53 protein-coding genes and 1 riboswitch (1 of these 54 only partly in view) are annotated in these 54,639 nt (G+C 71.2%); of the genes, 27 read left to right on the top strand and 26 right to left on the bottom strand.

Annotated elements, in window-relative coordinates:
• Window positions 1-112, bottom strand: the 5' portion of a protein-coding gene (locus G3I78_RS32845) for a TerD family protein (protein ID WP_164431372.1). Its footprint begins 464 nt before the window's first position; the window shows 112 of its 576 coding nt (coding positions 1-112); the start codon lies at window positions 110-112; the stop codon falls past the left edge of the window.
• 169 nt (window positions 113-281) lie between these two features.
• Between G3I78_RS32845 and arfB the strand changes: the two genes are divergently transcribed.
• Window positions 282-719 (top strand): alternative ribosome rescue aminoacyl-tRNA hydrolase ArfB, encoded by a 438-nt coding sequence (gene arfB / locus G3I78_RS32840; RefSeq protein WP_164431370.1) that lies wholly within the window; start codon window positions 282-284, stop codon window positions 717-719.
• 244 nt (window positions 720-963) lie between these two features.
• Here arfB and G3I78_RS32835 read toward each other — a convergent pair whose 3' ends face one another.
• Window positions 964-1,509 (bottom strand): flavin reductase family protein, encoded by a 546-nt coding sequence (locus tag G3I78_RS32835; RefSeq protein WP_164431660.1) that lies wholly within the window; start codon window positions 1,507-1,509, stop codon window positions 964-966.
• Between the two features lie 348 nt (window positions 1,510-1,857).
• Here G3I78_RS32835 and cdgB point away from each other — a divergent pair, with 348 nt between their 5' ends.
• Together cdgB and G3I78_RS32825 are read left to right on the top strand one after the other, a co-directional pair.
• Window positions 1,858-3,513 carry a diguanylate cyclase CdgB gene (gene cdgB, locus G3I78_RS32830; protein ID WP_164431367.1) on the top strand — a complete coding sequence of 552 codons (1,656 nt, stop codon included), beginning with the start codon at window positions 1,858-1,860 and terminating at the stop codon, window positions 3,511-3,513.
• Between the two features lie 120 nt (window positions 3,514-3,633).
• Window positions 3,634-4,575, top strand: coding sequence for a CBM35 domain-containing protein (locus G3I78_RS32825; RefSeq protein WP_164431356.1), 942 nt, complete (start codon window positions 3,634-3,636; stop codon window positions 4,573-4,575).
• A gap of 3 nt (window positions 4,576-4,578) precedes the next feature.
• Here G3I78_RS32825 and G3I78_RS32820 read toward each other — a convergent pair whose 3' ends face one another.
• The 3 genes from G3I78_RS32820 to G3I78_RS32810 form a co-directional block, all read right to left on the bottom strand.
• Complete coding sequence (locus G3I78_RS32820; protein WP_164431354.1) at window positions 4,579-5,508, bottom strand: 1-phosphofructokinase family hexose kinase; 930 nt, start codon at window positions 5,506-5,508, stop codon at window positions 4,579-4,581.
• A gap of 77 nt (window positions 5,509-5,585) precedes the next feature.
• Window positions 5,586-6,770, bottom strand: a complete 1,185-nt coding sequence (gene nagA, locus G3I78_RS32815; protein ID WP_164431352.1) for an N-acetylglucosamine-6-phosphate deacetylase — start codon at window positions 6,768-6,770, stop codon at window positions 5,586-5,588.
• Window positions 6,770-7,714 carry an ROK family protein gene (locus G3I78_RS32810; protein WP_164431350.1) on the bottom strand — a complete coding sequence of 315 codons (945 nt, stop codon included), beginning with the start codon at window positions 7,712-7,714 and terminating at the stop codon, window positions 6,770-6,772. The genes nagA and G3I78_RS32810 overlap by 1 nt, the downstream gene beginning before the upstream one ends.
• Window positions 7,715-7,883: 169 nt before the next feature.
• Between G3I78_RS32810 and G3I78_RS32805 the strand changes: the two genes are divergently transcribed.
• Window positions 7,884-9,092 carry an extracellular solute-binding protein gene (locus G3I78_RS32805; protein ID WP_164431659.1) on the top strand — a complete coding sequence of 403 codons (1,209 nt, stop codon included), beginning with the start codon at window positions 7,884-7,886 and terminating at the stop codon, window positions 9,090-9,092.
• Between the two features lie 81 nt (window positions 9,093-9,173).
• A complete protein-coding gene (locus tag G3I78_RS32800) occupies window positions 9,174-9,401 on the top strand; it encodes a DUF3263 domain-containing protein (protein ID WP_164431342.1) in 228 nt (75 codons plus the stop codon).
• A gap of 3 nt (window positions 9,402-9,404) precedes the next feature.
• On the opposite strand, the gene otsB is transcribed toward G3I78_RS32800, so the two are convergent.
• The 3 genes from otsB to G3I78_RS32785 all read right to left on the bottom strand — a co-directional run bounded on the left by otsB (window position 9,405) and on the right by G3I78_RS32785 (window position 12,680).
• On the bottom strand, window positions 9,405-10,241 hold the full coding sequence (gene otsB, locus G3I78_RS32795) for a trehalose-phosphatase (protein ID WP_164431340.1): 837 nt from the start codon (window positions 10,239-10,241) through the stop codon (window positions 9,405-9,407).
• A complete protein-coding gene (locus G3I78_RS32790) occupies window positions 10,238-11,635 on the bottom strand; it encodes a trehalose-6-phosphate synthase (protein ID WP_164431330.1) in 1,398 nt (465 codons plus the stop codon). Before G3I78_RS32790 ends, otsB begins: the two co-directional genes overlap by 4 nt.
• 100 nt (window positions 11,636-11,735) lie before the next feature.
• Window positions 11,736-12,680, bottom strand: a complete 945-nt coding sequence (locus G3I78_RS32785; protein ID WP_164431328.1) for a glucosyl-3-phosphoglycerate synthase — start codon at window positions 12,678-12,680, stop codon at window positions 11,736-11,738.
• Window positions 12,681-12,815: 135 nt separating this feature from the next.
• Window positions 12,816-12,974, top strand: a riboswitch (SAM riboswitch).
• Window positions 12,975-12,991: 17 nt separating this feature from the next.
• Between G3I78_RS32785 and thrC the strand changes: the two genes are divergently transcribed.
• The 8 genes from thrC (at window position 12,992) to G3I78_RS32745 (ending at window position 21,789) form a co-directional block, all read left to right on the top strand.
• The gene (gene thrC, locus G3I78_RS32780; protein ID WP_164431326.1) at window positions 12,992-14,272 is read left to right on the top strand and encodes a threonine synthase; all 1,281 of its coding nucleotides are present in this window, start codon (window positions 12,992-12,994) and stop codon (window positions 14,270-14,272) included.
• Between the two features lie 39 nt (window positions 14,273-14,311).
• Entirely contained in the window at window positions 14,312-14,587 is a 276-nt protein-coding gene (locus tag G3I78_RS32775) for a ubiquitin-like small modifier protein 1 (RefSeq protein ID WP_164431324.1), read from the top strand.
• Between the two features lie 443 nt (window positions 14,588-15,030).
• The gene (locus tag G3I78_RS32770; RefSeq protein ID WP_007382895.1) at window positions 15,031-15,237 is read left to right on the top strand and encodes a cold-shock protein; all 207 of its coding nucleotides are present in this window, start codon (window positions 15,031-15,033) and stop codon (window positions 15,235-15,237) included.
• 353 nt (window positions 15,238-15,590) lie between these two features.
• Window positions 15,591-17,213: a chaperonin GroEL gene (groL, locus tag G3I78_RS32765; RefSeq protein ID WP_164431322.1), complete on the top strand. Its 1,623-nt coding sequence runs from the start codon at window positions 15,591-15,593 to the stop codon at window positions 17,211-17,213.
• A gap of 314 nt (window positions 17,214-17,527) precedes the next feature.
• Entirely contained in the window at window positions 17,528-18,661 is a 1,134-nt protein-coding gene (locus G3I78_RS32760; RefSeq protein WP_164431320.1) for an NADH:flavin oxidoreductase, read from the top strand.
• 33 nt (window positions 18,662-18,694) lie between these two features.
• Window positions 18,695-19,291, top strand: coding sequence for a GNAT family N-acetyltransferase (locus G3I78_RS32755; protein WP_164431318.1), 597 nt, complete (start codon window positions 18,695-18,697; stop codon window positions 19,289-19,291).
• Window positions 19,292-19,324: 33 nt separating this feature from the next.
• A complete protein-coding gene (locus G3I78_RS32750; RefSeq protein WP_164431317.1) occupies window positions 19,325-20,191 on the top strand; it encodes a metallophosphoesterase in 867 nt (288 codons plus the stop codon).
• A gap of 74 nt (window positions 20,192-20,265) precedes the next feature.
• Window positions 20,266-21,789 (top strand): carboxylesterase family protein, encoded by a 1,524-nt coding sequence (locus G3I78_RS32745; protein WP_164431315.1) that lies wholly within the window; start codon window positions 20,266-20,268, stop codon window positions 21,787-21,789.
• Window positions 21,790-21,793: 4 nt separating this feature from the next.
• Here G3I78_RS32745 and G3I78_RS32740 read toward each other — a convergent pair whose 3' ends face one another.
• Window positions 21,794-22,363, bottom strand: a complete 570-nt coding sequence (locus tag G3I78_RS32740) for a hypothetical protein (protein WP_164431313.1) — start codon at window positions 22,361-22,363, stop codon at window positions 21,794-21,796.
• Between the two features lie 142 nt (window positions 22,364-22,505).
• On the opposite strand from G3I78_RS32740, the gene rox reads away from it, so the two are divergent.
• The 3 genes from rox (at window position 22,506) to G3I78_RS32725 (ending at window position 24,681) form a co-directional block, all read left to right on the top strand.
• Complete coding sequence (rox, locus tag G3I78_RS32735) at window positions 22,506-23,942, top strand: rifampin monooxygenase (protein ID WP_164431311.1); 1,437 nt, start codon at window positions 22,506-22,508, stop codon at window positions 23,940-23,942.
• An 84-nt stretch (window positions 23,943-24,026) separates the two neighbouring features.
• Window positions 24,027-24,248: a hypothetical protein gene (locus G3I78_RS32730; protein WP_343243908.1), complete on the top strand. Its 222-nt coding sequence runs from the start codon at window positions 24,027-24,029 to the stop codon at window positions 24,246-24,248.
• Window positions 24,249-24,270: 22 nt separating this feature from the next.
• Window positions 24,271-24,681: a cytidine deaminase gene (locus G3I78_RS32725; protein WP_164431309.1), complete on the top strand. Its 411-nt coding sequence runs from the start codon at window positions 24,271-24,273 to the stop codon at window positions 24,679-24,681.
• Here the strand turns inward: G3I78_RS32725 and murQ are convergent.
• Entirely contained in the window at window positions 24,678-25,613 is a 936-nt protein-coding gene (gene murQ / locus G3I78_RS32720; RefSeq protein WP_164431307.1) for an N-acetylmuramic acid 6-phosphate etherase, read from the bottom strand. The two genes, G3I78_RS32725 and murQ, sit on opposite strands and share 4 nt — an antisense overlap.
• 71 nt (window positions 25,614-25,684) lie before the next feature.
• Complete coding sequence (locus G3I78_RS32715) at window positions 25,685-26,560, bottom strand: MurR/RpiR family transcriptional regulator (protein ID WP_164431657.1); 876 nt, start codon at window positions 26,558-26,560, stop codon at window positions 25,685-25,687.
• Between the two features lie 67 nt (window positions 26,561-26,627).
• Here G3I78_RS32715 and G3I78_RS32710 point away from each other — a divergent pair, with 67 nt between their 5' ends.
• Together G3I78_RS32710 and G3I78_RS32705 are read left to right on the top strand one after the other, a co-directional pair.
• Window positions 26,628-27,011 carry a hypothetical protein gene (locus tag G3I78_RS32710; protein ID WP_164431305.1) on the top strand — a complete coding sequence of 128 codons (384 nt, stop codon included), beginning with the start codon at window positions 26,628-26,630 and terminating at the stop codon, window positions 27,009-27,011.
• Window positions 27,008-27,268, top strand: coding sequence for a DUF4031 domain-containing protein (locus tag G3I78_RS32705; protein ID WP_164431303.1), 261 nt, complete (start codon window positions 27,008-27,010; stop codon window positions 27,266-27,268). The genes G3I78_RS32710 and G3I78_RS32705 overlap by 4 nt, the downstream gene beginning before the upstream one ends.
• 146 nt (window positions 27,269-27,414) lie before the next feature.
• On the opposite strand, the gene G3I78_RS32700 is transcribed toward G3I78_RS32705, so the two are convergent.
• Together G3I78_RS32700 and G3I78_RS32695 are read right to left on the bottom strand one after the other, a co-directional pair.
• On the bottom strand, window positions 27,415-28,518 hold the full coding sequence (locus G3I78_RS32700; protein ID WP_164431301.1) for a GNAT family N-acetyltransferase: 1,104 nt from the start codon (window positions 28,516-28,518) through the stop codon (window positions 27,415-27,417).
• A 26-nt stretch (window positions 28,519-28,544) separates the two neighbouring features.
• Window positions 28,545-29,186, bottom strand: a complete 642-nt coding sequence (locus G3I78_RS32695) for a hypothetical protein (RefSeq protein ID WP_164431655.1) — start codon at window positions 29,184-29,186, stop codon at window positions 28,545-28,547.
• Window positions 29,187-29,529: 343 nt separating this feature from the next.
• Here G3I78_RS32695 and G3I78_RS32690 point away from each other — a divergent pair, with 343 nt between their 5' ends.
• Window positions 29,530-30,204, top strand: a complete 675-nt coding sequence (locus G3I78_RS32690; protein ID WP_164431299.1) for a maleylpyruvate isomerase family mycothiol-dependent enzyme — start codon at window positions 29,530-29,532, stop codon at window positions 30,202-30,204.
• A 126-nt stretch (window positions 30,205-30,330) separates the two neighbouring features.
• Window positions 30,331-31,041, top strand: coding sequence for a copper homeostasis protein CutC (locus tag G3I78_RS32685; protein ID WP_164431296.1), 711 nt, complete (start codon window positions 30,331-30,333; stop codon window positions 31,039-31,041).
• 262 nt (window positions 31,042-31,303) lie between these two features.
• Here G3I78_RS32685 and G3I78_RS32680 read toward each other — a convergent pair whose 3' ends face one another.
• Both G3I78_RS32680 and G3I78_RS32675 read right to left on the bottom strand, forming a co-directional pair.
• A complete protein-coding gene (locus G3I78_RS32680; protein ID WP_239158192.1) occupies window positions 31,304-31,858 on the bottom strand; it encodes a hypothetical protein in 555 nt (184 codons plus the stop codon).
• 417 nt (window positions 31,859-32,275) lie between these two features.
• Window positions 32,276-34,243: a UvrD-helicase domain-containing protein gene (locus G3I78_RS32675; protein WP_239158194.1), complete on the bottom strand. Its 1,968-nt coding sequence runs from the start codon at window positions 34,241-34,243 to the stop codon at window positions 32,276-32,278.
• 508 nt (window positions 34,244-34,751) lie between these two features.
• Between G3I78_RS32675 and G3I78_RS32670 the strand changes: the two genes are divergently transcribed.
• On the top strand, window positions 34,752-34,937 hold the full coding sequence (locus G3I78_RS32670; protein ID WP_203615840.1) for a hypothetical protein: 186 nt from the start codon (window positions 34,752-34,754) through the stop codon (window positions 34,935-34,937).
• A gap of 23 nt (window positions 34,938-34,960) precedes the next feature.
• Here the strand turns inward: G3I78_RS32670 and G3I78_RS32665 are convergent, their stop codons facing one another.
• Window positions 34,961-36,607: a DNA repair helicase XPB gene (locus G3I78_RS32665; protein ID WP_164431293.1), complete on the bottom strand. Its 1,647-nt coding sequence runs from the start codon at window positions 36,605-36,607 to the stop codon at window positions 34,961-34,963.
• A gap of 159 nt (window positions 36,608-36,766) precedes the next feature.
• Here G3I78_RS32665 and G3I78_RS32660 point away from each other — a divergent pair, with 159 nt between their 5' ends.
• Window positions 36,767-37,312, top strand: coding sequence for a hypothetical protein (locus G3I78_RS32660; protein WP_239158191.1), 546 nt, complete (start codon window positions 36,767-36,769; stop codon window positions 37,310-37,312).
• A gap of 35 nt (window positions 37,313-37,347) precedes the next feature.
• Here G3I78_RS32660 and G3I78_RS32655 read toward each other — a convergent pair whose 3' ends face one another.
• The 3 genes from G3I78_RS32655 to G3I78_RS32645 all read right to left on the bottom strand — a co-directional run bounded on the left by G3I78_RS32655 (window position 37,348) and on the right by G3I78_RS32645 (window position 43,979).
• Window positions 37,348-39,732 carry a tetratricopeptide repeat protein gene (locus G3I78_RS32655; RefSeq protein WP_164431292.1) on the bottom strand — a complete coding sequence of 795 codons (2,385 nt, stop codon included), beginning with the start codon at window positions 39,730-39,732 and terminating at the stop codon, window positions 37,348-37,350.
• Window positions 39,729-41,366 (bottom strand): hypothetical protein, encoded by a 1,638-nt coding sequence (locus G3I78_RS32650; RefSeq protein ID WP_164431291.1) that lies wholly within the window; start codon window positions 41,364-41,366, stop codon window positions 39,729-39,731. The genes G3I78_RS32655 and G3I78_RS32650 overlap by 4 nt, the downstream gene beginning before the upstream one ends.
• 90 nt (window positions 41,367-41,456) lie before the next feature.
• Window positions 41,457-43,979: a helicase-associated domain-containing protein gene (locus G3I78_RS32645; protein WP_164431289.1), complete on the bottom strand. Its 2,523-nt coding sequence runs from the start codon at window positions 43,977-43,979 to the stop codon at window positions 41,457-41,459.
• A gap of 165 nt (window positions 43,980-44,144) precedes the next feature.
• Between G3I78_RS32645 and G3I78_RS32640 the strand changes: the two genes are divergently transcribed.
• Both G3I78_RS32640 and G3I78_RS32635 read left to right on the top strand, forming a co-directional pair.
• Complete coding sequence (locus tag G3I78_RS32640) at window positions 44,145-45,263, top strand: hypothetical protein (RefSeq protein WP_164431287.1); 1,119 nt, start codon at window positions 44,145-44,147, stop codon at window positions 45,261-45,263.
• 97 nt (window positions 45,264-45,360) lie between these two features.
• The gene (locus G3I78_RS32635) at window positions 45,361-46,017 is read left to right on the top strand and encodes a haloacid dehalogenase-like hydrolase (protein WP_164431285.1); all 657 of its coding nucleotides are present in this window, start codon (window positions 45,361-45,363) and stop codon (window positions 46,015-46,017) included.
• Here the strand turns inward: G3I78_RS32635 and G3I78_RS32630 are convergent.
• A complete protein-coding gene (locus tag G3I78_RS32630; protein WP_164431283.1) occupies window positions 45,996-46,244 on the bottom strand; it encodes a hypothetical protein in 249 nt (82 codons plus the stop codon). The two genes, G3I78_RS32635 and G3I78_RS32630, sit on opposite strands and share 22 nt — an antisense overlap.
• Window positions 46,245-46,408: 164 nt before the next feature.
• On the opposite strand from G3I78_RS32630, the gene G3I78_RS52960 reads away from it, so the two are divergent.
• The gene (locus G3I78_RS52960) at window positions 46,409-46,792 is read left to right on the top strand and encodes a cold-shock protein (protein ID WP_164431281.1); all 384 of its coding nucleotides are present in this window, start codon (window positions 46,409-46,411) and stop codon (window positions 46,790-46,792) included.
• Entirely contained in the window at window positions 46,792-47,238 is a 447-nt protein-coding gene (locus G3I78_RS32620) for a hypothetical protein (RefSeq protein ID WP_164431279.1), read from the top strand. Before G3I78_RS52960 ends, G3I78_RS32620 begins: the two co-directional genes overlap by 1 nt.
• 4 nt (window positions 47,239-47,242) lie before the next feature.
• On the opposite strand, the gene G3I78_RS32615 is transcribed toward G3I78_RS32620, so the two are convergent.
• The 4 genes from G3I78_RS32615 to G3I78_RS32600 all read right to left on the bottom strand — a co-directional run bounded on the left by G3I78_RS32615 (window position 47,243) and on the right by G3I78_RS32600 (window position 50,657).
• Entirely contained in the window at window positions 47,243-48,088 is an 846-nt protein-coding gene (locus G3I78_RS32615) for a 1,4-dihydroxy-6-naphthoate synthase (RefSeq protein WP_164431277.1), read from the bottom strand.
• On the bottom strand, window positions 48,081-48,728 hold the full coding sequence (locus G3I78_RS32610) for a futalosine hydrolase (RefSeq protein ID WP_164431275.1): 648 nt from the start codon (window positions 48,726-48,728) through the stop codon (window positions 48,081-48,083). Before G3I78_RS32610 ends, G3I78_RS32615 begins: the two co-directional genes overlap by 8 nt.
• A gap of 19 nt (window positions 48,729-48,747) precedes the next feature.
• Window positions 48,748-49,251: a hypothetical protein gene (locus G3I78_RS32605; RefSeq protein ID WP_164431273.1), complete on the bottom strand. Its 504-nt coding sequence runs from the start codon at window positions 49,249-49,251 to the stop codon at window positions 48,748-48,750.
• 62 nt (window positions 49,252-49,313) lie between these two features.
• Window positions 49,314-50,657 (bottom strand): MFS transporter, encoded by a 1,344-nt coding sequence (locus G3I78_RS32600; protein WP_164431271.1) that lies wholly within the window; start codon window positions 50,655-50,657, stop codon window positions 49,314-49,316.
• Between the two features lie 359 nt (window positions 50,658-51,016).
• Between G3I78_RS32600 and G3I78_RS32595 the strand changes: the two genes are divergently transcribed.
• Complete coding sequence (locus tag G3I78_RS32595) at window positions 51,017-51,943, top strand: DUF3027 domain-containing protein (RefSeq protein WP_164431269.1); 927 nt, start codon at window positions 51,017-51,019, stop codon at window positions 51,941-51,943.
• A 104-nt stretch (window positions 51,944-52,047) separates the two neighbouring features.
• On the opposite strand, the gene G3I78_RS32590 is transcribed toward G3I78_RS32595, so the two are convergent.
• Entirely contained in the window at window positions 52,048-52,407 is a 360-nt protein-coding gene (locus G3I78_RS32590; RefSeq protein WP_164431267.1) for a DUF6086 family protein, read from the bottom strand.
• On the bottom strand, window positions 52,404-54,639 hold a 2,236-nt coding region (locus G3I78_RS32585; protein WP_203615838.1), incomplete at its 5' end, for an ALF repeat-containing protein. The genes G3I78_RS32590 and G3I78_RS32585, both read right to left, overlap by 4 nt.

The raw sequence follows: 54,639 nt of genomic DNA, 5'->3' as shown, positions 1-54,639 counted from the left end.
CCGTGCCGGTGGTGGTGCGGACGTCCCAGCCGAGGCCCACGGTGACGGCGGTCAGGCCCGGAGCCTCCTTGGTGAGCGAGACGTTGCCACCCTTGGACAGGCTTACAGCCATTGTTGGGAGTCCCTTCCCTCGTTAAGTAACGGGCACGAAGCTACAGCTACCCCTATGAACGCCGCGAGCGGTGTCGAAGGTTCCCCGCTTCTTTACTTTCTTTACCGAACCGCGAACGGGGGGCCGACAGGCGATATTGGGGTGACGTGGACGGGTCAGGGGCGGGAACATGGACCCCATGTCCGGTCCCTACGTCATCCGCGGCTCCGTCTCCCTGCCCGAGGCCGAGCTCATGTGGCGTTTCTCGCGGTCGTCCGGGCCCGGTGGGCAGCACGTCAACACCAGCGACTCCCAGGTGGAGCTGCGGTTCGACCTCGCCCGCACCGAGTCCCTGCCCGAGGTGTGGAAGCAGCGGGCCCTCACCAAGCTGGCCTCGCGACTCGTGGACGGGGTCGTCGTCGTACGGTCCTCCGAGCACCGGTCGCAGTGGCGGAACCGCGAGACCGCGGCCGTACGCCTCGCGGCGCTGCTCGCGGAGGCCACGGCGCCGCCGCCGAAGCCGCGGCGGGCGACCCGGATTCCTCGTGGGATCAACGAGCGGCGGCTGCGGGAGAAGAAGCAGCGGTCGGACACGAAGCGGGGGCGGTCGGGCCGGGACTGGGGCTGACGGGTCCCTCGTCGGGTCCGGCGCCGTCGTCGTGCCTCTCGCGCTGCCGCGGGACGGCCCAGTCCGGCGAACCCTCGTGTTCACGTTCGTACACGATCGAGAATTCCCGGCCGGGGCGGACGGGTATGCCCGCGGCGGCCTCGGAATTCCCGGGTGTGATCTTTTTTGCGGCGGGGTGCGAATGCCATCCGGAGGCCTGGATCGGGGGCCTGGATCAGGGTCTGGATCCGGGCCCCCGCGGAATTCATCCCAACTGCCGGTACCTGCCACGGAAATAGGTCAGGGGCCCGCCGTCCGCGCTCGGTACGGACGCGGTCAGGACGCGGCCGATCACGAGGGTGTGGTCGCCGGCCGGCACGCTCTGCTCGGTGCGGCACTCCAGGGTGGCGAGGGCGCCGCCCACCAGTGCGGCGCCGGTCGCGGCACCGCGGACGTACGGGATGTCCTCGAACAGCAGCCGGTCGCTGATGCGGCCCTTCATGGCGAAGCGGCCCGCGATGTGCCGCTGGCTCTCGGACAGCACGGAGACCGCCCAGTGCGGCTGCTCGTCGAGGAGGTCGTCCATCCGGGACCCGGTACGCAGGCTGACCAGCACCAACGGGGGGTCCAGGGAGACCGACAGGAACGCCGTGGCCGTCATGCCGACGTCCTCGCCCTTGGGCCCGTCGCTGTCGAGCGGGGGCTCGAACGCGGTCACCAGGACCACGCCCGCGGCCAGCCGGGACATGGCGGCGCGGAACTCGTCGTTGCTCACCCCCACAGCATGCCCGGAGGCGGGCGCGGGGATCATCGGGACCGTGGCGGGGGGAGTGTTCGGCACGTCGGAAACGCTAATCTCCGGTGCGAGCGCCCCGCATCGGGCCTCCGCCCGAGGCCGGACCTAGGTCTACCGGCGGAGATGCGCACGGAGATACCCACGGCGATACGTACGGCGTTCACAAACACCCAAACTTTGCGTTCAGTAAACGCACAGGAAAAACGCAGAAACCCCGTTCAATTGCTCATCTTTCGCTGTGACTTGAGTCACAAGAGGTGCCAATTGTTGACCCTGTGTACCGGGCGGGGAGCGCGCTGTGATTCAGTGGCTGGACAGATGACCCTTGATTCGCTGCGAGGTCTCGGGGGGAGGTCAAGCAAAATGGAGACTGAGTCGGAGCCCTACGTCCGTCTTGCGTCCCTGCGTCAGCTGCACCAGGTCATGGCCGACATGAACACGGCCCGTAGCCTGGCCGACACATTGCAGACGGTCGCGAACGGCGTGGTCCAGGCGCTCGGCTACGAGCTGGCGTGCGTCAATCTCGTGCGCCCCGACGGCGACCTCGTCGTCGCCGCCTTCTCGGGGAACCAGGCGGCCGAGGCGCTCATCACCGGCCGGGTCGGCTCCCGGGACTCCTGGGAGCGCCGGCTGAGCATGGGGGAGACCTGGGGCGACCTGGTCTTCATCCCGCACACCGAGGGCTGGATCCTCGACGACGACGACGTCCCGCAGTGGTACACCGACGGGCCCGCGCCCCGCTTCGAGGACGAGTGGCACCCCTCCGACCGGCTCTTCGCGCCGATGTACACACCGAGCGTGCCGGGCGGCAAGTGCGGCGAGCTGATCGGCGTGCTCTCCGTGGACCGGCCGCGCAACGGCCGCCGGCCGGGCGCCTGGGGCCGTGAAGCGCTCCAGATGTACGCGTTCCAGGCCGCCATCGCGATCAGCAACGCGCGTCTACGCGCGAACATGCAGCGCGCTCTGGTCAGGCTCGAAAGGGAGCAGCAGGCCCTCAGGGCGAGCGAGGAGAGCTTCCGGCAGGCCTTCGAGTACGCCCCCTCAGGCATGGCCATCGCCGAGATGGGCGGCGACCAGCACGGCCGCATCCTGCGCACCAACGACGCCCTGTGCCGCCTGCTGGGCCGCCCCGCCTCCGCGATGCGCCGCTACGCCTTCTCCGACCTCGTCCACCCCGAGGACATAGGCACCCTGCTGCGGACCTCCGCGGAGGGCGGGCGCGCCGAGCTGCGCCTGGGCCGCCGCGACGGCACCTACGTATGGGTGTCGCTGCGCAACAGCGTGGTCGCGGACGCCGCCGACGGCCCCCGCTTCCTGCTCACCCACGTCGAGGACATCGAGGAGCGCAAGCGCCGCGAGCTCCAGCTCGCCCACCGCGCCTCCCACGACTCCCTCACCGGCCTCCCGAACTCCGCCGAGCTGCGCGCCCGGCTCTCCTCCCGGCTCTGCCAGCGCCCCACCCATGCGGGCGCCCTGGAGTCCATGGACGCGGCCTACGGCCACCCCGCCGTCTACGACGCGAACGGCCACGGCTTCGACTTCCGGCCCGGCGCGGAGTCGTACGACGGCTTCGACCACCATGTCCACACCGTCGCCCCCGAGGGGGAGCGCGACGACGGTGCCAAGGGGCTCGCGGTCCTCTTCTGCGACCTCGACGGCTTCAAGTCGATCAACGACCGGTTCGGGCACAACGCGGGTGACGCGGTCCTCATCGAGGTGGCCCGGCGGCTGTCCCAGTGCGTCCGGGACGGCGACACCGTGGCCCGGCTCGGCGGCGACGAGTTCGTGATCCTTGCCAACGGCCTCGGCAAGGCCGACGCGGCCGACCTCGCGGTGCGCCTGCGCAACGAAATCATCCAGCCCATCCGGGCCGAGGGGCGGGCCGTGCGGGTCGGTGCCAGCTTCGGTATCGGCTGGGCACACTGCGGCATGACGGCGGACGAAGTGTTGAAGTCAGCCGACGAGCGGATGTACGTCGAGAAACGATCTCGTCCCAAACAACACAGACGCGCTGGATGACCCCAGGTCAGCGAGCCGATGCGATCCGAGTCACCCGTTTGGGCCATCAGGAGCGGGTAGGCTCGCCATTCTGACTCCACGTATCGCATCCGATCCGCACCTGTTGAGGAGTACCAAGGGATGACGTCCGGCAACAACGGCGCGAGCACGCCCGAGGACGACGACCCGTTCGGCTACCTCTACGCCGACGGCCAGGCCAACGGGGCCCAACCGCCCTCCGGCGGCTACGGCTACCCGAACTCCGTCAACAGAGTGCGCGCGGTCGGCCAGCGCCAGTACGGCCAGCAGCAGGCGCCCACCGCGCCGACGGCCCCCTACGGCCAGGTCCCGCAGCAGCAGGGCACCTACGGCCAGCCGAGCGCCCACTACGCGGCCCCCGAGACCCTCCCGGGCGCGGCCCCCACCAGCCAGCAGCCCATGCCGGGCTACAGCGGTCGCGGCGGTCGCGGCGGCGGCCCCAACACCAAGGGCCTCCTGATCGGCGCCATCGCGGTGGTCGCCGCGGTCGTCATCGGCATCGGCGTCGCGATGATGGGCGGCGACGGCTCGAAGAACGACGACGCGAACGGCGCGAGCACGACCCCGAGCACGTCCCAGAGCTCGGAGCCGAGCGCGTCGGCCTCCTCGTCGGAGGCGGAAGCCGCGGAGCTCCCGAAGGCCGACGTGAAGACGATGCGCCTGGAGGGCGGCGCGAGCGGCGCGTCCGACGTGAAGGGCGCCAAGTCCGACGGCGGCGTCTACATACAGGGCTTCAACCAGCAGGGCGCCTCGGTCACCTGGACGGTGAACGGCATCGAGAAGGCCGGCACCTACCGGGTCTACGTCCGCTACGCCCTCCCCGCCGACGACGCCAACGCCACGGTGACGGTCAACGGGAAGGCCTCTTCCCGCCCCCTGAACATGAAGAACTTCGGCGGGCTTCCGGCAAACGAATGGCAGGAGACCTGGGCCCAGGTCTCCCTGACCAAGGGCACCAACACGATCCAGCTCTCCTGCCAGCAGGGCAACCAGTGCAACGCCCTGCTCGACCAGTTCACCGTGACGGAGAACGTCGACCAGTAGAGGTCACGCCGCGCTGACCTCCCCCGTGACCGTGACCCGGTCCAGCAGGTTCTCGTAGGTCGGACGGTCGAACTCCCCTGCCGCCGGGGCCAGTACGGTCGCCGCCGACAGGGCTACCGCTCGGGTCAGGCGGTCCGGCCAGGGGAGTTGGTCGGTCAGGGCCGACAGGAGGCCGGCCACCGCGGAGTCGCCGGCGCCGGTGGGGTTGCCGCGGGTGGGGGCCGGGGGAGTGGCACGCCAGCGGCCCTCGGGGGTGGCCGCGAGGAGGCCCTGCGGGCCCAGGGAGGCCACCACCGCGAGGGCGCCCCGCCGCCGTGCGTCCTGTGTCGCGCGCAGCGGGTCGTGGGAGCCGGTCAGTTCGGAGAGTTCGGTGGCGTTCGGCTTGAGGATGTCCGGGCGGGCGGCGACCCCGCGGCGCAGTGGCTCTCCGCTGGTGTCGAGGAGGACCGGGACCCCGGCCGCCTTCGCCGTGCGGATCAGGCCCGCGTACGCGCCCACCGGCACCCCCGGCGGAAGGCTGCCGCACAGGGCCACCGCCGAGGCGGCCGGGACGAGATCGTCGTACGCCTCCTGGAAGGCCGCCCACTCCGCCGAAGTCACCGTCGGGCCGGGCTCGTTGAGCTGGGTCGTGTCGCCGGTGAGTTCGTCCACGACCGCGATCGTGCGCCGGGTGGAGCCGGAGACGGGGACCAGCGCGTCCACCAGGCCCGGTACGGCGGTGAGTTGGTCCTGGACCACGCGGCCCGTGACACCGCCCGTGAAGCCCGTGACCGTCACCCCGTGGCCGAGCGCCGCCAGCACCCGGGCCACGTTCAGCCCCTTGCCGCCCGGGCGTTCGACGACCTCGGTGACCCGGTGGGTGGTGTGCGGCCGCAACGACCGTACGCGGTACGTGAGGTCGAGAGCGGTGTTCAGCGTGACCGTGAGGATCACCCGGGCCGACCTCCCCCGAAGACAGAATGAGACCGCCCAGTCTCCCAGGACACCGCCGCCCTCAACAGCGGGACACATCAACCCAGTTGCGGATCGACCACCCATTCGCCCCGGCGCATGACGCCCTTGAGGTCGAATTGATGGTCGAGAAGCACCAGGTCGGCGTCCTTCCCGGGCTCCAGGGAGCCGATGCGGTCCGACCTGCCCAGCAGCCGGGCCGGGTTGGCGCAGAGCGCGGCGACCACGTCCTCCACGGGTAGCCGGTCGACCGTCACCGCCCGCTTGAACGCACGGTCGAGCGTCAGCGTCGAGCCGGCGATCGAACCGCCCTCCACGAGCCGGGCCACCCCGTCGCTGACCTCCACCTCCAGCGGGCCGAGCATGTAACGGCCGTCGCCGAAGCCCGCCGCGTCCATCGCGTCCGTGATGAACGCGACCCGCCGCGGACCCGCGTGATGGAACGCCAGTTGCAGCGCGGCCGGGTGCAGATGCGTGCCGTCGTTGATCAGCTCGACCGTGATCCGCTCGTCCTCCAGGAGCGCGGCGATCGGGCCCGGGTCACGGTGGCCCAGGGGCGGCATCGCGTTGAAGAGGTGCGTGGCCACGGTCGCGCCCGCGTCGATGGCCTCGACGGTCTGCTCGTAGGACGCGTCCGTGTGACCGATCGCCGCGATGACACCGTGCTCGGCGAGCAGCCGTACGGAGTCCAGGCCGCCGGGGAGTTCGGTGGCGAGGGTGAGCATCCTCGCCTGTCCGCGCGCCGCGTCGATCAGCTTGCGGACCTCCGCCGGGTCGGGGTCGCGCAGCAGGTTCTCGGAGTGGGCGCCCTTGCGGCAGGGGGAGATGAAGGGGCCCTCGAAGTGGATACCGGCGATGTCGCCCTGCTCGGCGAGTTCGGAGAGGAGGCCGGCGCGTTCCGCGAGGAAGGCCATGTCGCCGGTGACGGTGGAGGCGACGAGGGTGGTGGTGCCGTGGGTCAGGTGGGTGCGGATGCCCTTGAGGATCTCCTCGGGGGTGCCCGAGGTGAACGAGGCTCCGCCGCCGCCGTGGTTGTGCAGGTCGACGAAGCCGGGGACCAGCCAGTGGTTGGTTACGTCTATGACCTGGGCGTTCTCCGGGGCGCTGCCTGCGATGCGGGTGCCGTCGATGATCACCCTGCCGTTCTTGACGGTTCCTGTGGGGAGGACGACCGTTGCGCCGGACAGGACGAGGGGCGCCTTGCCGGTTGCGGGATGCGGGTGCGCCCCTGGGTGGGCTGCCATCAGCTCGTTGCCTCCGTACCGTCGGTCTTGTTGACGAGATCCCAGGCCAGTAGGCCTGCGCCCAGGCATCCCGCCGTGTCGCCCAGGGCCGCCGGGACGATGGTCGGCTGCTTCTGGAAGGTGATCCGTTGCCGGACCGCGTTCCTGAGCGGTGTGAACAAGGTTTCCCCCGCCTCGGCCAGGCCGCCACCGATGATCAGGGTGCGGGGGTCCAGGAGGGTGAGGGCGGTGACCAGGCCGTCGGCCAGGGCGGCCACGGCGTGCTGCCAGACCTCCTGGGCCCTCGGGTCCGCGGCCTCGACCGCCTTGGCACAGGCCGCCGCGTCCGCCCCGGGGTCCCCGGTGGCGTCCGCCCACGCCTGTGACACGGCCGCCGCTGAGGCGTACCGCTCCAGGCAGCCCCGCTGACCGCACGGGCAGGGCGTGCCCCCGGGTCGTACGACGATGTGGCCGATCTCGCCCGCGAAGCCATGGGCGCCGGCCTCTACCCGGCCCCCGATGCCGATCGCGCCCGCGATGCCGGTGCCGAGGGGGACGAAGAGGAAGCGGTCGGTGCCCCGGCCCGCTCCGATACGGCCCTCCGCGAGGCCGCCGGTGCGGACGTCGTGGCCGAGGGCGACCGGGGCGCCGTCGAGGCGGGCGGTGAGCAGGTCGCGCAGGGGCAGGTCGCGCCAGCCCAGGTTGGCGGAGTAGGCGGCGACGCCGTGCTCCTCGTCGACGATGCCGGGGACGGCGACACCGGCGGCGGCCGCGGGGGCGCCGAGGTGCTGGACGCCGTACGCGCGCAGCTCGGCGGCGAAGTCGAGGATGCCGTCGACGACCGCGTCCGGTCCGCGCTCGCGGCCGGTCGCCCGGCGGGCCCGGTGCAGCAGCTCGCCGCCCGCACCGACCAGGGCCGCCTTCATCCCGGTGCCGCCCACGTCGAGGGCGATGACATGTCTCACGGGGGACAGTGTGGCCCCATGACCCGCAAGAGGTCTAGTCCACTCACGTGGTGTAGACCTTAGGGCGGAGATATGTATGACTTTTCGAAAGTTTTCGAACGTGAGTGTGGGGCGGTTGTCGGTGCGGCGGGGTAGGACGGGAACGATCGCGGCGGTGTCCGCGCTGGGCATGACGGCGGTCCTGGGCGGCTGCGGCCTCGGCTCCGGATCGGACGAGGTGACCCTGAGACTCGTCGCCGCCGACTACGGCGACAGCTCCGCCAACGGCTCGCAGAAGTACTGGGACAAGCTCGTCGAGGAGTACGAGGGCACGCACCCCGGCGTGAAGGTGGACGTCAGCGTGTACTCCTGGACCGACGTCGACCGCGAGGTCAAGGAGCTGGTCGACGACGGCAAGGCGCCGGACATGGCGCAGATCGGGGCGTACGCCGACTACGCGGACAAGGGCCTGCTCTACAAGGCCGACGACCTGCTCGGCATCCGCGAACAGGCCGACTTCGTCTCGCAGCTCGCGTCCGCCGGGCGGATCAACGGGGTGCAGTACGGGATGCCGTTCGCCGCCTCCACCCGGCTGCTCTTCTACAACAAGACCCTCTTCGCCGACGCCGGGATCTCCGCGCCGAAGACCTGGAAGCAGCTCGCCGCCGACGCCGAGGCGCTCAAGGCGGACGGCGTGAAGTACCCGTACGCGCTGCCGCTCGGCCCGGAGGAGGCACAGGCCGAGACCATGCAGTGGCTGCTCAGCGGGGGCGGCGGGTACATCGACTCGCTCGGGACGTACGGCATCGACTCCGAGGAGAACGTCGACACCCTGACCTGGCTCAAGGACGACCTGGTCGGCAAGGGGCTCACCGGACCGGTGGCGCCCGCGAGCCTGAACCGGGCCGACGCGTTCTCGGCGTTCGCCGCGGGGGACGTGGGCATGCTCAACGGGCATCCCTCGCTGATGAAGATCGCCGCCGCGAAGGGCGTGAAGTTCGGCATGGTGCCGATGCCCGGGGCCGCCGGGGAGACCAAGAACTCCATGGGCGTCGCCGACTGGATGATGGCGTTCCGGAAGAACGGCCACGCCGAGCAGGTGGGGGACTTCCTCGACTTCGTCTACAGCGAGAAGAACGTCCTCGCGTTCTCGCGCGAGTACGACCTGCTGCCGGTCACCAACTCCGCGTCCGTCGCGATGAGCGGGGCCTCCCAGGACGCCGACCTCAAGCCCTTCCTCGACGCGCTGCCCAGCTCCGAGCTGGCGCCGGTGGGCAAGACGTCCTGGGCGACGGTCAGCGCGGCCGTGAAGAAGCGGATCGGGGCCGCGGTGAGCGCGGACGGCAACCCCACCGCCGTGCTGCGGGAGCTTCAGCTGACCGCGCAGCGGGCCGAGTAGCCGCCGTCGGTGCCTTTGCCGGTGCTGCGGTTCGTGCTGTGGCCGGTGCCGTTGTCAGTGCCGGGGGCTACCGTGCCTGGCATGGAAGAGCTCGACCGCAGGGAGCGGGACATCCTCGCGCTGGAGCGCCGCGGCTTCACCGGGCCCGGCGCGAAGGAACGCGCGATCCGCGAGGAGCTGGGCCTGGCACCGGTCCGCTACTACCAGCTCCTGAACGCCCTCCTCGACGACGAACGGGCCCTGTCCTTCGACCCGGTGACGGTGAACCGGCTGCTCAGAGTCCGGGAGGGGCGGCGGTCGGAGAGATGAGCGTCAGCTGAGCCGGTCCGCCAGCGCCCGCAGCAGCTCCACCACGCCCCCCGGCCCGTCCACCACCAGGTCGGCCCGTTTGCGCAGTTCCGTCACCTCGTCGTTGCCGCTGCACAGCAGGAGGCCCGGGGTGCCGGTGGCGCGGAGGTCGTCGACGGCGGAGAAGGCCGGGAGGTCGCCGAGGTCGTCACCGCCGTAGAGGACGGACGTCGCCCCGGTCTCGCGGAGATGGGTGCGAAGGGCCACGCCCTTGTCCATGCCAGGGGGGCGCAGTTCCAGGACCAGGCGGCCGGGTTCGACGATCAGGCCGTGGCGTGCGGCGAGGCCGGTGAGAGGGGCGCGCAGGTTCTCGAAGGCGGCCTGGGGGTCCGGGGCCCGGCGGGTGTGGACGGCCACCGCCCGGCCGCCCTTCTCCTCGACCCAGGCGCCGGTCCCGGCGAGGAGGTCCGGCAGCTCGGCACGGACCGCGGCCACGCCCGGATGCGGCTCGGGCGCGGTGACCTCGCCCGTCACGGCGTCCCAGCGCTCCGCGCCGTAGTGGCCGAGCACGGTCAGATGCTCCAGGCCCGGCACGCCCGCGAAACCGCCGTTGCGGACCGCCACCTCGGCCGGGCGGCCGGTGATCACCGCGATCGACGCCACCTTCGGCGCGAGTGCCGCGAGGGCGGCCACCGCGTCGGGGTGCGCCCGCGCCCGCTCCGGGTCCGCGACGATCGGCGCGAGCGTCCCGTCGAAGTCGAGCCCGATCACCGCCCGCCGCGGCTCCGCGAGAATCGCCCGCAGCCCGTCCCGCCCGGCGGGCGTCACCGGGGTCGGCAGGGAGTCGGCGGCCCCGGTCATCGCGCGCTCAGCTCGTTCAGCGCGTTCAGCTGTTCCAGGAACCACTGGGCCGGTGGCAGGGCCGTCGCCGCCGCGGTCAGCTTCTTGGCGCGCTCGGCACGCTCGCCCGCCGGCATCGTCAGCGCCTCGTGCAGGGCCCGCGCGGTCTGCTCGATGTCGTACGGGTTCACCGTGATCGCGTCCTCGCCCAGCTCCTCGTACGCCCCCGCCTCCCGCGACAGCACCAGTGCGCACCCCTCGTCGGAGACCACCGGCACCTCCTTGGCGACCAGGTTCATGCCGTCCCGGATCGGGTTGACCAGGGCCACGTCGGCCAGCCGGTACGCGGCCAGGGAGCGGGCGAAGTCGTCCTTGACGTGCAGCACGACCGGGGTCCAACCGGGCGTGCCGTACGCCGAGTTGATCTCGTCCGCGAGCCGCTGCACCTCCGCCGTGTAGTCCCGGTACACCGCGAGGTCCTGCCGCGAGGGATACGCGAACGCCACGTGCACGACCCGCTCGCGCCACTCGGGCCGCGACTCCAGCAGCCGCCGGTAGGCCAGCAGTCCGCGCACGATGTTCTTCGACAGCTCGGTCCGGTCCACCCGTACGACCGTCCTGCGGCCCTCGCCGATCTCCTCGCGCAGGGCGGCCATGCGCTCCTCGACGTCCGCCCGGTGCGAGCGCTCGCGCAGGAAGTCCGCGTCGGCGCCGAGGCCGTGCACCCCGACCAGCGTCTCCCCGAGGCCGCCCGTGAACTCCGCGCAGCAGGCCGTGAAGGCGTCCGCCCAGCGGCGGGTGAGGAAGCCGAGCCGGTCCGCGCCGAGCATGCCGCGCAGCAGCCGGTCCGCGATGTCGTCGGGGAGCATCCGGAAGTAGTCCACCGGCGCCCACGGAGTGTGCGAGAAGTGCGAGATCCGCAGGTCGGGACGGAGCTCGCGGAGCATCCCCGGCACCAGGCACAGGTGGTAGTCCTGCACCAGGACCGCCGCCCCCTCGGCCGCCTCCTCCGCGAGCGCCTCGGCGAAAGCGCGGTTGTACGTCTCGTACGACGCCCACTGCCGCCGGAACTCCGCGTCGAAGGCCGGCTCCAGCGGGGTCTGGTAGAGCAGGTGGTGGACGAACCAGAGCACGGAGTTCGCGATGCCGTTGTACGCGTCCGCGTGCACGTCGGCCGGGATCGGCAGCATCCGTACGCCGTCCTCGCCGACTCCGCGCCGCACGGCCTCGCGGTCGCCGTCGGACAGGGCCGAGCACACCCACAGCGCGCCGGCCTCCGGGCCGATCGCCGAGAGGCCGGAGACGAGGCCGCCGCCGCCGCGCTTCGCGTTCAGCGAGCCGTCCTCGCCTACGTCGTAGGAGACGGGGCCTCGGTTGGACGCGACCAGTACGGGGGCGCTGCGCGATGAAGCCATGCCTCGAAATCTAGCCCGGGACTCAAACACTCAAACGTTTTTCGGGTGGGGGCCGGTGGGGGCTGGTCGCGCAGTTCCCCGCGCCCCTGGAGGGGCGCTTCTACGCGGCCTTTTTCTTCATGTACTCCGGGATCTCCGTCATCGGTGGGCGTTCCTCCGTGTCCACCGAGTACGTCCGTGGCTCGAAGCCGTCCGCTCCCCGCTCGAACTGGGTCAGGGAAGGGCGGATCAGATGGCCTCGGGCCAGCCGTAGCTGGGCGGTGCGGTAGATCGCGGCGGACATCCGGCCCAGGGCCTGGCCGTCCTGGTGGCGGTGTTTGCGGACTCCCACGTCGACCTGGGCCAGGGCGTCCAGGCCGGACAGGTGCAGGGCGTCGACCAGCATGCCCAGCTCCACGCCGTAGCCGACCGGGAACGGGAGCTGTTCGAGGAGGCTGCGGCGGGCCGCGTACTCGCCGCCGAGCGGCTGCACGAAACCGGCCAGCTGCGGCCAGTGCATGTTCAGCAGCGGGCGCGCCATCAGCTCGGTGACCCGGCCGCCCTGTCCGGCGGCGGCGCCCAGGGGACGGTCGTACATCGCCTTGACGAGGTCCACCCCGGGGTCGGTCAGGAGCGGGCCGACGATCCCGGAGACGAAGTCCGAGGAGAACTCCCTGAGGTCGGCGTCGATGAAGCAGACGATGTCCCCGGTGGTCACGAGCAGCGAGCGCCACAGGACCTCGCCCTTGCCCGGTACGGCCGGGACGCGGGGCAGGATGTCGTCGCGGTGCACGACCCGCGCACCGGCCTCGGCGGCCACCTTCGCGGTGCCGTCCGTCGATCCCGAGTCGACGACGACGATCTCGTCGACCAGCGGGACCTGGCACATGAGGTCGTGACGTATCACGGAGACGATGTCACCGACCGTCTCCTCCTCGTTGAGCGCGGGCAGCACCACGCTGACCGTCTGCCCGGTGCGCTGCTTGGCGGCCATGATCTGGTGGAGCGGGCGATCGGTCACCGACCAGGAGCGGGTGCTCAGCCAGCGCTCGACTTCTTCCAGCACGTAGGCGGCTCCTTCACATGTGATCTGTCTCGCCGTTCGGACGACTATCTCAACTGTCCAGGTTGTCGGTTACAGTCTTGAACAACGCGGGTGACCATCGCATGTCCTGGACGGCCCGCCGACACAACTTCATACCGCTCATCCAGAGGGGCAGAGGGATACGGCCCGATGAAGCCCCGGCAACCCTCCAGTCGGTTCTCGTAGCGATCGTTGACGATCGTCTCCGCGAGGCTCCCGACTCGGGAAGGTGCCAAATCCGTCTCACGGCGAAGTGCGTCGTGAGAAAGATGAGGAGAAAGGGCCTCGCCTCCATGGCTGCGCAGACTGTTGCAAGCACCACGAACTCCGTCGATCTCGGTCCCGCCGCGGCGTTGAGCTGCCGCGAATGCGGCCACCGGGTGCCGCTCGGCCCCGTCTTCGCCTGCGAGGAGTGTTTCGGCCCGCTCGAGATCGCGTACGACTTCTCGGCCTACGACACCGAGGAGCTCCGTAAGAAGATCGAGGCGGGACCCGCGAACATCTGGCGCTACGCCCCGCTGCTGCCCGTCCCCGCGGACGTGGCGGACAAGCCCAACATCAACCCCGGCTGGACCCAGCTCGTCAAGGCCGACAACCTGGCGCGTGAGCTGGGCGTCACCGGCGGTCTGTACATCAAGGACGACTCCGGCAACCCGACGCACTCTTTCAAGGACCGGGTCGTCGCCCAGGCCATCGAGGCCGCGCGCGCCTTCGGCTTCACCACCCTCTCCTGCTCCTCCACCGGCAACCTCGCCGGTGCGGTGGGTGCCGCCGCGGCCCGCGCCGGCTTCCGCTCCTGCGTGTTCATCCCGCACGACCTGGAGCAGGGCAAGGTCGTCATGGCCGCGATCTACGGCGGCGAGCTCGTCGGCATCGAGGGCAACTACGACGACGTGAACCGCTTCTGCTCCGAGCTGATCGGCGACCCGGCCGGCGAGGGCTGGGGCTTCGTCAACGTCAACCTGCGGCCGTACTACGCGGAGGGCTCCAAGACCCTGGCGTACGAGATCTGCGAGCAGCTGGGCTGGCGGCTCCCCGACCAGCTGGTCGTGCCGATCGCCTCCGGCTCGCAGCTCACGAAGATCGACAAGGGGCTCCAGGAGCTGATCAAGCTCGGGCTCGTCGAGGACCGGCCGTACAAGATCTTCGGTGCGCAGGCCGAGGGATGCAGCCCGGTCTCCGTCGCGTACAAGGCGGGGCACGACGTCGTACGGCCGCAGAAGCCGGACACCATCGCCAAGTCGCTGGCGATCGGCAACCCGGCGGACGGTCCTTACGTGCTGGACATCGCCCGTCGTACGGGGGGTGCGGTGGAGGACGTCAACGACGAGCAGGTCGTCGACGCGATTCGGCTGCTCGCCCGGACCGAGGGGATCTTCGCGGAGACCGCGGGCGGGGTGACCGTGGGTGTCACCAAGAAGCTGATCGAGAACGGGCTGCTGGATCCCTCGCTGACGACCGTCGTGCTGAACACGGGGGACGGGCTGAAGACGTTGGACGCGGTGGCGGGCACGGGGCTGACGGCGACGATTCGTCCCAGCCTTGATTCGTTCCGCGAGGCCGGACTCGTCTAGCCAGAAGCCGAAGCCCTTACCTGACCGGAGGTCCTGAACATGAGCGTTTCCGTCCGTATCCCCACCATCCTGCGCACCTACACCGGCGGGCAGGCCGAGGTGAGCGCCGAGGGGGCGACCCTCGGCGATGTCATCGCCGACCTGGAGAAGAACCACACCGGGATCGCCGCCCGTGTTCTGGACGACCAGGGCAAGCTGCGGCGGTTCGTGAACGTGTACGTGAACGACGACGACGTGCGGTTCGAGCAGGGGCTGGAGACGGCGACGCCCGACGGGGCCGGCGTCTCGATCATCCCGGCCGTCGCCGGCGGGTGACCGTATGACTGGTCATTACCTTCGGTAATAGCGATGACCGAGTGTTCATCTGATTGCCCCCTCCGTGAGAGAAGCGGAGGGGGCAATTCTCTATGGTTGAGCGCGGTACAGTTGGGGAACCAGCTGCTTTCTTCATGCCGGGCGCATATGAGTTCTGGTTCCACATGCGATGAGAAGTAGCCAAAGTGTGCGCGTCTTATGAGGCTTATGCGCCTTTTATGAGGCCCGACTTGCCCTGAATTCGGGCGAATTCTCCGTACATTCCTGACTGGTCTTGCCCAGAATTCTCGTCCGATTGACCTGTTGCAGACGGCAGTTGGACAGATACATTCAGCCGCGGTCGACGCGTTCCGGCGCACGCCCCCAACCATGTGGGGGGTGAGGTCTGACCCGGATCCGCGAAGTGCGGGTCCGTGCAAGGGCCAGTAATAGGGGAGTTAGGCATGGCTCAGGGCACCGTCAAGTGGTTCAACGCGGAGAAGGGGTACGGCTTCATCGCGGTCGACGGTGGTGCGGATGTATTCGTCCACTACAGCGCGATCCAGATGGACGGTTACCGCACCCTTGAAGAGGGCCAGCGGGTCGAGTTCGAGATCTCGCAGGGTCAGAAGGGGCCGCAGGCGGACATGGTCCGTCTCGCGACTGGCTGAAGCACGCGCCGGGTAACAACAGCGTCGTTCTTCGTTCTTCTTCGGAGGGCTCGTACCCCATGGGGAGTCATGGGTACGGGCCCTTCGGCATGTCCCGGGCGCCCCACGCGTCCCAGGAGCCCCCTCGGAACCCCTGCCGTTCCTGGCCGGTCCCCGAGAGGCGCTTGCACTCGACCATGCCGAGTGCTAATCATTGGCGTTAGCACTCTGAAGGTGAGAGTGACAACGAAGGACCGGGTCGGTGAGGCCCGCGGGCCGGGTGGGGAAGGAACCCACAGGGTCGGCGAGCCGTCCGTCGCGGGCGCGGGCGCGGTCCGAAGGAATCACCCCCAGTCCTGGAGGGACCACTTCACATGGCCAAGATCATCGCGTTCGACGAGGAGGCGCGGCGCGGCCTCGAGCGCGGCATGAACCAGCTCGCGGACGCCGTCAAGGTGACGCTCGGCCCCAAGGGTCGCAACGTCGTCCTCGAGAAGAAGTGGGGCGCCCCCACGATCACCAACGATGGTGTCTCCATCGCCAAGGAGATCGAGCTCGAGGACCCGTACGAGAAGATCGGCGCCGAGCTGGTCAAGGAAGTCGCCAAGAAGACGGACGACGTCGCCGGTGACGGTACGACCACCGCGACCGTTCTCGCCCAGGCCCTCGTCAAGGAAGGCCTGCGCAACGTAGCCGCCGGCGCCAACCCGATGGCCCTCAAGCGCGGTATCGAGAAGGCCGTCGAGGCCGTCTCCGCCGCTCTCCTCGAGCAGGCCAAGGATGTCGAGACCAAGGAGCAGATCGCTTCCACGGCCTCCATCTCCGCCGCCGACACCCAGATCGGCGAGCTCATCGCCGAGGCGATGGACAAGGTCGGCAAGGAAGGCGTCATCACCGTCGAGGAGTCCCAGACCTTCGGTCTGGAGCTGGAGCTCACCGAGGGTATGCGCTTCGACAAGGGCTACATCTCGGCGTACTTCGCCACCGACATGGAGCGGATGGAGGCGTCGCTCGACGACCCGTACATCCTGATCGCCAACTCCAAGATCGGCTCCGTCAAGGACCTGCTCCCGCTCCTGGAGAAGGTCATGCAGTCGGGCAAGCCGCTGCTGATCATCGCCGAGGACGTCGAGGGCGAGGCCCTGTCGACCCTGGTCGTCAACAAGATCCGCGGCACCTTCAAGTCCGTCGCCGTCAAGGCCCCGGGCTTCGGTGACCGCCGCAAGGCCATGCTCGGCGACATCGCCATCCTCACGGGCGGCGAGGTCATCTCCGAGGAGGTCGGCCTCAAGCTGGAGAACGCGACCCTGGACCTCCTGGGCCGCGCCCGCAAGGTCGTCATCACCAAGGACGAGACCACCATCGTCGACGGTGCCGGTTCCTCGGACCAGGTCAACGGCCGCGTGAACCAGATCCGTGCCGAGATCGAGAACAGCGACTCGGACTACGACCGCGAGAAGCTCCAGGAGCGCCTGGCCAAGCTCGCCGGTGGCGTCGCCGTCATCAAGGCCGGTGCCGCGACCGAGGTCGAGCTCAAGGAGCGCAAGCACCGCATCGAGGACGCCGTGCGCAACGCCAAGGCGGCCGTCGAGGAGGGCATCGTCGCCGGTGGTGGCGTGGCCCTGCTCCAGGCTTCCGGTGTCTTCGAGAAGCTGGAGCTGGAGGGTGACGAGGCGACCGGCGCTGCCGCCGTCAAGCTCGCCCTTGAGGCCCCGCTGAAGCAGATCGCCGTCAACGCCGGCCTCGAAGGCGGCGTCGTGGTGGAGAAGGTCCGCAACCTCACCCCGGGTCACGGCCTGAACGCCGCGACCGGTGAGTACGTCGACCTGGTCAAGGAAGGCATCATCGACCCGGCGAAGGTCACGCGCTCCGCTCTGCAGAACGCCGCCTCCATCGCCGCGCTCTTCCTCACCACCGAGGCCGTCATCGCCGACAAGCCGGAGAAGGCCGCCGCGCCCGCCGGCGGCGGTATGCCGGGCGGTGACATGGACTTCTGATCGACTCCGGGCCGCCAGGCCTGACGGTTGATCAACGTCCTTGCCGAGGGCGGCACTTCCCGGAAGCGGGGTGTGCCGCCCGCGGTTTTTTCTGCGCTATGCTTGATCACGAGCCGCCCGACGTGAACTCCCGTCGGTCGACTACGCGTTGGTGGTCCAAGGAAAGACGCCCCGCTTCCTGCGGGGAAATGCAGGTGCAAGGCCTGCCCAGCGCTCCATGTGAAGCCCGTCCCACGGTCGTGGGGCGGGCTTCGGTCGTGTGGGGGTGCCTTGGTAGCGTCTATGTACATGCACATACCAAGGAGTATCGAGACGTGACTGCCCCCGCCCCCTCCACGGCTGCCTCCCGCGCGGCCGAGATCCTCTCCCGGCCGATCCACATCAACGGCCTGAGGGTCCCGAACCGCATCGCCATGGCGCCCATGACGCGCATGTTCTCCCCGGGCGGCGTTCCCGGCGAGGACGTGGCGTCGTACTACGCCCGCCGCGCGGGCGCCGGAGTCGGTCTCATCGTCACCGAGGGCACCTACGTCGGCCACGAGTCGGCCGGGCAGAGCGACAGCGTCCCGCGGTTCCACGGCGAGGAGCAGCTGGCCGGCTGGGCGAGGGTCGCCGAGGAGGTGCACGCGGCGGGTGGCGCCATCGTGCCGCAGCTGTGGCACATCGGCATGGTGCGCGAGCAGGGCCAGCCGCCCTATGCCGACGCCCCCGCCGTCGGCCCCTCCGGCATCCGCGTCGGCGCCGACGAGCCCACCGGGCACGCGATGACCCAGCTCGACGTCGACGACGTCATCGGCGCGTTCGCCCAGGCCGCGGCCGCGGCGGAGCGCATCGGCTTCGACGGGGTCGAGCTGCACGGCGCCCACGGCTACCTCCTCGACCAGTTCCTGTGGGCGGGCACGAACCGGCGCGGCGACGCGTACGGCGGCGACCCCGTCGCCCGTACGAAGTTCGTGGCGGAGATCGTGGCGGCCGTACGGGAGACGGTGTCGCCGGAGTTCCCGATCGTCTTCCGGTTCTCGCAGTGGAAGCAGGAGGCGTACCGGGCGCGGCTCGCCGAGACGCCGGAGGAGCTGGAGGCGATCCTCGCGCCGCTGGCCTCCGCCGGGGTCGACGCGTTCCACGCCTCCACGCGCCGTTACTGGCGGCCGGAGTTCGAGGGGTCCGACCTCAACCTCGCCGGCTGGACGAAGAAGCTGACCGGCAGGACGACGATCACGGTCGGGTCGGTCGGGCTCGACGGGGACTTCCTGCGCGGATTCATGGGCGAGGGCTCGCCGGTCAAGGGCATCGACGATCTCCTCGACGCTCTGGAGCGGGAGGAGTACGACATGGTCGCCGTGGGGCGGGCGCTGCTTCAGGATCCGGAGTGGGCGGCGAAGGTCCTGGCGGGGCGGTTCGACGAACTCCGGCCGTATGAGGCGGCGGCGCTGAAGTCGTTGAGCTGACGGGCTGAGAAGGCCCGGCTGAGAATGGGACCCATGACCCACACCCCCGCCCGCGTCGCCACCCCCTCCGACGTCGATGCCATCGTCTCCGTCTTCACCAGCGCCTTCTTCCACGATCCCGTCTGGGGGCCCGCCTTTCCCGACAAGGGGCGGCGGGCCGAGCAGGCCGCGGTGATGTGGCGGGTCTACGCCGGTTCCGCGGTCCGGTATCCGTGGACCCTGGTGACTCCCGGGGGCGAGGCCGCCGCCGTGTGGATTCCGCCGGGCGGGGTCGAGCTGACGGAGGAGGAAGCGGCCGGGCTGGAGGGGAAGTTGGCGGAGGCCACCGACGCGGCGACCGCTCGGGCGATCATGGAGGTCGGGGAGCGGTTCGAGGCGGTGCATCCCGCCGAGCTGTTCTTCTATCTCACCATTCTCGGGACCCACGCCGACCATCGCGGCAAGGGGCTGGGGATGGGACTGCTGGCCGCCGGTCTCGAACGGATCGACGAACTCGGCGCGCCCGCCTACCTGGAGTCGACCAACCCCGCCAACCTCAAGCGCTACGAGGGCGTCGGTTTCGGGGTGCGGGACGAGATCGTGCTGCCCGGTGGGCGGACGGTGACGACCATGTGGCGGCCGGGGCGCTGACGCGGCAGCCAACTCCGGCTAGCGTGGCGGGACATGCGGATTCTGCATCTCTCGGACACGCACATCGAGCGCACCGACGCTCCGAACAGGAACGGCGTCGACGCCACCGACTCGCTGCGGCTGATGCTGGCGGAGCTGCGGCACCTGCGGGACGTCGACGCGGTCGTCGTCACCGGGGACATCGCCGATGAGGGGGACGTGGAGGCGTACACGGTGGTGCGGGAACTCGTGGGGGAGTTCGCCCGGCCGCTCGGCGCCGCCGTCTTCTACACCACCGGCAACCACGACGAACGCCAGGCGTTCGGCAAGGTGTTGGGCAGTGGGCACGACCGGCCCGACGCCGTGCTGGAGACCGAGGCGGCGGAACGGGCCGCGGTGAGCACGGTCGACGGGTACCGGTTCGTCACCCTGGACTCGCTGGTGCCGGGCAAGGTGTACGGGCGGATCGGTGCGGCCCAACTGGACTGGCTGCGCGCGGTGTTGCGCACCCCGGCCGAGCGTGGCACGGTCCTCGCCTTTCACCATCCGCCCATCAGCATCGGCCTGTCCGTCACCCAGCAGGTCTTCGGGCTGCTGGACCCCGGGGAGTTGGCGGCGGCGATCCGGGGGAGCGACGTACGGGTCCTGCTGACCGGGCACTTCCATCTCCAGCTCTTCGGGATGCTGGAGTCGATACCGGTGTGGGTCACGCCCGGGGTGGTCAACCGGATCGACCTGACGACGGAGCACGGCACCGAGCGGGCGGTGCGCGGGGCCTCGGCCTCGCTGGTGGAGCTGGGCGGGCCGACGAGCCCGATGTTCCACACCTTCCACGCGCGCGATCCGCGGGCCCACGAGACGCTGTACCGGCTGGACGAGGAGCAGACCCGCGCGGTGGTGGAGAAGCACGCACCCCGGTGACCGACTTGGTTGACTCAAGCAAGGGAAAGGGGCTGAAGTGGAACCAGCAGCCCCTACCCGTGAGGAGTTCGACGATGACGTCAGCCGAAGATCTCGAAGTGCGCACCGCGGCCGGTGCCGTGCGCGGACGTGCCGAGGACGGGCTCGTGGTCTTCCGGGGGATCCCGTTCGCCGAGCCGCCGGTGGGGGAGGCGCGGTTCCAGGCGCCGCGGCCCGTGCGGAGCTGGGAGGGGACCCGGGAGGCGTACGACTTCGGGCCGCCGCCCCCGCAGGAGGCGGGCTTCCAGGGGCGTACCGGCGAGCTGGACGCGCCCACCGGCGACGACTGGCTGACGGTCAACGTCTGGACCCCCGAAACCGGTCCGGCGGCCCGGCGCCCGGTCATGGTGTGGATCTACGGCGGCGCCTACAAGCTCGGCCACTCCGGCAGCCCCGGCTACGACGCCCAGCACCTCGCCCGCGCCGGCGACCTCGTCGTCGTCACCCTCAACTACCGGGTCGGCATCGAGGGGTTCGCCCTGCTGGAGGGGGCGCCCGCGAACCGGGGGCTGCTGGACCAGGTCGCCGCGCTGGAGTGGGTGCGGGACAACATCGCGGAGTTCGGCGGGGACCCCGGGCAGGTCACGGTGTTCGGGGAGTCGGCCGGGGCGGGGTCGGTGGCCTCGCTGCTGGCGATGCCGAGCGCGCGCGGGCTGTTCGGGCGGGCCGTCGCACAGAGCGTGCCCGGCACCTTCTTCTCCGCCGAACTCGCCCGGGACATCGCGGTGGAGATCGCCAAGGAGGCCGGGCTCGCGCCGACCGCCGCCGCGCTGTCCGCCGTGGACCCGCGTGAACTCCCCGCCGCCGGAGCCTCGTTGGGGCTGCGGATGCGGGAGTTCGACGACCGGTGGGGGCAGGTCGCGCCCACCGTGACGCCGTTCTCGCCGGTCGTCGACGGCGAGGTGCTGCCGTGCACGCCGTGGGAGGCGCTGGCGGCGGGCGCGGCCCGGGACGTGGAACTGCTCGCCGGGCACAACCGGGACGAGTACCGGCTCTTCCTCGCCCTCGGCGAACAGCTCGGCAAGATCACCGAGGAGCAGGCCGACTGGGCGCTGCGGACCTTCGCGCCGGGCGCCGACGGCGAGCGCTCCTACCGCGCGGCCTTCCCGGACGCGGGCCCCACCGAGCTGTACGAACGGGTGCAGACGGACTGGCTGTTCAACATGCCGTCGCTGCGGCTGGCCGAGGCCCAGATCGCGGGCGGCGGCCGGGCCCACGTCTACGAACTGGCCTGGCCCGCACCGGGGTTCGGCGGTGTGCTCGGTGCCTGCCACGGCCTGGACATCCCGCTGCTGTTCGGCACGTACGACGCCGACCTCGGCCAACTGCTCTTCGCGGGCAGCGGAGTTCCGGCGGAGGCGAAGGCGCTCACCGCGGCCTTCCAGACGGCGTGGACCGGGTTCGCGCGGACCGGCGACCCGGGCTGGCCGGCGTACGACACGGAGGGCCGCCGTACCCGGGTCCTCGACGTGGAGTCCGAGGTGCGGGCCTATCCGGGCGAGGTCGTACGGCGGCTGTGGGCCGACCACGACTTCACGGCGCTGCCGCTGCTGAAGTAGCGGGTCAGAGGTTTCCGAGCGGTTCGATGTCGACCTTGACCGGGGTGCCCCACACGCGGAGCACCTCGTAGTCGGTGAACTCGTGGACGAGCCGGTAGGCCATCGCGGGGCGCGGGCCCCGGCGCTGGGCGTTGAGATACAGCTCGGCCTCGTGCCGGTCGCGGCGCGGGGTGCCGCACAGCTGCCACTCCTGGCCCGTCCACTGCTCCGGCAGCCAGCGCTGCTGGGGCTGCGGGCGGTCCTCGCGGACGCCGTAGCGGGAGGGCGTGGCCTCGGCGGGGCGCCGGCCCATCGCGGGGCCGTTGATCTCGGCCCGCCGGGCGGCCCGGCGCCGGGTCTCGCACAGCAGGCACAGGTCCGGGGCGTTCTCGTCGACCGGGCCGTTCGGGTGCTCCGGGCAGCGGGTGCTGGGGGCGGCGGCGGTGACGCTGTCCTCCAGCAGTTCCAGCGCCCGCTTGAGGTCGGCCTTCACCTCGTGGAGCCGGGCGTCCGGTGTGTCACCGGTGAGTGCCTCCCCGTGCTCGCCGACGAGGCGGAGAGCGCGGCCCAGGGCGGTCAGCTGGGCGTGGTTCATGCGGTGGCTCCGGTTCACATGGAAAAGGCAAGGAGAACGCCGCTCCTTGCCACTCTCAACATATAGCGCACAGGGGGCCTTGCGGCAAGGCCCCCTCAATGCCGCAGAATCTCCGTCAAATCCTCGGCGAATGGGTGTTTTGATGACTGACGTGATCGTGGTCGGGGGCGGACCGACCGGGTTGATGCTGGCCTGTGAACTGAGGCTGCACGACGTGGACGTCGTCGTGCTGGAGCGGCTCGCCGAACCGACGGAGGAGTCCCGCGGACAGGGGCTGCACGCGCGCAGCATCGAGGTGATGGACCAGCGCGGGTTGCTCGACCGGTTTCTCGCGGTCGGCAAGAAGTTCCAGGTCGGCGGGTTCTTCGGCGGTGTGATGAAGGGCTGGCCGGAGGGGCTGGACACGGCGCACCAGTACAGCCTCGCCGTCCCGCAGCCCGTCACCGAGAAGCTGCTCAACGAACGGGCCCTGGAACTCGGCGTCGACCTCCGGCGCGGTCACGAGGTGGTGGGGCTGAGCCAGGACGAGGACGGGGTGGACGTCGAACTGGCCGACGGGTCGCGGCTGCGCTCGCGCTACGCCGTCGGCTGCGACGGGGGCCGTAGCGCGGTGCGCAAGTGGCTCGGCGTCGGGTTCCCGGGCGAGCCCGCGACGGTCGAGACACTCCTCGGCGTGATGGAGGCGACGGCTGACCCGGAGACGGTCACCGCGGTCGTCGAGGAGGTCCGCAAGACCCAGCTGCGGTTCGGGCTCGGGCGACTGGAGGACGGCACCTACCGGGTCATCGTGCCCGCGGCGGGCGTCTCCGAGGACCGGGGCACGCCGACCCTGGAGGAGTTCAAGGAGCAGCTGCGGGCCTTCTCGGGCACCGACTTCGGGGTGCACTCCCCGCGCTGGCTCTCCCGCTTCGGCGACGCCACCCGGCAGGCCGACCGCTACCGGGTCGGCCGGGTCCTGCTGGCCGGCGACGCGGCGCACATCCACCCGCCGACCGGTGGTCAGGGGCTCAACCTCGGTGTGCAGGACGCGTTCAACCTCGGCTGGAAGCTGGCCGCGGCGGTCGCCGGCTGGGCCCCGCGGGACCTCCTGGACACCTACCACGACGAACGCCACCCGGTGGGCGCGCGGGTCCTCGACAACACCCGCGCCCAGATCACCCTGCTCGGCGCCGAGCCGGGTCCGACCGCGCTGCGTGAACTGCTGTCCAGGCTCATGGACTTCGAGGACGTCAACCGCTACCTGACCGGCCTCATCTCGGCGATCGACGTCCGCTACGACTTCGGCGAACCCGGGCAGGAACCCCACGAACTCCTCGGACGCCGCCTGCGGGACATCCGCCTGAAGCAAGCCCGCCTCTACGACCTGATGCACAACGCCCGAGGCCTCCTCCTCGACCCGACGGGCAGCCTCTCGCTCGACGGCTGGACCGACCGCGTGGACCACGTCGTGGACACGAGCGATGAGCTGGACGTACCGGCGGTACTGCTGCGGCCGGATGGTCATGTGGCGTGGGTGGGCGAGGAGCAGGGGGAGTTGGCCGGGGCGCTGGTCAAGTGGTTCGGTGCTGCGGCTGGTTGAGGGGGCCTGGTGGGGTGGGCCGGGTGGCGGTGTCAGGAGGGTGGGGACAACAGGCGTCAGCACGGGCCCTGTTGAAATGAACCCATGCGGATCCTCAGCCTGGTCTCCGTGCCGCTCAACGCCATCACCGGGTGGCTCAAGAACAAGGGCCGCAGGGCGGAGCGGTGTCCCGTCTCGATGACCGCGGTCACCCGTCAACCGGACGTCCCCTACACGGAGTTCGTGCGGGAGGTCCGGCGGGTGCTGCCCGGGGCCCGGCTCAGGCGGCGGCTCTTCTGGCGGTACACCCTGGTCTGGTCGGGCTGACGGAGCTGCCAGTATCTGGAGGATGACCACCCACACCGACCCCGTCGACCACGAACTCGTCCGCGCCGCCGCCCATGTCGCGCGGACCCGTTGTCGGGGTGACAACCACACCATGGCGGCCGCCGCCCGGGCGAGGGACGGTCGGATCGTCACCGGTGTGAACGCCTACCACTTCACCGGCGGGCCCTGTGCCGAGCTGGTGGTCATCGGTGCGGCCGCCGCCCAGGGTGTGTACGAGCTGGAGACGATCGTCGCCGTGGGGGACCGGGAGCGTGGGGTCGTGTCGCCGTGCGGTCGGTGTCGGCAGGTTCTGGTGGACTACTTTCCCGGCATCAGGGTGATCGTCGGTGACGGCGACCGCGTTCGGGCCGTCGCCGTCACCGAGTTGCTGCCCGAGAGCTATGTCTGGGCCGACCACCAGGTCGAGGACTAGCCGGCGCTCGCCGCCAGCGCCGTGCGCAGGTGGCCCGCGGACTCCTCCAGGAGGCGGGCCGCCGTGGGGCCGTCGACGTCGGCCAGGATGGTGAGGATGGCGTTCTTCACCTCGCCGTCGGTGGCGGCCAGGGCGCGCTCGATCTCCTCGTCGTCGGCGCCGGTGGCGAGGGCGACGATCCGGCGGGAGCGGGCCCGCAGCTTCTCGTTGGAGGCGCGCACGTCGACCATGAGGTTCCCGTACGTCTTCCCCAGCCGGATCATCGTGATCGTCGACAGCATGTTGAGCACCAGCTTCTGCGCGGTGCCCGCCTTCAGCCGCGTGGAGCCGGTCAGCAGCTCGGGACCGACGACCACCTCGATGCCGTGATCCGCCGCGGCCGCCAGCGCGCTGTCCGCGTTGCAGGACAGGCCGATCGTCAACGCCCCCCGGGCCCGGGCATCCTGCACCGCTGCCACGGCATACGGCGTACGACCGGACGCCGACACCCCCACCACCGAGTCCAGCGCGGTCACCGCGAGCCCGTCCAGGTCGGCCCGCGCCAGCTCGGCGGAGTCCTCCGCCCCCTCGACCGAGGTCACCATCGCCTCGGGGCCACCCGCGATCACCCCCACCACCTGGGCCGGGTCGGTGTTGAACGTCGGCGGGCACTCGGACGCGTCCAGCACCCCGGGCCGCCCGGCCGTCCCCGCCCCGGCGTAGATCAGCCGCCCGCCACGGGCCATCCGCTCGGCGACGGCGTCGATCGCCGCGGCGATCCGCGGCAGCTGCCGGGCCACGGCGGCGGGCACGGAGGCGTCCTCGCCGTTCATCAGCCGGGCGATGTCGAGGGTCGGCAACTGATCGATGTCGGCCAGCTCGGGCCGGAAGGCCTCGGTGGTCAGTGTCTCCAACTGGGCTTGCAGATCACGGGGGTTGGAGGTGGAGGTCATGGCGGTGCGGCTCTTTCTTCGTGACTGACGACTTCCGGGTACTCGGGTCTGCCGACGGCTTACCGGTGGGTCTACCGACGGTGCCGGTGGGCCAGCGCCTCGTACGACGCGGCCAGCGCGGGCGCCGCCGTCTCGTACGTCCGCTGCGCCACCCCCACGAACAGACAGTCCACCACCAGCAGCTGACTCGTCCGGGAGGACATCGCCGCGGGCCGCAGCTCGCTCTCCCGGGCCGTGGACGTCGTCAGCACATGGTCGGCGTACTGGGTCACCGCCCCGTCCGGCCGCCCGGTGATCGCCACGGTCGTGGCCCCGTGCTCGAAGGCCACCCGCAGCGGCTCGATCACGTCCCCGGTGGACCCCGAGTGCGTGATCGCGATGGCGACGTCCCCCGTCCGCAGCTGCACCGCGTTCGTCACGGCGAGGTGCGGATCGCTGTGCGCCTGGGCTATCAGCCCTATCCGCAGCAGCTTCTGCGTGAGGTCCTGGGCGACCAGGCCGGACGCCCCGACGCCGTACACGTCGATCCGCCGGGCCGAGGCCGTCGCGCCGACCGCCGCCCCCAGCTGCACGGTGTCCAGCGCCGCCGCCGTATCGGCGAGGGTCTGCTGCTCGTCGTAGGCGAGCTTGGCGACCACGTCCGCGATCGGGTCGTCCACCGCGATGTCCGTGGTGATCGCGGGCGCCCGCCCGGACTGCTGCTGCGCGGCGAGCCCGGCGAGGGCGAGGCGCAGGTCGCGGTAGCCGGGGTAGCCCAGCAGCCGGGCCGTGCGCACGACGGTCGCCTCGCTCGTCCCGGTCAGTTCCGCGAGGCCGGTGACGGTGAGGGCCGCGCAGCCCGCGGGGTCGTTCGCGACGGCCTCGGCGACCCGGTGCATGGAGCGGGTCATCGACGGACCCAGCGTGCGCACCTTCGCGGCGAGCGCGCTGCCGAAAATTTCCTTCACTTCCTGGGGCACGTATGAAAGATATTTTCGGCTCGGACCCGTGGTCAAGAGCGCGCACAATGGCAGCATGGAGTCGATCGGTCCACTTGAGCAGAGCCTGCACACGGCACGCGCCCTCGTCCTCGCCGACCTGGCCGCCGGCGAGGTCGCCGCCGCGGACGTGGTCTCGATGGTCGAGGACTCCGTCGTACAGCGGCGCTGGTGGGTGGAGCAGTGGCCCGAGGGCGCGGAGTTCGTGGCGGGACTGGTCGCGCAGGACGTCCAGGACGCCCTCCTGGAGAGCTACGGCCGCTGGCCGCTGTGCCCGGTGTGCGGCTCCGGCGACCCGCACGCCCTGGAGGTCGAGCCGGAGCTCGGCGCCGACCCGCACTGGGTGTGCCACAAGGCGGGCGTGAAGGTCGCGGCGGTCGGCTCACTGGGCACGGCGACCGGCGGGGCGTCCTCCTCGTGACCGTGTACATCGACCCGCCCACCTGGCCGGGACACGGCCGTATGTGGTCCCACCTGGTCAGCGATGTCTCGTTCGACGAACTGCACAGCTTCGCCGAGGGGTTGGGCGTCCCCAGGAAGGCCTTCGAGCGGGATCACTACGACATCCCCTCGCACCGTTACGCGGACGTGGTCCGGGCGGGCGCGGTGGAGGTCAGCAGCCGCGAGGTGGTGCGGCTGCTCACGGGGGCGGGGTTGCGGCGGCCGAAGGGGCGGTGACTTCGGTGGCGGGGAAGGGCGTTGGCTTCGGTGGCCGGGAAGGGGGCTGACCGTGGCAGCCCGGAAGGGCAGTGACCGCGGTGACCGGCAAGGGGGTTGATCTCGGTGGCCGACAAGGGCGTCGGCCGCGATGCCCGGGGACTTCCTCAACCGGCCTGTCCGGGAAGGACGTACAGCCGGAGTCCCGTCTCGACCTCCCCGTACGCCCGCTCCTCGTCCACGCTCGCCCGGGCGAACCCGGCGCGGGCGATGACCCGTTGGGAGGCCGCGTTGTCCGACTCGATGGTCGCGCAGAGGCTCTGGACGTCGTCCCGGGCCAGGGCCCAGTCGCTGAGGGCGCGCAGGGCCTCGGTCGCGTAGCCGTTGCCGCGGGCGGAGGGGGCCAGGTCGTAGCCGACCTCGGCACGGCCGTCCTCGTCGGGGGCGCCGTGGAAGCCCATGCCGCCGACCGCGCGGCCGTCCTCGCGGCGGACGAGGACGAAGAGGCCGAACTCCGGGCGGTGGACGCCGGCTTCGTACGCCTTGATGGTCATGCCGGCGGCCTCGCGGGTGCCGTCGAAGGGGCCGTCCTCGACCCACTCGAAGCCGCCGTCGGTGCCCGCGGCCAGCTCGGCGGCGGCGGCCGGGGTGACGCCCTGGAGGGTGAGGCGTTCGGTGGGCAGGACGAGGTTGTTGCTCCAGCGCCACTTCGTGCGCGGGGCGCGGCCGGGCAGGTCGCCGCGGCCGGTGGCCCACAGGAGGGTGCGCCAGGGGTCGGGGCCGGGCTGGACCTCGGGGAAGATCCTGGTCAGGACGGACTCGGGGAGCCGGGCGGAGGGCTCGTACGTCAGGCCCAGGCCCTCGGCGATGTCGTACGTGTGCAGCAGTACCTCGGCGACTCCCATCGCGGCGAAGCCCTCGCGGTTCGCGCTGCGGAAGGGGTACGGGTGGAAGGCGCGGACCTCGCGCGGGGTGCTGCGGAGGGTGGCGGTGAACAGGGTGCAGGCCGTCTCGATCACCTGGAGGGCGCCCTCGGCGCCGGTGCCGTCGTCCAGGAAGATCTCGAAGGGGACGTACGTGTCCTGCGCGCGGCCCGCCAACTGCCCCGCGTACGCGACGAGATCGCTCGCGATGTGCTCGGCCGTCTTCAGGCAGCTCCACTCCAGCCGGCCGGCCGGCACCTCGCCCCAGTCCTGGTCCGCGGCCGTCCGCAGCAGCGCCACCGCGCCCTCGACCGCCTCCGCCACCCGTTCCGCGCCCATGTCTGCCATGCGGGCAGGCTAAGGCGCCGGGCGCCTCAGAGCGACAGCATTTCCAGCTCGGAGGAGAGGTTGTGGCGGGCCGTGGCCTCCCATGCGCGTTCCCCGTACGGCGTCCTGAACAGCCGGGGAAGATCCAGCAGTTGGCGCAGGATCGCGGACCGTCCGTCACGGAAGGCGTCGGCCGGCACGAAGCCGTACTCCTCGCGTACGGCGGCCGTGTAGGCGGCGTACGCGGCGGGCGGGGCGGCGAGGATCGCGAGGTCGGCGTCGCACAGCACCTCGCCGTTGCGGTCGCCGTCGGCGGGGGCGTGGGTGACGGTGAGGCGGACCAGACGGGCGACCTCGGCCGTGGCGCTTTCGGGGACCCCGGCCTCGGGGAGCGCGCGTTCGGCGAGACGGGCGGAGCGCTCCTCGTTCTCGGAGCGGTCCGGGAGGTAGACGGCGTCGTGGAACCAGGCGGCGAGCCGCACCAGTTGGGGGTCGTCCGCGTGCTCCGCCAGGACGTCGACGTGGTCGAGGACCGCGGTGAGATGGGCGACCGTGTGGTACCGCCGCTGCGGCTCCCGCCAGCGGGCGAGGAGGTTGTCGGCGTACGGGAGGGGGTCGGGGCCGTTGGCGCCCCGGGCTCCGTCCAGGGCGGCGGTGAAACGGTCGCGGAGCGCGTGGGATTCGGCCATGGCCTCAGTCATGGGCTCATTGTCCCGTGCGGGTCGGGCCTGCTTGGCTCGGGCGGGTCGGGCCGCGTTGGCGTGGGCGGGGTCAGGCCTTGTCGCCCCGTGCGGTTCAGGCCTGATTGATCCGGGCGGTCCAGGCCTGCTTGTCGTGGGCGGCTCAGGCCTCGTTGCTCCGCGCGGTCCAGGTCTTCTTGCTCCGCGCGGTCTAGGTCTTCGTGTCCTGGGCGGCTCAGGTCTGATTGCTCCGCGCGGCTCAGGCCTCGTTGCCCCGCGCGGCTCAGGTCTGCTCGCCCCGCGCGGTCCAGGCCTCATTGTCGCGGGTGCCGCCCCCTGGCAGTTTGGCTCCATGACTTCAGAGACCTCGGACGCCGTACGAGACCCCGAACTCCCCGGCCGCCTCCTCGCCACCGAACGCGACGCCCTGATCCCCCTCCTCCGAGCCCGCCCGGACGCCGACTTCGCGCTGCCGACGACCGCGTGTCCGGGGTGGACCGTGCGGGACGTGCTGGCGCACTGTTCGTCCGCGCTGCTGCGGGCGGTGGAGGGCAGGTTCGAGAAGGGGGTGTTCTCGCCCGAGTCCAACGACCGGGACATCGCCGAGCGCGCGGACTGGACGAACCAGCGGATCGTCGACGAGCTGGAGCGCGGGATGACGGACGCCGGGCCGGTGATCGCCGGGGCGGGCGGCAGGCTGGACCTCCTCGCGCTGGGGGAGTGGGTGCACGCGGGGGACGTACGGGAGGTGTTCGGGGAGGCGGACGCGTACGGCGGCCCCGGCCTCCCCGACGCGCTGACCCTCCTCGTCCGTACGACCCGGGAGCGCGGCCACCTCCCCCTCCACGCCGACCTCGACGACCTGGACGAACCGCTCCGGCTGGGCGACACGGCCGGTGACCGCACTCCGGCGCGGTACATCGGGGACGCGGCGACTCTCGTACGGCTGTACTCGGGGCGTCCGGTGGAGGGGCGGTCGTACGAGCTGGCGGGCGCCGAGGCGAAGGAGCTGAACATCTTCTGGTAGCGGTGAAGGAGCCGGACATCTTCCGGTGGCGGCCGGATCATGCTCGCGGGGTCGGGGCGTCTCGACGTACCCTTGAATTGGACTAGACCTGTAGCTGTCCTCGACTCGTCCGACGAATGGGGTCCCATGAGCAAGCGTGCAGTCCTGGAGGTGATCGCCCTCGACGTCGAGGACGCGGTCGCGGCCCAGGCCGGAGGCGCGGACCGGCTGGAACTGGTGACCGACATGGCGGCGGACGGCCTGACGCCGACGGTCGCGACGGTCACCGGGATCCGGGCCGCCGTGGACGTCTCGCTACGGGTGATGCTGCGGCTGGCGGACGGCTTCAGGGCGGGCGACGCCCATGACGTGGGCCGGCTGGTGCGGGCCGCCGGGGAGCTGCGGGAGGCCGGGGCCGACGAGTTCGTCCTCGGCTTCCTCGACGCGTCCGGCGACCTGGACCTGGACACCGTGGAACGCGTCACCGCCGAACTGGACGGCTGCCGCTGGACCTTCCACCGAGCCATCGACCACACCCCGGACCGAGACGCCCTGCGCAAACAACTGGCCGACCTGCCGGGCCTCGACACCTACCTCACAGCGGGCTCCCCGACAGGCGTCGACCAGGGCCTCCCGACCCTCCTCGCGGAGGCGGCCCGCTCGGGCGAGCCGGGCTACGAACAGCGCATCCTGGTCGGCGGCGGCCTGCGCCTGGAACACGTACCGCGACTGCGTACGGCCGGGGTGGACGCCTTCCACATCGGAGGCGCGGCGCGGCCGGGGGGCTGGGGGGCGCCGGTTTCGGCGGGGGCGGTGCGGGGGTGGCGGGAGGTGTTGGATCGGGGGTCACGGGGGTGACGGGGGGACTGGAGGGACTGGAGGTGCGAACGGCCGCGTCGGCCCCTGAAAACCCTGGCCAGTTCGTGAGCGTGGGACCGCTCAGGTTCGCCATGCGCCCCGACGAGGTGTCGGAGACCCTGCGAGCCGTCACCACGGAGACCCAGCGGCACACACTGAGGTGAGTTCAGCCTGAGGCTCTACCAGCGGCGGCAACGGCTGGCCGGAGTGGCGGTCGACGCGTGGTCGCGTTGCTGGTGAGGGTGCTTCCTCGTCTGTCGCCCTAGCCCTTCAGCGGGCGCAAACACAGGGACGTGGAGCCGTTTTCGCTGTACTCCGGGTAGGCGAGGTAGTCGCCGGGCGGGCACTCGCCGGCTGCTGGTTCCGCCACGCGGAGTTCCGCTGCCGCGGAGTCGCAGGGTTCTGGTTGGAGGGACTGGGCGGGCCAGTTGGTGTCGTTGCGGGCGCAGGAGCCGACCGTGAGGGTCGGGTGGGGGTCGGTGTCGCTTCCTCCGGTCAGCGCTCCGATGACCATCAGTACCGGAATCGCCAGCAACGCCAGGCCGAGCAGGCCCAGCGGGATCAGGGCCAGGATGCCCGCCGGGCGCTTGAAGAGCGGCTTGCCCGGGTTCAGTGGCGGGCGGAATCCCGGTGCGGCCGGTTCGGGGACGCGGCGGATGCCGGACAGCGCGCCGAGGTTGGTCAGCAGGGTGACGGGGGTGATCAGCAGCGACAGCGGCCCCCACCAGCCCAGCACCATCGTGTCCGCCTGCATGTCCCGGAACGTGGCCAGGGCGCAGGTGCGGCAGAGAACCCCCTCCCGTCGCAGGAAGCGCATCAGCACCAGCATTCCCTGGTGACCGCGGATCTTCACCGGGGCGGCGGGGGTTGCTCCGCAGATCTGGCAGGCGGAGGCAGGGGCGGGGGGTGTCTGCTGGTACGGCGTTCGCTGGTACGGACTCCCCGGATACGGATTCCCCGGATACGGCGTCTCCGTGTACAGCCCTGGAGTCGGCGCCTGCGCGTACGGCCCTGGAGTCGGCGTCTCCGCGTACGGCCCGTGCGCCGGCGCCTGCCCGTACGGGCCCGGCGCCGGGGGCTGTTGGTGGGTCCCGGCCCCCGGCATCTGCTGATACGGCCCCGCGGTCGGACTCTGCCGATACGGCCCCTGAGCCGGCGGATACGCGGGATGCGAAGGCGGCGGCGTGCTCAACAGGGGCCCTTTCTCGGGGACATGGCGGGACGGATCAGCACCCTACTCGGCGAGCGCCCCGGGCAAGGGGGCCGCGTGCGTCACGATCAGGCCCGACACCGCTCGGGTCAGGGCGACGTAGAGCCGTCGTAGGCCGGTCCGTTCGTCCGGTTCGCCGGTCACCACGGACTCCGGTTCGTCCAGGACGACGTAGTCGTACTCCAGGCCCTTGGCCAGGGACGCCGGGACCAGGGTGAGCCGGGTCTCCGTCGTGGTCTCCTCGCCGGGGGCGAGGTAGCCGACGCCGGCCGCCGTCAGCGCCTCGGCCAGCTCCGGGACCCGGGCGTCCGCCGCGATGAGACCGGTCGAACCCTCGTTGGCCAGCAACTCCTCGCACGCGGTGACCACTTCGGCCGCACCGGAGATCTCCCGCAGGTCGAAGAACCCCGGGTTCTCACGGACCGACGCGACCGGGGTGAGACCGGGCGCGATGTGCGGGAGGAGACGGGAGGCGTACGTGATGACGTCGGTCGGTACGCGGAAACCGGCCGTCAGCTCCTCGATCACGCCGTCGGACTTGCCGAGGTGGCTCAGCGCCTCGTCCCAACTCCGCGTCGCCCAGGGCGTGGTGCCCTGCGCGAGGTCGCCCAGGACGGTCGCCGAACCGGTCGAGCAGCGGCGCCCGACCGCCCGGTACTGCATCGGGGAGAGGTCCTGCGCCTCGTCGAGGACCACGTGCCCGAGCGAGTGCGTACGCTCCACGACGTCCGTCGCCTCGTCGATCAACACTGCGTCCGCGGCAGCCCACTTGGCCGACTTCACCGACCGCACGGGCTTCGCCCAGAGGATGGTCTTCTGCTCGTCCGCGTCGAGGATCCCCTCCGCGTGCGCGGCGAGGAAGTCGGCGTCGGTCAGCAGGCGCAGGACCAGTTTCGCCGGATCGACGGGCGGCCAGATCGACTTGACCGCCGCCTTCACCGCCGCGTTGCGGGCCACCGCGTCCTGCACCCGGTCGTCCGGCGCCTCCCCGGACCGCTCCATCTGCACCAGCACGACGTGCGCGATCCGCTGCGGAAGGGCCTCGCGGGCGGCGCCGTAGCGGATACCCCGGTCCAGCAACTCCCTTACGATCTCCTCGATCTCGTACGCAGGCACCCGCCACCTGCGCGACCCGCGCACCACCATCACCGGCTCGGTGGGCATGGTGACGTGCGCGTACACGGCCCGCTTCAGCACCTCCGCCATCCTCGCGTCGCCCTTGAGGACGGCCGCGGGTGCCTCGTCGGTGCCGCGCACCTCGACGTGCGCCACGAGGTCGTCGACGGTGGCCTGCTTGACCGTCAACTCGCCCAGCGCGGGCAGCACTTGCTCGATGTAGTGCAGGAAGGACTTGTTCGGTCCGATGACGAGGGTGCCGGTGCGGGCCAGCCGCTCGCGGTGGGCGTAGAGGAGATACGCGACCCGGTGCAGGCCGACGGCCGTCTTCCCGGTGCCCGGCCCTCCCTGCACACAGACCGTGCCGCCGAGACCGGACCGTACGATCTCGTCCTGCTCGGGCTGGATCGTCGCCACGATGTCGCGCATCGGGCCCACGCGCGGGCGCTCGATCTCCTGCTGGAGGAGCTTGCTGGTGGTGGCGGCCTCGGCCGGGTCGGAGAGGTGCTCGTCCTCGTACGCGGTGATGTCGCCGCGGGTGTACCCGAAGCGGCGGCGCAGCCCGACGTCCATCGGGTCCTTCTTGGACGCCCGGTAGAACGGCTGCGAGACCGGCGCCCGCCAGTCGATCACCATCGGGTCGCCGTCGTGGTCGTGGACGTGCCGGCGCCCGATGTAGAAGCGCTCGCCGTCCGCGCCCTCCGCCTGGTCGGCGCCGGGGGAGTGCAGGTAGTCGAGGCGGCCGAAGAAGAGGGGGGTGTCGCTGAGGTCGGCCAGCGCCTTGATGCGCTCGTCGATCTGGCGGGCCAGGACCTCGGCGTTGACCCAGTTCGCGGTGACGTCCTTGATGTCCAGCGACTCGACGTCCTCGCGCATGGCACGCAGGGCGGCGCGGGAGCCGGCGAGGTGGGAGCGCTCGCGGGCGAGGGGGTCGTCGGCGGCGCCGGGTGCGTCGGGTGCGTCGGGTGAGGGCACGGGTGAGGGCACTGGTGTGGACGGCCTGGACAAGGGGGTGCCTCCGAAGGTGCTGCGGGCCACGTGGTGGGAAGCCGACCGGTTTCCGTCCGGTCGGCGGCGCTCCGGGAGGGAGGCGGGCAAGAGCGGAGATTTTAGGTGAAGTGGAGGGCGGGACGCCAACCGTTTTCCCCGAGCCCTTCCGTAGCCCTTCCGTAGCCCTTGCGAAGCTCTACCGCAGCCCTTCCGCAACCCCTGTGAAGCTCTTCCGAAGCCCTTCCCTGTCCCTTCCTTATCCCTTCCGAACCCCTAGGGGACGGTCCCTCAGCCGGCTGGGGGAGACTCCACCCACGGGCGATACTCAGGTAGCACAGGAAGTGGCTACCTGGGACCGATGCCCTCCTTATGCCTGGTCAGCCACCATGGAGACATGAGTGCAGCGACCTTCACCCCAGCCCCCGGTCGCCCGTCCGGGGCGACCCCCCTCTCCGGCCTCAACCACCGTCACCGCGTCGGCCAGGCCTTCCGCGCCGTCCGCGTCTTCGCCGGCGCGGCCCTCGACGTCGTCATACTCGGCGAGTACGGCGAGGAGGCGGGCGTCCGCCGCCGCCGGTGAGCGCGGGGCGGCGGACCACAGGCTCAGGCCCCGTCCGCCAGCAGCTCGTCCGCGTCCACGATCCGGTAGGCGTACCCCTGCTCCGCCAGGAACCGCTGGCGGTGCGCGGCGAAGTCCTGGTCGATCGTGTCCCGTGCCACCACCGAGTAGAAGTGCGCCTGGTGCCCGTCGGCCTTGGGCCGCAGCACCCGCCCGAGCCGCTGAGCCTCTTCCTGCCGTGAGCCGAACGTCCCGGAGACCTGGATGGCGACGGTCGCCTCCGGCAGGTCGATGGAGAAGTTCGCGACCTTCGACACCACCAGCACGCTGATCTCGCCCTCCCGGAAGGCGTCGAAGAGCTTCTCGCGCTGGGCGTTGGAGGTCTCGCCCTTGATGACGGGGGCGTCCAGATGCTCGCCGAGTTCGTCGAGCTGGTCGATGTACTGCCCGATGACGAGGATCTGCTGGCCCGCGAAGCGCTTGACGAGCGCCTCCGTGACCTTCCTCTTCGTCGCCGTGGTGGCACAGAAGCGGTACTTCTCCTCCTGCTCGGCGGTGGCGTAGGCGAGCCGCTCGGAGTCGGTGAGGTTGACCCGTACCTCGACGCAGTCGGCGGGCGCGATGTAGCCCTGCGCCTCGATCTCCTTCCAGGGCGCGTCGAAGCGCTTGGGCCCGATGAGCGAGAAGACGTCCGACTCGCGGCCGTCCTCACGGACCAGGGTCGCGGTCAGTCCGAGCCGTCGCCGGGCCTGGAGGTCGGCGGTGAACTTGAAGACAGGAGCGGGCAGCAGATGCACCTCGTCGTAGAGGATGAGCCCCCAGTCCCGGGAGTCGAAGAGCTCCAGGTGCGGGTAGACGCCCTTCCGCCGGGTGGTGAGCACCTGGTAGGTGGCGATGGTGACGGGCCGGATCTCCTTGCGCGTCCCGCTGTACTCGCCGATCTCCTCCTCGGTCAGCGAGGTCCGCTTCACCAGCTCGTGCTTCCACTGCCGGGCGGAGACGGTGTTGGTGACGAGGATGAGGGTGGTCGACTTGGCCTGCGCCATGGCACCGGCGCCGACGAGGGTCTTCCCCGCGCCACAGGGCAGCACGACGACTCCGCTCCCGCCGTGCCAGAAGTTCTCCACGGCCTGCTTCTGATACGGCCGCAGCGCCCACCCGTCCTCGTCCAGCTCGATCGGATGCGCCTCGCCGTCCACGTACCCGGCGAGGTCCTCGGCGGGCCAGCCCAGCTTGAGCAGGGTCTGCTTGATCTGCCCGCGCTCGGAGGGGTGCACGACCACGGTGTCCGGGTCGAGCCGCGCCCCGACCAGCGGGGTGATCCGCTTGGAGCGCAGGATCTCCTCCAGGACCGGCCGGTCGGTGGTGGTGAGGACGAGTCCGTGCGCGGGGTGCTTGCTGAGGGTGAGCCGCCCGTACCGGTCCATCGTCTCGGCGACGTCGACGAGCAGCGCGTGCGGCACCGGATACCGGCTGTACTGCACCAGGGCGTCCACGACCTGCTCGGCGTCGTGCCCGGCGGCGCGCGCGTTCCACAGGCCCAGCGGGGTCACCCGGTAGGTGTGGATGTGCTCGGGCGCCCGCTCCAGCTCCGCGAACGGCGCGATGGCCCGGCGGCACTCGTCGGCCTGCTCGTGGTCGACCTCCAGGAGCAGGGTCTTGTCGGACTGGACGATGAGGGGACCGTTCACACGCACATCCTTCCGCACGGGCCAAACGTCCAGTGTGCCTCAACCGGCGACGATCACGGGAGGCCGAGCGGTCCCGGCGGCGGTCGCCGTGCAACCCCGGCACCTGCTCGGGTGTCTTGACTGGCGGGAGCACTGGCGGGAGCGGTGTGGGGAGGGCGTATGGGGATGTCCACGGGCGGCTGGGTGGTCGGCGGGGGCGCGCTGGTGGTGCTGGTGGCCACCGGCGTGTGGGCGAGCCGCCCCGCCGCCGTCGACGCGGACCTCTGGAGCCAGGTGCGGCCGGCGATCGAGGCCCGGCTGATGTCCGAGGCCCACGGCACCGGCTACGGCGAGACCGAGCCACAGCTCAGGGCCCGCTGGTTCTGCCACGCCGACGCGATCGACCTCGCCGAGCACGCCGGCCTGATCCGCGCCGGCGTCACCACCCTCTGCGTGGAGTACGGAATCCGCTCGGGCACCCTCGTCGAGTGCGCCGGCGCCGAGACCCCCCAACTCCTCGGCCTGCGCCGGCAACCGGACGGCGACTACCGCATCGTCTCCCAGGAGACGCCCCCCGACGGCGCCCTCCACAGCGACTGGCTGACCACCCACTTCGGCCCCACGACCACGGCGGCCCTGAAGACCACCACACCCTCGACAACCCTCGAACAGGCAGCCCGCACCCACTTCGCCCTGCCGGCGGACTCACCGGTCACCGACTGCTGAGGGGGGTTGAGGGCGCCCCCTTCACCTACTGGTGATCACTTTCGGCGGACGCCGGGCCGGGCTGCGACTCCGTTCCGCCGCCTCACCTGGTCGACCAGGGACAGCGCGTGGCCGGCGCTCTCGGCGTCGCCCGTCTGGTGATACAGATCGGCGGCGAGTTCCAAGTTCTCCAGGGCCTCGGTGTTGTGCCCCTGCTCCACAAGAGCGACCGCCAGAGCCGAGAGTTCGTCGGCGAGACCGTGATCGTCCTTGCTCTCGAGGAATGTCTCCAATGCGAGGGTGTGCAGCCGCACCGCCTTGCCCCACTTGCCCTGCCGCTGCCGTACGAGGGCCATGTTGCCCAAGGTCCGGGCTTCACCGGAGTGATCCCCCAGGTGCCGGAACGTACCCAGTGCCTCCTGCTGTGCCGTGAGGGCCGCTTCGAAGTCCCCGGCAGCCACCAGGGTGCCGGAGAAGTTGGACAGTTCGACTGCGCGTTCATGGGGCATCAGGAAGCCGTCGGCCATCTCGAGCGCGCGTTGGTGCAGTTCCAGGGCCCGGTTGGCTTTCCCGGCGTTGCGCGTCGCGGTGGCCAGGCTGCCCAAAGCTTGCGCGTAACCATGAAGGTCGCCCTGTTTCCGGAAGATCTTCGCCGCCTTGCGGAGATTGCGGGTGGCCTCCTCCGTGCGGCCCAGTTCCGTCAGCGTCTCGCCGGTGTTGCTGAGGGCGCCTGCCACTCCGGTTCTGTCCCCGGAGCGCTTGAACAGCTGCGCGGCCTCGGTATGGGCTGCCACGGCCTGTTCGAACCTGCGCTGATCGTGCAGTGAGAGTCCCAGGTTGTTCAGGGCGCCGGCGAGGGCGCGGCGCTTCTTCAGTCTCCGGCAGATCTTGATCGCCCTGTGGTGTGCCCGAATCGACTTTCGCAGCTTGCGCTGGTCCCGTAGAACCACGCCGTGGGAGCTCAGCAGGGAAGCCTCACGAAAACCGTCCTTGAGCCTCCGACTGGACCGGATGCCCGCGGTGAGCACCTGCCCGGCTTCGTCCAGGTGACGTGCCTCCATGAGGAACTGGGAGACGGACATCGCCAAGGCCGCACACATCAGGTCGTCGGTGGCGCTGTGTGACCAGAGGGTGGCCGCTACCAGAGTGTGCCGCTCGGCCTCGAGCCACCGCAGCGCCGCAGCACGGTCGGCGAAGACCTGCGTGGGCTTCGGTGGGATGGGGGTGAAGGCGGCCTCACATGCGAGGGCGGCCCTCTCATAGAGGTACGCGAGCAGACGGATGAGGCACTTGCCCCAGTCGTCGTCACCCGATACGAGCTGCTCCCGGGCATAGAGACGTACGAGGCTGTGCTGCTGCCAGCGGCCGTACGGCCGCTCCAGATGCTGTTCGACCAGGTGTCTGCGGCCCAGATCCAGCAGTAGCCCTTTGGCCTCCTCGACGCTCCCGCCGTAAAGCTGAGCCGTGGCCTCGGCGGAGAAGTCCGGTCCGGGATGGAGCCACAGCAGTCGGAAGAGCCTGGCCTGATCCTTGGTGAGCCTCCGGTACGACAGCTCGAAGGCCGCGGTCACGGCGCGTTTCTCCCGGGTCAGGACGGACAGCCTGGAATGCGCGTCCTCGAGGTCCTGACGTAGGTCGGCAAGGGGCCGACTCGGGACGTCGATGAGGAGGGACGCCAGGATGCGCAGGGCCAGCGGCAGACCACCGCAGAGCGCGACGAGCCGGTCCGCCTCGTCTGCCTCGGCCGTCACCCTCGTGTCTTCGGGGAACGCCGTGCGCAGGGCACCGCTCAGCAGCTCTCGTCCCTCGTCGCAGGGCAGTTCCCGCAGTGTCAGCGTCAGTGCGTCCAGGTCCGCGAGAGAGTGCCGGGAGGAGATGAGAGTGCCCGTGCTTGCGTCACTCGGCAGGAGAAGGCGGACTCTGTCGCTGGCCGGTACGTCGTCCAGGACGACCAGGACCCGTCGCCCGGCGGCGGCCAGGGCGGCGAGCGCGGAACGATAGACGCCCACCCGCTCGTCGATCCGGGGAGGGATGTGCTCCGGAGGGACGCCGAGTGCTCGGAGAGCGGTGTCCAGCGCCCGCTTCGGTGACACCTTGCGTTCCCCGTCGTAACCGTGCAGATCGATGTACAGCACTCCGCCGGGGAACAAGCCCTCTTCCCGCGCTCGGTGAGCTGTTTGGAGCACCAGTTCCGTCTTGCCCGTGCCGGCCAGCCCGGTTACCGCCACAGTGCCCGCGGTACCGCCTGCTGTTGTCGGCGCCAGGGCCGAGAGAGCTTGGTCCAGTTCGGTGCGACGTCCCGCGAAGGTCGCTGACTGTCTGGGCAGTCCGGCGAGTGCTGGGTCCGGGCGGTCCGGCAGCGTCAGAGTGATGTCCCGCCCCTGAACCACGAAGCCGAAGAAGACTCCGCCACTGATGTGGTTCTCGGTACTGTCAGTCATTCCCTGCCCTGGCGGTACCGGGCTACGGCCCTGCTGAAGGTGAGCACCTCGGCTGCGGTGAACATGCTCATGTTCTCCTCGGTGACCACGTAACCGACCTCGCGCCAGGCGTGAAGGAACGCCGGGTCGACACCATGTTCGACAGCCCGGTCCGCCACGTCTCGCAGCATGTCATCGAAGTGCTCCCTGCTCAGAGGCATGGGTTCGTCGGCATCGGGGTCGAAGAACAGCGGGTCGTCCGGTCCCGGTTCGCGGCCGAACTTCTCACGGAACTCTCGGCACAGGCCTTCCATGCCGTCCGCGAGCTTCTGCCAGCGATGTTCGTCGAACCGCACCACGGAACTCCCGTCTGCGTTCCAGATACGCTCGACGGGCGGACGGGACCGTCCAGGAGAGGCTGCCGTCTTACCGGACTTCTTACGGACCTTGTTCAACGCCGCCACGCGCACGGCTTCACGCCGTTCGTCCCATTGCCCATCAGACTCCGCGGGTGGGCCATCCTCGTCCTGCGGCCCGTCGTCGCTCGTCTCGTCGTCGACATCCCTGCGTCGAACGGTAGTGCTCAGGTCCATCCTCGCGTGCATGCCCACCCAGTCCAGCAGATCCGGCGTGATCGTCCGGTCCACCGTCGACACCTCGGTGACACCCAGCTCGAATGCCAGGCGCGGCAGAGCGAGGCCGGGAGAACTGGTCCAGATCAGGGCCTCGGAGGGGATCGGCTGGGTGAAGGCCGGGACGGCGAAAAGGCGCCCGAGGGTCTCGGTGACTGAAAGCCCCAACTCGGGGGCAAGGGCGAGGATGTCGAGCACCGGCACCAGTGACGACGTCTCGTCCAGGGACATCGCCCATGTCCAGGCGTGTTCGCCCATATCGTCCAGAGGTTCACCGGGCTTCGTCAGGAGAGCCGCGTACAGGGCCCCGAGCAGCAGTGCGGATTCCTTCTTCACCGGGAGCCCTTGCTCCTTGAACCGCCGTAGTCCGTTGCGGAGAATTGCCCGTGGTGTGCTACCGGTCCAGGACGACTCGGCCGTTTCCTTCCAGAACTGCCTCACCCGTTCCTTCGCGTCCTCCGGCGGTTCGGGCAGTCGCAGGTCCGGTGACGGTCCGCAGACCGCGCGACAGCCCTGGAGCGCGGCCCCTGGCAGAAGTCGGCGGGGCAGGCGGCGTCGGTCGAGCCCGGCCGACGCAAGCCGACCAGTGAGCGCGAGAAGGAACTCCCCGTCGTCCACCGGCATTTCCAGTTCCTCGCTCGCTGCCACGGTCTCGCGGACAAAACGCTCGATTCCCTTGCCGTGCACGGTGCCGTGCAGCAGGCGCAACCAGGCGTCGCGCGCGTTGGCGAACTGCAGTTCATCGACGAAGGCCTTCGGCCAGGCGGTCCCCAGGAACAGCGTGTCGAGGGGGTCGATGCTGTGAAACCAGTCTGGTACGTCCTCGTTCAACTGAGCTGCTGCGAGTGCGAGGTAGCCGAAAGCGTAGGCGCCGGCCAGGCTCAGCTCGTCGGGTGCATTTGAGCGGAGCAAAGCTTCGAGAGCGTCGGCACTGACATTCTGTGGATCACCCCCGGTGCCGATTTCGCCCGGAGCAGCCCTCCGTGATCGCCGTTCCTGCTTCTTCCTCGAGGCCTTTCCCATGCGCTCCCCCTTCTCGGACCAGCATGCCCGGCGGCGCTGCGGTGTGACGGCGAGACTGTCAAAACGCAACCGGCTTGAGGGGGCCCGTCCTCAACCCTCCGCCAGCTCCGCCACCCCCGTCACCCGGTGCAACGGATACGTCCGCACCTCGTCCGCCGTGTGGTCGTACGCCGTCACGAAGCCGCCCTCGACGCGGATGGGGGCGATGACGCGTTGGGTGGCGGAGCCCTCGGCGTTGACGTAGCCGATCCAGAGGGCGTCGCCGGTGAGGACGGCGGCCTGCATGGTGGCGAGGGTGTCGGCGGGGCTGGTGCGGGGGAGTTCGCCGGTGGAGTGCGGGGGCTGGGCGGGGTTCTTGCGGGGGGTCGTGGAGGCGAGGTCGCCCGCGCGGATGGCTCGGATCGCGGCCGAGAGGAGGGTGGCGTCGGGGATCGGGGGGCCGTCGGGGACGGGTTCGGGGGCCGTGCCGGGCGGGGTGCGGTGGGCGTGGGCGCGGGTGATCAGGACGTCGCCCTCCGCGGACTCGGCGGCCGGGGCGAAGCCCATCGCGCGCAGGCCGTCCAGGAGGGTCGCCGGGTCCGCCTGGGCGGCCAGCACCGTGGGGGCCAGGCGGCGCAGCCGCAGACCGCTCGCGCGCTTGTCGGCGAGGATCTCGTTCAGGACGGCGTCGTCGTCGCAGCGGACGTAGGCCGAGGCCGCGCCGACCCGCAGATGGCCGTGCTTGCGGGCCACGTCGTCGATCAGATAGGTCAGCGGCTGCGGGACCGGCGTCCGCGAGTGCGCGGCGAGGAAGGCGTGCAGGTCGGAGGCGGCCTGCCCGGCGTCAAGGGCCCGTCTGACCGACCCCGGCGTGAACCGGTACACCGTCGCCCCGCCCTTCGACTCCACGTCCGCGAGCACCCCGAGCACCTCCGCGAGCGGACGCTCCAGCGGCCCGGGGGCCACCGCGGTCAGGTCGGCCTGGAGCAGGACGTGGTCCAGCGGCTCGGGCAGCAGCGGGGCGAGGAGCCGGGCGGACGCGGCCGACGCGGTGGCCTGCTCGGCGGCGGAGAGGGGTTCCGTGACCGCGGGGCGATGGTGGTGCACGGGCAGCTTGTCGCCGGGGCCCTGCGGTGCGACGGACGCCGTCCTCGGCGCGGTGGCGCCCAGCAGCGCCCGCCCGTGCCCCGACAGCGCCCCCCGCCCCGTCACCCCCAGCAGCTCCGCCTCGTTCAGCGTCCACTCGGCGAGCCGGGACCGCAGGTCGTCCTCGCGCTGCGGCCCCCGCAGCGGACGTTCCCAGCGCAGCCGGGTCAGGACCGACGCGGCCGACGGGGACGTGCCCTCCGGCAGGCCCGCGAGGAGGGTCAGCACCCGGTGTCGTACCTCTGGCGCCGCGCTGCGGTCGAGGCCGGGGCCGAGCGCCGAGAGGGTGCGGTCCTTCGCGTCGCGCCCGCCGACCACGCCCGCCACCCGCGTCGCCGTCAGCCACGCCTCCGCGAGCCGCGCCCAGCGCTGGGCGGCGGGCTGCTCCAGCCACTCGTCGTGGGCCGGGGTCGCGGCGTACCGCTCGTCGGCCTCGCCGTCGGAGGCGATCAGGCCCGCCGCGTAGGCCAGTTCCACCCAGAACGCGGCCACCGGTTCCGCCACGTCCAGCGCCACGGCCGTGCGCTTGAGGTCGCGGACGCTCAGGCCGCCCGCCCGCAGCACCGCGGGCCCGCCCTCGTCCCAGTCCTTCAGCAGCTCCTCGACGGTCGCGAGCGCGGTGTACGCCTGCCCGGCCGCCGTCGCGTCCACAACCTGTGGACGGTGGCTCGCCGCGGGCTCCACCGCCGGCGCCACCGGCTCCACCGCGCGGTGCGCCCGCCCGCCGCGCAGATGCAGGGCCACCTCCCGGGGGAGTACGACCGTCCCGGGCGTCGTCGGCACCAGCAGCCCCAGGTCCAGGAGCCGCCGCAGATGGGCCGCGGGATCGGCGGTGACCTGTCCGTACGGCGGCCCCCACACCAGCCGCGACAGCACCTCCCGGGACTCCTCCGGCAGCCCCGCGAGCAGCGTCGCCATCCGCTTGCGGTCGGTGAACAGCTCCGTCAGCGAGGCCAGCGCCGACACCGCGTCGTGGGTCGAGCCGAGCCCCGCCGTCGTCACGATGTCCTGGATGCGGCCCGGCGACATCCCCGCCGTCGCCTCCCGCACGGTCGGCCCGAGCCCCGTCGGCGACGGATGCTGCGGCGAGGGCGCGAGCAGCTCACGGGCCGTGCGGACCAGCCGCAGCCGGTCGTCCTCGCCCCACACCAGGGCCTGCTCCCGCAGCGTGCCGAGCGCGCGGGGCAGCGCCGCCGAGACCGCCGGGTCGCCGCCGTCGCCGGTCAGCAGGGCCAGCAACTCGTCGTGCGGCGCCGGGTCCGCCGCCACGGCCAACGCCTCGGCCGTCTGGAGCGCGAAACGGTCCAGCCGCTCCAGCGCCCGCACCACCGACGCCCGCGTCCCGGCCCGGGTCGCGAGCTGGGTGAGGTCCGTCGGCACGGGGGTGATGAGGTCGGGGCGGGCACGCAGGAGCGCGGCCAGGGAGACGTCGTCCCTGGCCCTGAGCGCTTCCGCGAGGGAGCGCGGCGGTACGGCCGGGTTGCTCATCCGACCAACGGTAGCGGGTGCCCTGTGGACGGGTCCCGCACCAGGCGACCGGAGCGCGGCCGCGGATGGGCGAGCCGGCCCGGCACCGGCCCCGTCCCGGCGACACCTGCCTGCGCTAACGTCGTGCCACGGGGTATCCAACGCACCCGCCCCGGAGGGGACTTCGTGGGTATCGAGAGCGACCAGGTCGTCTACGAGTATCTGAGCCGTGTCGGTGACGTCGCGCAGCAGCGGCAGTTGCCGTCGTCCACCCGGATGCGGCTCGTCTCCGAGTTGCGCAACGAGATCGACCGGCGGCGCGCCAAGGCACCGGTGGACTCGCCCGCCGCCGTCCGCAGGATCATCGCCAGGCTGGGCAGCCCCGACGACGTGGTCACCGCCGCGGGCGGCACGGCGGGCGGCGCCGCGCAGACGCCGGTGGTCTCCATGCCCGTACAGCGGGACCGCGAGTCGGAGGAGGCGGCGGAGCGGCGCGGCAGGGGCGCGCGGGAGGAGCACGACTGGCGCGGGGCGGGCACGGGGGCGGACGGTGAGCGGCGCTGGAAGGGGCTGCGGAAGGTCGTACCGGGTCCGCGTCCCGCCGACGCCCCGCCGCCGGGTCCCGCCGACGCGTCCGCGGGACCCCACCAGGCCGGTCTGAACGAACTCGGCGACAGCGCCTCGCAGCCCGACTGGTGGCGGGTGGACAGCAGCCCCTTCGGGGTCGGCGACAGCGTGCCGGGTTTCGTCGGCGGGGTGGAGATCCCGGAGCTGCTGAAGCCGCCGCCGAAGGAGAAGCCGGAGCCGGAGCCGACGGTGGAGAAGGCGGAGGCCGAGGAGACCGAGCAGGCGGAGGCACCGGCGAAGACGCGCGCGTCGGCCTGGTGGAAGCCCAGGGCCGTGCCCAAGCCGGCGCCCGCCGCCCCGGCCCGCCGCCTCTTCCGCGGCCCGCGAGCCCCTGTCGCCGGCGGCTGGAGCAACCCCCTCCTCCTGCTGGCCGCCGCCCTCCTCGTCACCGGCGCCGTCCTCGGCAACCTCCTCGTCCTCCTCGTCGGCTGGCTCATCGCCTGGGCCTCCCGCCGCCTCTCCGACGCCGAGACCAAGTGGGCCGTCGTCTTCCTCCCCACCCTGGCCCTCACCGCCGGCCTCGTCTGGCTCTGGGGCCGCAACGAGGGCCGCTGGGGCGAGCCCATCACCAAGGGCCACATGAACGACGCGATCGCCGAGACCTGGCCGTGGGTGGTGCGGGGGGCGGCCGTGGCATCGGCACTCTTCTTGGTGTGGCGGTCACAGCGGCGGCGGTAGACGGGGAGGACCTGTCCGGGTTGGGCTGGGAGGAGCCGTCGCCCGCCGCCGAAAACCCGGTGTCTGCCCACCCAGCCCCCCGGGCACAATGACCCATATGGCCTCTACAAGCATCTCCGCCCCCACCCCCGCCCCGACCGTCGGCTTCGATCTCGACATGACGCTCATCGACTCCCGGCCGGGCATCCGCGCCTGCTGGGTGGAGTTGTCGGAGCGGACGGGGACGTATGTCGATGCCGACCTCGTGGTCACGCGGCTGGGGCCGCCGTTGGCGGAGGAGATGGCGTACTGGTTCGCGGCGGAGGAGATTCCGGCGGTGTCGGATCTGTACCGCGAGCTCTACCCGTCGTACGCCATCGACGGCACCCTCGCGATGCCCGGCGCCCGTGAGGCGATCGAGGCCGTGCAGGCGGCCGGTGGGCGGGCGATCGTCGTGACGGCCAAGTGGGAGCCCAACGCCAGGCTGCACATGAAGCACCTCGGCATGGCGCCGGACGCGGTGATCGGCAACCTGTGGGCCGAGCAGAAGGCCGAGGCGCTGCGCGAGCACGGCGCGAGCGTGTACGTCGGCGACCACGTCGGAGACGTCCGCGGGGCGCGGGTCGCCGAGGCGTTCTCCGTCGCCGTGACGACCGGCCCGTGCAGCGCCGCGGAACTGGGCGAGGCCGGGGCGGATGTGGTTCTCGCCGATCTCACGGAGTTCCCGGGGTGGTTTTCGGACTACCGTCCGGACTACCTTCCGGCCCGCGCCTGACGCCTTCCGGCCGCGACCGATTGCAGCACTCCCGCACCGGCCACCACGAACCCGACGGCCATGAGCATGCTCAATCCGAACATGTACGTCGGAAAAGGCGTCGTTCCGAGCAGGAACGGTGCCACGGTGACGAGAGTGACCACGGCGCCGATGAAGAAGACGATGGCTCCGGCACGGATCAGTCGGTCACCGGGAGCGGCGGAATTCGTTTGGGTTTTGTCACGCACCGGACCAGGGTAGTTCCCTGCCCGAAGGAACAACCGGGCGACGTCTTGTCACCGGCCTGAAGACCATTAGCCTTGGTACCGGCGGGTCCCGACGACCCGCCCGAGTGCTATCAAGAGCCGTTTCCAGAAGCAGTTTTCCGACGAGTACGAGGACGAGGACAGACGTGCCTACCGGCAAGGTCAAGTGGTTCAACAGCGAGAAGGGCTTCGGCTTTCTCTCCCGCGACGACGGCGGTGACGTCTTCGTCCATTCCTCGGTCCTCCCCGCCGGAGTCGAGAGCCTGAAGCCCGGGCAGCGGGTGGAGTTCGGCGTGGTCGCGGGACAACGCGGTGACCAGGCCCTTTCGGTGACCCTCCTGGAGCCCGCGCCCTCGGTCGCGGCGGCCCAGCGCAAGAAGCCGGACGAACTGGCCTCCATCGTCCAGGACCTGACGACCCTCCTCGAGAACATCACGCCGATGCTGGAGCGCGGCCGCTACCCCGACAAGGTCGCCGGCAAGAAGATCGCCGGCCTGCTGCGCGCGGTCGCCGACCAACTAGACGTGTAGTGACGGAGATTCCGACCGGGGCGCCGTCGCCCCCACTGCCGGAGCGGATCAGGCGGCAGCGCAGGCACACCCTGGAACTGCTCACCGTCTGCGCCGTCGGCCTCGTCCCCTGGACGATCCTGCTGGCCTTCACGCTGCCCAGCGGCTACACCGTCCGCCAGTGGCGTACCACCTGGGTCGGCTTCGACGTCCTGCTCCTGCTCGCGATGGCCGCCACGGCCGTACTCGGCTGGCGCCGCCACCGCGCGGTGGTCGTGGCGGCGGTGGCGACCGGCGCCCTCCTGGTCTGCGACGCCTGGTTCGACGTGTCGCTGGCCCTGGGCACCCCGCAGGTGTGGTGGTCGGCGGCGCTCGCGGTCTGTGTCGAACTCCCGTTGGCGGGCTTCCTGATCCACAGGGTGCTCGGAATGCTCAGGCTGGCCCAGTGGCCGGGCGCCCCGCGCTGAACCCTCAGGCGAACGACAGGGCGTCGGGCCCCAGCGCGGGTACGAGCCCTTCCGCCGCCGCCCGCGTCAACAGCCCCCGGATCGCCGCGTATCCGTCCTCGCCCAGATCCGCGGTGAACTCGTTGACGTACAGACCGATGTGCTGGTCGGCCACCGCGGGATCCATCTCCTGCGCATGCGCCATGACATAGGGCCGCGAAACCTCGGGCTCGTCCCAAGCCGCCCGCACGGACGCACGGATGGACTCGGAGAGCAGGGTCAGCCTCTCCGCACCCAGCGACCGCTTGGCGATGATCGCCCCCAGCGGAATCGGCAGCCCGGTGGTCGCCTCCCAGTGCTCCCCCATGTCCGCCAGCTTGTGCAGCCCGTAGTTCTGATAAGTGAACCGGGCCTCATGGATCACGAGCCCCGCGTCGACCCGTCCGTCCCGCACCGCGGGCATGATCTCGTGGAACGGCAGCACCACGATCTCCCCGACCCCGCCGGGCAGGGTGTCCGCCGCCCAGAGCCGGAACAGCAGATACGCGGTCGACCTCTCGGACGGCACGGCGACGGTACGCCCGGCGAGATCCACCCCGGCCTCCCGCGTGAGCACCAGCGGCCCGCAGCCCCGCCCCAGCGCACCCCCGCACGGCAGCAGCGCGTACTCGTCGAGGACGTACGGCAGCACGGCGTACGACACCTTCAGCACATCGAACTCACCGCGCTCCGCCATCCCGTTGGTGACGTCGATGTCCGCGAAGGTCACGTCCAGCGAGGGCGCCCCGGGCACCCGCCCGTGGGCGAGCGCGTCGAAGACGAAGGTGTCGTTGGGGCAGGGGGAGTACGCGATCTGCAAGGGCTCAGTCATGCTGCTTCCAACTCTCCAGTACGGGCACAAGCTTCCCGAACCCCGCCGTGAGGGCCGAGAGCGCGTCGCCGATGCGCCACGCGGCCCGGTCGCGCGGACCGACCGGGTTGGAGACGGCACGGACCTCCAGCACCGGCACCCCGTGCGCCCCAGCCGCCTCGGCGACCCCGAAGCCCTCCATGGCCTCGGCGAGGGCGCTGGGGTGCCGTTCCCGCAGGAGGGCGGCGCGGGCGGCCGTACCGGTCACCGTGGAGACGGTGAGCACGGCCCCGGCCAGGCCCCCGGTCGCGGCCACGGCGTCCCGTACGAGTGCTTCGGGCGGACGGTGGGTGACGGTCCCGAACCCCAGCTCGGTGACCGGCAGGAACCCGTCGGCGGTCTCGGCCCCGAGGTCGGCGGCGGTGATCTCGTCGGCGACGACCAGCGAGCCGACCGGCGCGTGGGGCAGGAACCCGCCGGCGATCCCGGCGGAGACGACGAGGCCGTAGGAGGCGGCGGCGAGGGCCGCGGCGGTACGGGCGGCGGCCCGCGCGGGCCCGACCCCCACGGCGAGGACGTCGACGGAGGCCGCGGTGCCCTCGAACGCACGGGCCACCGCGTCCCGTTCGACGGGGACCGCGGTGGCCACGAGGATGCGCATCAGGTACGGCTCCGACGGATCAGTAGTCCGCGTTCTCCAGCTTGAAGTTCCAGACGCCCTTGTGTTCCTTGCTCTGCCCGGACGTGGACTTGTCCTGCTCGACGATGCTGATGTACAGCGTCTTCTGCGGGGCCTGGCCCTGCTGCTGGGCGAAGAGGTCGACGCCGTCGAAGGCGTAGTACGTCTTCTTGTAGGCGTACGTCATCTGCTGGCCGTTGATCCACAGCGCCCAGCCGGTGTCCGCGACCTCGGGGTCGACGCCGACGCGCAGGGTCTCGCTCTGGTTGACCTTGATCGTCTTGGCGTCGCCCTTCTCCAGGGCGCACTTGGCGGCCTTGGCCTGACCGAGGTCCTTGCCGTCGTCGTAGCAGGTGGCCTCGGAGCTCACCGAGGTCGAACCGACCGTGACGGTGACGCGCGGCGTCGGCTTGTCGCAGGCCGACAGGACGAGCAGTCCGGCGGAAACGAGGCCGGCGGCGGCGACGGCGCGGCGGCGTCGCACTACGGATTGCAGCGTGGTCATGGCGGAAGGCTATCGGGCGGGTACAGCAGTCTCTTTATGCGGGGTACGGCGTGCCCTGTTCGTTACGCCACTCGCGCCCTGGAGCTGCCGCCGTGGCGGGACGAGCTGAGCAGCCCCTTCGCGGTGGCCAGCCAGCCGACCGCGACCACCGCGGCGGCCACGGACAGGCCGAGATAGCCGTTGAGCGGCATCACGATGCCGACCGCGCCGCCGAACACCCAGGACACCTGGAGGAGGGTCTCGGAGCGGGCGAAGGCCGAGGTGCGGACCAGTTCGGGCACGTCCCGCTGGATCAGCGCGTCCAGGGACAGCTTGGACAGGGCCTGCGCGAACCCGGCGCAGGCCGCCAGGCAGGCCACCAGGAGGGCCCCGAAGAAGATCGCGGCGGTGATCGCGGCGCCCAGCACGAACGCCACCACCGTCAGGATGATGATCTCCGGCGCCCTGGACCGCAGCCAGGCCCCGACCGCCGTACCCAGCGCGTTGCCCGCGCCCGCCGACACCGCCACCAGCCCCAGCGACACGGCCGCGCTCTCGCCGGTCAGGGGGTGTTCGCGCAGCAGGAAGGCGAGGAAGAAGGTGAGGAAGCCGGAGAGCCAGCGCAGGGCCGCGTTGGCGCCCAGGGCGTGGGTGACAGCGGTGCCGACCGTGCGCAGCCCGGGCCGCTTGACCGGCTTGAGGTGCGGTCCGTGCAGATGCTCCTCGTCGGCGGCGAGCAGCGCCACGTCCTCGCCCTTGGCCGAGTCGACCTTCGGCGGCAGCGAGAACGACAGGAACGTACCGGCGACGAAGATCACGAAGGCGCCGTAGAGCGGCCAGCTCGGTCCGACGGCCTGGAGCCCCGCGCCGACGGGCGCGGCGATGCCGGTGGCCAGGAGGCCGCCGAGGGTGACGCGGGAATTGGCCTTGACGAGGGAGAAGCGCGGTGGGAGCAGCCGGGGCACGACCGCGCTTCTGACCACGCCGTACGCCTTCGAGGCCACCAGTACGCCCAGGGCGGCCGGATACAGCTCCAGGCTGCCCGTGGCGACCGCCCCGGAGATGATCAGCGCGAGCAGGGCGCGGGCGAGCATGGCGCCCGCCATGGCGGCCCTGCGGCCGTGCGGGAGGCGGTCCAGGAGCGGGCCGATCACCGGCGCGAGGACGGTGAAGGGCGCCATGGTGATCGCGAGGTAGAGCGCGACGCGGCCCCGGGCCTCGTCGGTCGGCACCGAGAAGAACACGGTGGAGGCGAGGGCGACGGTGATCATGACGTCACCCGCGCCGTTGACGGCATGCAGTTCGATCAGCTTGCCGAGGCCCGACTCGCCCGCTCCGTGGGCGTGGGTCGCCTTGCGGATGCCGCGGGCCGTACCGGTGAACGGGAAGTGCAGGGCACGCCCGACGGCACGGACGGGTCCGGTCATCCGGCCCGAACCGCCACCGATCCCAGTGGCTCCCTGGGGTGTCCTTGCGGCTGCCACCCCGTCATAGTGCCCCGAGAAAGCTGTGAGTAGTGCGGTTACCGCGCGTTGGACCACATATGAAGTCACGATCCATCACGTCGGTGTAGGCCAAGCGGCAGCGAACAGGTAGCGTGCGTAGCGCGCCGTGGCGAACGTTCTCGGCCGCGCGCCTCTCGGTCATCCCGCAGAATGGATGGGAGCAGGTGCGCCCGAGCGCGATCGGGCGCGGACGTCGACGCGGCCCTTCGGTCCGCTCCGTCCGCATCCGCCGCCTTCAGGCCGGCGCACCCGAGTGACGGCGTAGGAGAGAAGCGATACCTGTGAGCGCAGCGACAACGCGAAGCCGCACCCCCGACCGCCAGTGCGCCGAGGCCGTCGACCTCGCCCGCGCCGCAGCCGAGGAGGCCGCCGCGCCCGGTGTGGTGGGTGAGCACGCGGGCCTGGTCTCCGAGGGCGATCGTGTCGTCACGCACTACTTCGAGTGCAAGGAACTCGGGTACCGGGGCTGGCGCTGGGCCGTCACGGTCGCCCGCGCCTCCCGCGCGAAGATCGTCACCCTGGACGAGGTCGTGCTGCTGCCCGGCTCGGACGCGCTCCTGGCCCCCGAGTGGGTGCCGTGGAGCGAGCGGCTGCGCCCCGGCGACATGGGACCCGGCGATCTCCTGCCCACCGACGCCGAGGACCTGCGGCTGGAGCCGGGCTACTCCGGCGAGGACGAACCCCTGCCGAGCGCGCCGGTCTCCGAGGAGATGGCGGAGCTGGTCGAGGCGGAGGACGCGGAGCTCACCGCGGGCACCCCGTCCCACCTCCCGATGGTCCCGTCCCGCGGCTCGATCGCCGCGGTCGCCGAGGAACTCGGCATGCGCCGCGCCCGGGTCCTGTCCCGCTACGGCCTCCATGTCGCCGCCGACCGCTGGGAGGAGTCCTTCGGCTCGAAGACCCCCATGGCCCAGGCGGCCCCGGCGTCCTGCGTCAGCTGCGGCTTCCTGGTCCCCCTCGGCGGCTCCCTCGGCCAGGCCTTCGGCCTCTGCGCCAACGAGTTCGCCCCCGCGGACGGCCGCGTCGTCTCCCTCTCCTACGGCTGCGGCGGCCACTCGGAGGCGGCCGTCATGCCCAAACCGCCTCAGCCGGCCCCACCGGTGATCGACGAGACCAGAGTGGACCCCTTCCCCCTGCGGCCGTCACCGGACTCGGGGTCGGTACCGGAGGCGGCGGACGAGGTCGCGGCGGAGTTGGGGCACTCGTAGCGACGTGAGGACTTCGTCGGGATCCGGCGAAATCCGAATGTAAAAGGCCGCCCACCGGTGGAATTCCGGTGGGCGGCCTTTTCGCCGTTCTACGACGCCATGTTCTACGACGCCATGGAGCGGGCCAGGTCGGACTTCGCCTCGTTCAGGGGCGCCGTGTCCTCGGGGCGCAGCTCGATGGTGCCGTCCGTCCGGTCCAGGAGTACGAGCGACGTGATGAGCAGACCGTGCGCCAGTTCTCGCAGGACCTCATTCGAGGTGGCCGTGTAGAGGCCGTACAGACGCTCGACGAAGACCTGGAAAAGCTCGCGATCCACCGCGCAGCCACCCTGGGGTGTCGGCGTCAGCCCGGACGGCACGTCGAGGAATCGGGCTGCTCCCGGAACCAGGGAGGCATACAGCTTTCCGCTGTGATAGCCCGCGTCCCAGATCGTCTCGTCGCCGTACTCGAAGGGATAACTCAATCCGCGATCTCCAGTCTGAGGTCGAGATCCGGGTAGGCCTGCCTGAGTTCGGCGAACCGCTCCTGCAGAGCCGCCCGGAAACGCGAGTCCATTCCTGACGTCGTGAACCGGAAGCCGATCGGTGCGCTCTCGTAGCCGGGAAGCAGTGCACGGCACTTCAGGTAGTTGGCCAGCTTCAGGTCGACGTGCTTGTCCAGCCACGAGGCGTCAGCGTAGATGGCCGACTTGAGTTCCCACATCACACCGTTCTCGAAGAGGTCGATGTCGGTGATGATGTTGCCTGTGTCAGGGTCGTAGACCTTGTGGTCGATGGCGCCTTCGAGGCAGCCGGAGACACCGCCGTCCGCCGCCTGCGCCGCCACCGTGAACGCCGCGGTCCGCACCGACGACTTGCTGACGGCCTTGCAGCCGCGCTTGAGGAGCTTCAGCTCGTCGTAGGCCCGGTCAAGGATCTTCAGCTTGCCGCTGAGGACGCCCACCGCGAGGCCGCTGCAACTGTCGAAGTCCTTCTCGCGCAGGCACTCCTCCAGATCGCCGATGCCGAGGAGTTCCTTCTCGATGTTCCAGATCATCTCCGCCGCGTCGCTGAACTCGTCGGCGTGCGCGAGGAGGGAGCAGTAGACCTGTTTGTGCTGGCACCAGCGGGCGAAGTCCACCGGGTCGCAGGGCAGGATCGACTGCTGGCAGCGGTACAGCTCGGCCGGCGTCATGCCCTGGTTCTCGCCCGCCTCCTTGGCGGCGACGGCGGCCTTGCGGCGCTCCTCCTCCTCTTCGCGGAACTTGGCGACCGCGGCGATGAAGGCCTTGGTGGACGCTTCCAGCGCCGCGTCCGCGTCCTTGCCCGCCGCGATCTCCGACTTGCGCGCCTCCTCGGCGTAGTAGGCCGCGGTGGACGCCGAGGCCTGGGCCTGCTCGGCGGAGACGGTCGCGTCGGCCGCCGACCTCGCGGCCCTGGAGGCGGCGGTGTTCGCGCTGTCCGCAGCGCTGCGTGCCGTCTTCGCGGAGGCGGCGGCCTCGGCGGCGGACGCCTCGGCCTGGTCGGCGTACTGGTCGGCCTGGTCGGCGTACTCCTGGGCCTTGCCCATGGACTCGTTCGCCTTCTTCGCCCAGTCCGCGGCCTCGGCGGCGGCGTTGCGGGCGGTGGCGGCGACCTTCTGCGCGGTGGCGGCGTTCTGCTGGGCGGTGGCCGCGACCTTCGCCGCGTCCGCGATCAGCTTCCGCACCTGGGACACATGGGTGGCGGTGAGGTTGTCCTTGCGCAGCGCCTTGTACTGCCCGGACACCACGAAGGCGTGCAGGGCGTCCGGCGAACCGGCCAGCGCGACCCGGGCCGCCGACTTCACCTCGGGGGTGCCGCTGTCGACCAGCTGCGCCGCCCTGACCCGCTCGTCCTGGGTACGGGCCTCGCTCCGGGTGGTGGACAGGAACTCGCTGTATTTCTTCGGGTCGCCGGTGGCCAGCGCGGCCCGGCCGGCCTCGGCGAGCACCGGTCCGGCACCGTCGATGACCTTGGCGATGTCGACGCGCATGCCCTCGGCCCCGGCCTGGAACCGGCCGTTCGCGACGAACGCGCTCACCGCGGCGGCGTCACCGTCCAGTGCGGCCTCGGCCGCGTCGCGCACCGCCTTGTCCGAGCTCTCCTCGGCGAGCCGCTCGACGTAGGAGCGCTCGTCCTGCTGGGCGGCGGTCGGCCAGCCGTTGCGGAGGTAGTCGAGGACGACCTCGTCCGGGCCCGCCAGCGCGGCCTCGGCGGCGGAACGGCCCCAGGCCGTGCCGTTCTTCATCGTCAGCAGGGCGAGGTCACGGCCCTGCTCGGCGACGGCCGGGAGGTCGGCGCCGGACGCGTCCGCCGCGGCGACCAGGCGGTCCCGCTCGGCGTCCCGGTCCTCGACGGCCTGCTCCAGCTCGGCCTGTTCCGCGACCTGGGCGTCGTACTCGGTCTTGTCCTGCTCGGCCCGTTCGATGCCCGCGTTGGTGCGGCCGAGCAGTTCCTCGGCCTCGACCTCACGGGCGAGTTCGAAGACCTGCTGGGCCTTGGCGACGGCGGCGGTGGCGGCGTTCGCGGCCGTGGTCGCCGCGTTCGCGTGCTCCGTCGAGCGCGTCGCCGCCTGCGCGGCCTCGCCGGCGTGCTCGGCCGCTTCGAGGGCGGCGTCACCGGCGTTCTTCGCGTGGGTGGCAGCTGATCTGGCGGCGTCCCGGGCCTCACGGGCCGCGGCGGCGGCCTTGCGGGCC

Source organism: Streptomyces sp. SID13726 (assembly GCF_010548375.1).
GTDB lineage: Bacteria > Actinomycetota > Actinomycetes > Streptomycetales > Streptomycetaceae > Streptomyces.
Note: the sequence above shows the minus strand (reverse complement) of the source record. Positions and strands in the feature narration are given on the sequence as shown.

What these genes read in the sequence shown, in the direction of transcription:
- nagA (WP_164431352.1), bottom strand. Translation starts at nt 6,770, where the DNA reads ATGGCAGCCCACCCAGGGGCGCACCCGCATCCCGCAACCGGCAAGGCG.
- G3I78_RS32670 (WP_203615840.1), top strand. Translation starts at nt 34,752, where the DNA reads ATGAGTGCAGCGACCTTCACCCCAGCCCCCGGTCGCCCGTCCGGGGCG.
- groL (WP_164431322.1), top strand. Translation starts at nt 15,591, where the DNA reads ATGGCCAAGATCATCGCGTTCGACGAGGAGGCGCGGCGCGGCCTCGAG.
- G3I78_RS32685 (WP_164431296.1), top strand. Translation starts at nt 30,331, where the DNA reads ATGAGCAAGCGTGCAGTCCTGGAGGTGATCGCCCTCGACGTCGAGGAC.
- rox (WP_164431311.1), top strand. Translation starts at nt 22,506, where the DNA reads ATGACTGACGTGATCGTGGTCGGGGGCGGACCGACCGGGTTGATGCTG.
- G3I78_RS32675 (WP_239158194.1), bottom strand. Translation starts at nt 34,243, where the DNA reads ATGCGCGAGGACGTCGAGTCGCTGGACATCAAGGACGTCACCGCGAAC.
- G3I78_RS32660 (WP_239158191.1), top strand. Translation starts at nt 36,767, where the DNA reads ATGGGGATGTCCACGGGCGGCTGGGTGGTCGGCGGGGGCGCGCTGGTG.
- arfB (WP_164431370.1), top strand. Translation starts at nt 282, where the DNA reads ATGGACCCCATGTCCGGTCCCTACGTCATCCGCGGCTCCGTCTCCCTG.
- G3I78_RS32770 (WP_007382895.1), top strand. Translation starts at nt 15,031, where the DNA reads ATGGCTCAGGGCACCGTCAAGTGGTTCAACGCGGAGAAGGGGTACGGC.
- G3I78_RS32755 (WP_164431318.1), top strand. Translation starts at nt 18,695, where the DNA reads ATGACCCACACCCCCGCCCGCGTCGCCACCCCCTCCGACGTCGATGCC.
- G3I78_RS32740 (WP_164431313.1), bottom strand. Translation starts at nt 22,363, where the DNA reads ATGAACCACGCCCAGCTGACCGCCCTGGGCCGCGCTCTCCGCCTCGTC.
- G3I78_RS32775 (WP_164431324.1), top strand. Translation starts at nt 14,312, where the DNA reads ATGAGCGTTTCCGTCCGTATCCCCACCATCCTGCGCACCTACACCGGC.
- G3I78_RS32700 (WP_164431301.1), bottom strand. Translation starts at nt 28,518, where the DNA reads ATGGCAGACATGGGCGCGGAACGGGTGGCGGAGGCGGTCGAGGGCGCG.
- G3I78_RS32725 (WP_164431309.1), top strand. Translation starts at nt 24,271, where the DNA reads ATGACCACCCACACCGACCCCGTCGACCACGAACTCGTCCGCGCCGCC.
- G3I78_RS32650 (WP_164431291.1), bottom strand. Translation starts at nt 41,366, where the DNA reads ATGGGAAAGGCCTCGAGGAAGAAGCAGGAACGGCGATCACGGAGGGCT.
- G3I78_RS32655 (WP_164431292.1), bottom strand. Translation starts at nt 39,732, where the DNA reads ATGACTGACAGTACCGAGAACCACATCAGTGGCGGAGTCTTCTTCGGC.
- G3I78_RS32605 (WP_164431273.1), bottom strand. Translation starts at nt 49,251, where the DNA reads ATGACCACGCTGCAATCCGTAGTGCGACGCCGCCGCGCCGTCGCCGCC.
- G3I78_RS32635 (WP_164431285.1), top strand. Translation starts at nt 45,361, where the DNA reads ATGGCCTCTACAAGCATCTCCGCCCCCACCCCCGCCCCGACCGTCGGC.
- G3I78_RS32835 (WP_164431660.1), bottom strand. Translation starts at nt 1,509, where the DNA reads ATGATCCCCGCGCCCGCCTCCGGGCATGCTGTGGGGGTGAGCAACGAC.
- G3I78_RS32745 (WP_164431315.1), top strand. Translation starts at nt 20,266, where the DNA reads ATGACGTCAGCCGAAGATCTCGAAGTGCGCACCGCGGCCGGTGCCGTG.
- thrC (WP_164431326.1), top strand. Translation starts at nt 12,992, where the DNA reads ATGGCTGCGCAGACTGTTGCAAGCACCACGAACTCCGTCGATCTCGGT.
- G3I78_RS32695 (WP_164431655.1), bottom strand. Translation starts at nt 29,186, where the DNA reads ATGGCCGAATCCCACGCGCTCCGCGACCGTTTCACCGCCGCCCTGGAC.
- G3I78_RS32750 (WP_164431317.1), top strand. Translation starts at nt 19,325, where the DNA reads ATGCGGATTCTGCATCTCTCGGACACGCACATCGAGCGCACCGACGCT.
- murQ (WP_164431307.1), bottom strand. Translation starts at nt 25,613, where the DNA reads ATGACCTCCACCTCCAACCCCCGTGATCTGCAAGCCCAGTTGGAGACA.
- G3I78_RS32680 (WP_239158192.1), bottom strand. Translation starts at nt 31,858, where the DNA reads ATGCGCTTCCTGCGACGGGAGGGGGTTCTCTGCCGCACCTGCGCCCTG.
- G3I78_RS32730 (WP_343243908.1), top strand. Translation starts at nt 24,027, where the DNA reads ATGCGGATCCTCAGCCTGGTCTCCGTGCCGCTCAACGCCATCACCGGG.
- G3I78_RS32690 (WP_164431299.1), top strand. Translation starts at nt 29,530, where the DNA reads ATGACTTCAGAGACCTCGGACGCCGTACGAGACCCCGAACTCCCCGGC.
- G3I78_RS32610 (WP_164431275.1), bottom strand. Translation starts at nt 48,728, where the DNA reads ATGCGCATCCTCGTGGCCACCGCGGTCCCCGTCGAACGGGACGCGGTG.
- G3I78_RS32710 (WP_164431305.1), top strand. Translation starts at nt 26,628, where the DNA reads ATGGAGTCGATCGGTCCACTTGAGCAGAGCCTGCACACGGCACGCGCC.
- G3I78_RS32600 (WP_164431271.1), bottom strand. Translation starts at nt 50,657, where the DNA reads ATGACCGGACCCGTCCGTGCCGTCGGGCGTGCCCTGCACTTCCCGTTC.
- otsB (WP_164431340.1), bottom strand. Translation starts at nt 10,241, where the DNA reads ATGACCGGGGCCGCCGACTCCCTGCCGACCCCGGTGACGCCCGCCGGG.
- cdgB (WP_164431367.1), top strand. Translation starts at nt 1,858, where the DNA reads ATGGAGACTGAGTCGGAGCCCTACGTCCGTCTTGCGTCCCTGCGTCAG.
- G3I78_RS32645 (WP_164431289.1), bottom strand. Translation starts at nt 43,979, where the DNA reads ATGAGCAACCCGGCCGTACCGCCGCGCTCCCTCGCGGAAGCGCTCAGG.
- G3I78_RS32790 (WP_164431330.1), bottom strand. Translation starts at nt 11,635, where the DNA reads ATGGCTTCATCGCGCAGCGCCCCCGTACTGGTCGCGTCCAACCGAGGC.
- G3I78_RS32825 (WP_164431356.1), top strand. Translation starts at nt 3,634, where the DNA reads ATGACGTCCGGCAACAACGGCGCGAGCACGCCCGAGGACGACGACCCG.
- G3I78_RS32800 (WP_164431342.1), top strand. Translation starts at nt 9,174, where the DNA reads ATGGAAGAGCTCGACCGCAGGGAGCGGGACATCCTCGCGCTGGAGCGC.
- G3I78_RS32615 (WP_164431277.1), bottom strand. Translation starts at nt 48,088, where the DNA reads ATGACTGAGCCCTTGCAGATCGCGTACTCCCCCTGCCCCAACGACACC.
- G3I78_RS32805 (WP_164431659.1), top strand. Translation starts at nt 7,884, where the DNA reads ATGACGGCGGTCCTGGGCGGCTGCGGCCTCGGCTCCGGATCGGACGAG.